The organism is uncultured Streptococcus sp., assembly GCF_963456385.1.
In the GTDB taxonomy this organism is placed as follows: Bacteria; Bacillota; Bacilli; order Lactobacillales; family Streptococcaceae; genus Streptococcus.
Window position 1 is genome coordinate 1 of sequence record NZ_CAUOLF010000019.1, and the last position, 48,075, is coordinate 48,075.

Genomic DNA, 48,075 nt, shown 5'->3' on the forward strand with positions numbered 1-48,075 from the left:
GATGCTTATGACCATGTGACAGACCGTGCCGGCCATGACCTCCGCTATGCCATTGATGCCAGCAAGCTCCGCGATGAGCTAGGATGGAAGCCAGAGTTCACCAACTTTGAAGCGGGTCTCAAAGAGACCATCAAGTGGTACAAGGACAACCAAGACTGGTGGAAATCTGAAAAAGAAGCAGTCGAGGCTAACTATGCTAAGACTCAAGAAGTGATTAAATAAGAATTGGCTATCTATTATGAGCCTTGTAAAACTAGCGTTATGTGATTGAGAGGCTGGGAGTATCTATCCCAGCCTTTTCTCACAGGATTGTTAGCTTTTTAATATGTTTGTTACAGAAAATTATGCAAAAATAGTGTAAAATAAGATAAATCCTTTCTGTGTTTTTAGCTAAAGGGATTTTCTCAAATTAAAGGAATACAAACATGAAAATGGTAAAAAGAGTAGTGGGAATTGCTTTGGTGCTGTTGCTTGCAGCGGTGCTATTTCTGGTTCCTGCATCTGTTAATCAAAGTGAACAATTAAAAAATGTTCAAGGTAGTGCTTCTTGGATGAGCATTATTGAGCCGGCTTTGAGCAATGCCAATGTAACGGCTCAGGGAGTCAGCACGGAGGTTTCTCTCAATAGCGTCCAGCTTAATCAGGTGCTCAAGTCTTCTTTGACTGACTCTGAGAATCAGGAGCTGCTGAATAGTGTTTACAGCATTGAAGGCAATAAACTGCGCATCCAGTATCCAGTCAAACTGCTCTTTATTGACAGTAAGCTGGACCTAGAGGTGGATGTGACGGTGAGAGATAATGTCTTGCACATCACAATCGATAGTGCCAAGCTGGGCTCTCTTCCTATCCCTAAATCTTGGGTGACAGGCATGCTGAAGCAACAAATGCAGGCCTCTAATTCATCTATCACGACGGAGGGAGATAGTTTTCTTCTAGCTCTGCCGCAGAGTCAATTCAGCATTAACAAGATCAGCTTCCAGAACGGAGCTGCTAAAATCCAGTTCAGCATGGGTTATGGAATCTAAAAAAGAAAACTTCATTTGAGGAGGAGTCCTTCCGAATCAAATGGAGTTTTTATACTATTAGTTGAGTAATAGCATTGTGAGGGAGAAAAGATGCCTATTCCTAATATCCAGCAAGAGGAGCTGATTGTTATTGATGACAATCTGCGTTTGCGGGCCTATGATGGCCAGTTTGAGTTAGCCTTAGATTGGTACCAAGATCCAGATATGATTTATATGATTGATGGCAGAAGAGCCCCCTGTCCGCCGGAGCGAGTTCAAAGGATGTATGAATATCTTTCTAGGCGGGGTGAAGTGTATTTTATTGAAGTATGGGAACAGGAGTGCTGGCTTGCCATTGGGGATGTGACCTTTTGGCAAGATGATTTGCCCATTGTCATTGGAAAAGCGGACTACCGCGGGAAAGGCATTGGCAAAAAAGTTCTTTCTGCTTTGATACAGCGCGCACGCAATCTAGGCTATCAAAAACTGGTAGTTCAAGAAATTTATGATTTCAATCAGCCCTCTCGCAGTTTGTTTGAGTCGCTTGGTTTCTATCCAACTCATGCTAGGGAGAAAGGCAGGTCCTATACACTTGATTTGACCTTGCCCATAGCGCAGATCCAGCCCAGTCAGTTCTACCTTTCACAGGAAAAGTTGGACAGGATTAGTATTGATTTTGACCAACAAGAACTTGAAGCTTTACCTGTCAAGCGCATGGATGGCAAAGTTTTCTTTACTGATGGACATAGCAGAGCCTTTAAGGCATATCAGGCTGGCCTCTCTCATATTCCCATCTATTATGATAGGGACGAGCTTAACTGGGACTTTTATCGATACTGTGTTCAGGCTTGTCAAGAAAGAGGTATCTTCTCGATAGCTGATTTACAGAACCGTATCTTGTCCAAGGAAGACTATCAGATCCATTGGCTTGATTGGTGTAAAAGAGAAGCTAGAAAATTTGATAAGAGCTGATATCGCGAAGCTCTTGTGTTATAATAGATAGAGGGGATCAATATATTAAATCAGAGGTGAGATGATGCTTTATGAATTTTGTGCGGAAAATGTAACCTTGTTAGAAAAGGCTATGAAGGCGGGAGCCCAGCGGATTGAGCTCTGTGATAATCTGGCTGTCGGTGGTACGACGCCCAGCTATGGCGTAATTCAAGCAGCTGTTGACTTAGCCAAGCTTTATGGTGCGACTGTGATGACCATGATTCGGCCTCGGGGCGGTGATTTTGTTTACTCGGATCTTGAAATTGAGATTATGCTGACTGATATCCAAAAAGCCAAGGAAGCCGGCAGTCAGGGAGTCGTTTTTGGTGTCTTGACGGAGAAGAATGAAATAGATGTTTCGAAGATGCAGCGGCTGCTGGAGGCTTGCAAGGGACTGGAAGTAGTCTTCCACATGGCTTTTGACTCAATCCCAGCTGAATACCAGTTTGGCGAAATGGACTGGCTGATTGAGAACGGTGTCCAGCGAATTTTGACCCACGGAGGACCTGCTAATGAGCCGATTGAGGAGCATTTTGCTTGGCTGGACGAATTAATCGAGCATGCTGCTGATCGGATTGATATCATGCCGGGCGGTGGCATTCATCTGGGCAATCGTCAGCAAATTATAGACAGTCTGGCAGTAGAACAGCTGCATGGAACTAAAATTGTATTTTAAGGAGGAGTAAGCTGCGCTAGCAGCGGCTAAGTAGATGTTGGAATTATTTGAAAAATACAAGGCTAATCCAGATAAGCTTCAGACTTATGGCTTTAAGGAGTCTGACGGAGCTTACCATTTCTCGCAGAAGATTATGAAGGGTGACTTTCGCTTGGAAGTGACTATCAGAGATGGGGAGCTGGACTATCAGGTCTTTGACTGTGATACTGAGGACGCCTATCTGCAGGTCAAGATGGAGCAGGTGACGGGGGAGTTTGTCGGCCAGGTTCGTGAAGCTTGTCAGGAAGTACTGCTGGCTATCCGTCAGTACTGTTTTGACGATGTTGGCTTTCTCTATGAGCAGAGTAAGCGACTGCGGGATCATGCGGCTGAGGTTTATCAGGGTCAGATAGAGTATCTCTGGGAGAAATCTTCCAGAAAGAGCTCGACTAAAGCAGGGGTTTTCCGCCACCAGGACAGTAAAAAATGGTACGGAGCCTTTCTGACCACAGACTGGTCTAAGTTTGAAGCAGAGCGAAGCGGCTCTATTGAGGTGCTGAATGTTAAGAATGACCATGTGGCAGATCTGATTCAGAAAAAGGGGATTTACCCAGCCTTTCACATGAATAAGAAATATTGGCTCAGTCTGCCCTTGGATGATAGCCTGAGCGATCAGGAAATCTTTGATTTACTTGCTGTTAGTTACCAGCTGACCAGTAAAAAATAGAATAGAAGCACAGCGCTCCAATCCGCTGTGTTTCATTTTTCCTCAAAAAACAGTATAATAAAAAGACTAGTAAGAATAGGAGAAATTATGAACCTCATTAGAAAATTAGCCTGGTTTTTTAAGTTGGAAAAGCGGCGCTATATCATCGGTATCCTGGCCTTGTCCTTGGTCAGTGTCTTCAATCTGATACCGCCCAGAGTCATCGGTCAGGTTATTGACCGAATTGCTAGCAAACATCTGACTTCTCAAGAGCTGCTCTTTAATTTGCTGTTGCTGATTGCTTCAGCTTTTATCATGTACGGCCTGCGCTATGTCTGGCGCCTTTATATCTTAGGGACGTCCAATAATCTGGGACGAATTCTGCGCTCTCGATTGTTCGAGCACTTTACTCACATGTCTCCCTCTTTTTATCAGAAATACCGAACAGGGGATTTGATGGCTCATGCAACAAACGATATCAATGCGGTTGTCAGTTTGGCTGGTGGCGGAGTGATGTCAGCTGTGGATGCTTCTATTACAGCCTTGGTGACCCTGCTGACTATGTTTTTCGTTTTGGACTGGCGGCTGACCTTGATTGCCATTGTGCCCATGCCCTTCTTGTCATGGGGCACGGGCTTGATTGGCCGAAAAAATCATGAAAGTTTTAAGGCTGCTCAAGAGGCATTTTCGGATTTGAATAATAAGGTTCAGGAGAGTGTTTCAGGGATTCGAGTGACCAAGTCCTTTGGCTATCAGGAAGCTGAGACTCAGTCTTTTGCTAAGACCAATCAGGAAGTCTACGAAAAGAATGTTTTGGCTGCCAAGTACGATTCTCTTTTTGACCCCTTGGTTTTGCTTTTTATCGGTCTTTCTTATGTTTTGACCTTGATTTTCGGTGGAATTTTTATCTCCCAAGGGCAGTTTACCATAGGAGAGTTGGTTACTTTTATCACTTATCTGGATATGCTGGTTTGGCCGTTACAGGCTACAGGCTATCTTTTTAACATCGGCCAGCGAGGGGCTGTTTCTTATGAGCGGATTGAGAAACTGCTGGCTCAGGAGTCAGATGTCAAGGAAGCTGAACACCCCCTCTCTCATGCGGAAAATGGTCGATTGGATTATGACATTCAGAAGTTTGCTTATGCAGAGGAGACTAGTTTATCGGATATCCATTTTTCCATTGAGCAGGGACAGACACTGGGAATTGTCGGTCAGACGGGCTCAGGGAAGACCACTCTTCTGCGCTTGCTGCTGCGGGAGCAAGATATTCAGGAGGGGGCTATCTATTTGAATGGACATGATATCCGAGAGTACCGCCTCAAAGACTTGCGCCGTCTTATCGGCTATGTACCACAGGAACAGATGCTTTTTGCTCTGTCCATTCGGGACAATATCCGTTTTGCGAATCCCCAGCTGACAGATAGCCAGGTTCTAGCTGCCGCTAAACTATGCGGTGTGTATGAGGATATTCAGGCTATGCCAGAGGGGCTGGATACAGTTGTCGGTGAGCGGGGCTTGTCCTTATCTGGCGGGCAGAAGCAGCGCTTAGCGATGAGTCGGGCAATTATCACCAATCCTGATATTCTGATTTTGGATGACTCCTTGTCGGCTGTCGATGCCAAGACGGAGCATCTGATTTTGGAAAATCTAAAGTCAGAGCGTGCTGGCAAGACAACCATCATCACAGCTCATCGGCTGTCGGCCTTGGTGCATGCAGACCTGATTTTAGTTATGGAAGAGGGGCGTATCAAGGAGCGGGGCACTCACCAAGAGCTGTTGGAGCAAGAGGGTTGGTATGCCCAGACTTATCACAATCAACAGCTGGCAGAAAGCTTGAAGGAGGAAGATTAATATGAAAAAGAAAGCAACTTTTCATCGCCTCCTAGGCTATATGTGGCGTTACAGGATAGTGAGCAGCATGGCTTTGACCTTCATCCTGCTGACGACTCTGGTCACAACGGCATTGCCGCTTCTGGCTCGCTATTTTATTGATCAGTTTATTGGCCGCAATCAAACCTGGGCTGGCCTGCCTTTGCTGGCTCTTTATTATGGTCTATTCCTCTTGCGGGTGCTTTTTACTTTCTTGGGAAAGTATTTCTTTGCGCGTGTGGCTCAAAGTGTGGTTCGGGACTTGCGACAGGAAAGCTTTGCCAATATCCAGCGTCTGGAAATGGCTTATTTTGACAGGACGCCAGCTGGTGCTATCGTTTCCCGTCTGACTAATGATACTCAGGCAGTCGCAGATATGTTCAGTGAGATTTTTTCTAATTTTTTGAGCTCCTTGCTGATTCTAGTTGTTACTTTGAGCGCTATGTTTGCCCTCAACTGGCAATTGACCCTAATAATCGCTCTCTTTTTGCCTCTGATGGCAGCCTCTATTTTGCTCTATCAGCATTTATCCAATCGTCAGCTCAAGCAGGTCCGGAATAAGCTCAGCGATTTGAATGTCAAGCTATCTGAGAGTATTGAAGGGATGCGGATTATTCAGGCATTTGGGCAAGAGAAGCGCTTGCTGCGGGAATTTGAAGAAATCAATGGTCAGCATTTAGGCTTTACCAATCGCTATCTCAATATCAATAGTCTCTTTCTGAGGCCGGCCATGTCCCTGTTGAAAATCTTGGCTTATGGAGTGATTCTGACTTACTTTGGCTTGACTTGGCAAGTGGCGGGGATTACGGCTGGTATTATGTATGCCTTTATCCAGTATGTCAATCAGCTTTTTAATCCTTTGATTGATGTTATGCAGAATTACTCTGTTCTACAGACATCTATGGTTGCTGCGGAGCGGGTTTTTGAAATTATAGACCGCACTGACTACGAGCCTGAGCAGGCTAACCAAGACTTGCAAATCCAAGATGGCAGCATCGAATTCAAGCATGTTTCCTTTTCTTATGATGGAAAGCGAGATGTTTTGCGGGATATCTCCTTTTCTGTCAAAAAAGGGCAGACGATTGCCTTTGTGGGCTCGACTGGCTCTGGCAAGTCCTCTATTATCAATCTTTTCCTGCGTTTTTATGAGTTTGAGCGGGGACAGATTTTGATTGATGGCAGTGATATTAAAGACTATAGTCAGGAGGAGCTGCGGCGAAAGATTGGCCTTGTTTTGCAGGATCCCTTCCTTTATCACGGTACCGTTGCTTCCAATATTCAGCTTTACCAAAAGCAGCTGACGCGAGAAGAAATTATAGAAGCGGCTAAGTTTGTAGATGCTCATGGCTTTATCAGTCAGCTACCTCAAGGCTATGACGCCCCCGTGACTGAGCGGGGAGCGACTTTTTCCAGCGGTCAGCGGCAGCTTCTAGCCTTTGCCAGAACCATCGCCACCAAGCCTAAAATCTTGATTTTGGATGAAGCGACGGCTAATATCGATTCGGAGACGGAAGAGCTGATTCAAACCTCACTGAGAAAGATGCGGCAGGGTCGGACAACCATTGCCATTGCCCACCGTCTCTCTACCATTCAGGATGCCGACTGCATCTATGTCTTGGATAAGGGCCGCATTATCGAATCCGGCAGCCACGAAGAATTGTTAGCCCAAGATGGAATCTATAAGAAAATGTATCAACTGCAGGCTGGGATGATGGGGTCTTGAAAAGCCTGATTTTAAATAAAAGGTGTAGAATTCATTTGGAATTCTACACCTATTTTAAATAGTCTTTTAATTTCTCTACATTTTCTTCTAAGTTATCGTAAGGCAGCTTGGCAAATTGATAAGGGCAGCTAGCAAGGTAGCTTTGTTCAAAGAAGTCAAGCGGCAGGCTGCTGTGTTTGAGAGCACTGACAGAAGAAAGTGACCTTAAGTCTAGTAGAATGCCGTCCTTGGTCAGATAGCTGGATAGTGGCAGCTGAGCTGCTTCTAGCAGTGTCTGCGCCTTTCTTGCTTCCTCTTCTTGAAGCTGCAGCAGCGCCAGTCTATTTTTTTCAAACATGAGACTGTCGATGTAGAGCGATAGGGCCTTCTGCATGATGAGGTTGCTGTCGTAGTCCACGGCGCTTTTGTAAGTGATGAAGGTTTTTCGAATCTGGGGCGGAAGGAGCAGGGCGGTAATCCTCAGGGCTGGGAAAAGGCTGGTTGAAAAGGATTTGATGTAGATGACGCGCTGGCTATTATCTAAATAGTGAAAGGTCAGCTCCCGCCTGCTATCAAAGTCTGATAGATAGTCATCTTCTACGATATAGACATCATAGAGCTGGGCGAGACGAAGGATTTCTTCCTTGTCCTGCCGACTGTAGGAGTGGCCCAAGGGATAGTGGAAACGTGGAATAGTGTAGAAAAACTTGATTTTTCCGCTTTGAAAAATCCTCTCAAGTTCTTGCAGATTAATCCTCTGCGGTGTCCTTTCAATGGTTTCATAAGGAAGTTTTTGCGCTAGCAGAAGATCATTAATCCGATGGTAGGTCGGCTGCTCCACCAGTATATGCTCTTTTTGATTGGGAAAGTCAATCTGTGAGAGGATATAGAGGGCCTGCTGGGTGCCGGAAGTCAGTACCAGCTGCTCCCTAGAAGCATAGACAGCAGAGTCCAGCATCAGTTTTTGCACAGAGTGGCGCAAATCCTCCAGTCCTTCCTGCTGAGGGTAGTAGTTGAAGAGATAATTTTCCCGGCCGATCAGCGTTTCATTCACACAGAGGCGGAAATCCTCATAGGCTTGGTGGCGGTCATCCCTCACAGGCAGCTCCAAATCCTGCTTTTCTTCCTGAGCATTTTCCAGCACATAGTAGCCGCTTTTGGGAACGGCATAGATGTACTTCTGATATTTGAGCTCAATCAGAGCCTTCTGCGCAGTATCTTTACTGCAGTGATAACGCTCTGCCAGCTTGCGCACAGAAGGGATTTTCTGACCAGTTGCCAGTTTTCCCTCTTTAATATCCTTGGTAATCTTATCAACGATGCGTTGGTATTTTGCCTTGGTCATAAAACTGTCCCCATACAGATTTGATTTTTTCATATTGTAACTCATTTTCAGATATTTTACAATAGAGAGCAAGTAGGAGGAGTCATGAAAACAAAAACAGTCATTCTGGCCACAGATATTTCTGGCTTAGGTAAGGTTGCCGCAACAGCTACCCTGCCACTCTTTGCAATTTGCCAGCTAGAGGTGGCCTTGTTGCCAACCATGATTTTGTCGTCTCATACAGGCGGTTTTTCAGACATCTATATAAATGATTACACGCATGGGATGCTTGCTTTTTTGAAACAATGGCAGAGCCTGGAATTCGACTTTTCAGCTCTGGTAACAGGATATTTGAAGTCTGATATTCAGGTGGAAAATTTGCTGCGCTTTAAGGAGGAAAAAAGCTTGCCCCTTATCGTGGATCCTATCATGGGGGACAAGGGAACTTTTTATCAGGGATTTTCAGAGGCCCATCTAGACCATATGCGTCGCCTCTGCCAACATGCCGATTTGGTTCTGCCCAATTTGACGGAAGCCTGTTTGTTGTTAGAAGAATCCTACGAAGAGAGTTTATCAGAAGATAGATGGGAGGACTACTGCAAGCGTTTGGCTGAGTTAGGACCGAGCAAGGTCTTGCTGACTGGCTTGCCCATGAAAGAGAACCAGATTGGTGTGGCCTATTTTGATGCGGCAACAGAGGAGTTTAACCTCTTTTCTAGTCCAGCTCTGCCCCAGCAATTTTTTGGAACGGGTGATATATTGACGACCCTTGTAGCTGCGGCTTTTGTTCAGGGGATTGACATCAAGCAAGCCCTGCCGGTGATTTTGAAGTTTATTGAAAAGAGCTTGGTACTTAGCTTTAAAGAGCAAATAGATCCAAAAAAGGGCGTTTTTTACCAGCCCTATCTAGGAGAGCTTTTTGCTGATTTTCAAACCTTAATGGAGGATAAAGATGAAGAAACAAACACTTGATTTACAAACCCTAACTATGATTAGTTTATTTGCTGCTTTGATTTTTTTGAGTATTCAGTTTTTTAAAATTCCTGTCGGAGCTCAGTTTATTCACTTTGGAAATGCACTAGTGGTAGTGGGCTGTCTGATTTTTGGCAGTAAACTAGGTTTTTTAGCAGCTGCTATAGGATTGGGAATATTTGACTTACTAAATGGTTATGCAGTGGAAATCCCAATTATCTTGCTAGAAGCACTTGCGGTGGCCGTGGTGATTCATTTTCTGTATGAAAGACTCTTTCAGAGAAAGGATCAACTAAGAAATATTCTTGTGACAGCAGTAGCTACTGCTTTGGTGAAAATTGTGCTCAATATTTTCAAGTACACTTTGACAGGAACACTGTTTGGTGGGAGTAGTTTACCAGCAGCCTTTTTACTGGCAGTAGCTGAGATTACTGGTACATTTGGCTCCAGTCTAGCCACAGTCATCGCTGTTCCAATCTTATATCCAATCTTTAAGCAAGTCAGAAAAGCGCACAAGCAAAGAAGTCCTCTAGAAAAGCAGGGATGAATCAATAACCAGCATAAACAAAGAAACCGTCTGAAAATCCTCAGACGGTTTTTGTGTTTTTCTCTTACATAAAATAAACGATAGCAAGGTATTGCAGGGCGGAAGCAGCTAGAATAAAAAGATGCCAAATCATGTGGAAGTAGGGCTTCTTTTGAGCATAGAAGCCAGCTCCTACAGTATAGCAGAGGCCACCAGCTAGCATGAGCCCCCAGAAGACAGGTCCGGTTTGACCGATAATCTGCGGAATGATAAAGACAACCAGCCAGCCCATAATCAGATAGAGAGCTAAGCTGAATTTTTCATTGACCTTCTTAGCGAAAATCTTATAGAGAATGCCAAAAATGGTCGTGCCCCACTGGATGGCAATGATGAGATAGCCAAACCAGTTATTCATCAGCGACAGCACGACTGGCGTGTAGCTGCCAGCGATAGCGATGTAAATCATGGAGTGGTCGATAATGCGCAAGATATACTTGTGGGTCGAGCCATAGGACATAGAATGGTAGACAGTTGAAGAGAGAAACATGAGAAAGAGGCTGATAACAAAGATAGAAGTTCCGACAGCAGCAACCAACCCGTGCCCTTCATAGCTATAAATGGCTGAGATAGGCAGCAGAATCAGCATCAGGACGGCCCCTACCGCATGGGTAACAGCGTTGGCAATTTCCTCTCCAAAGGATAGTTTTTTACTGAGTTTAAGCGCGTAGTTCAAGATTTTCTTCCTCCTCATTTGGTACTTGGATTAGGGATAAGGTTTTTTGATAGAGTTTGACCGTTTGGCAGGCTGTGGAAATGATGGGTGCCACCTCTAGCTTGCTGCCGTTCATATAGTCAACGAAGTCATCATAAAGTTCTCGCGAATCTGCTGATTTATGCAGCATATTTAAAGTAGCTGAAATTTCCTGGATAGAAAAGACCGTTTTTAAGGTTGTTATGGCAATCAAGCGTGCTACCTGACGACGTTGATATTTTTTCTTGACCGGCTTGGCAATATAGCCATGCTTGACGTAGTTGTTAATCATAGAAGCGGTCAGTCCCTTGTCAGCAGCTGAAATGGAAGAGCCACAGACATTGTTTACATAGAGCAGAACCTGGTCCAAATATAGGTCCAGTTCTGGTAATTCGTCCCACTTGGGAAAAACTTGTTGAGCATTCAAATCTTTATCACTTTCTTATCTAGTCTTTATAACTAGATGATAACATCTCTGTAAATCAAAGTCAAGCAAAAAATAGAATGTCCCATTGAAATTTGATATAATTTTAAAAAGAAGAAAGGGAGGTTTCAGATGAAAAAACAAACAATCTTTGATATGGTAGCCTTCCTAGGCAGTCTGATTTTTTGGTTTTGGCTCTATATGCGCTTTTTTTATGCCTACGTAGCCGTCGTCTTTTACAAGAATCAGCCAGAGTGGAACCTGCTGATACCAGCTTCTATCATCCTGACTTTGACAGCTATCAGCTCGCTTTTTATTCGCGGCCTCTATAGTCGGCACATTCCTCGTTGGCTGGTGCTAGCCAGTTACACCCTCTATTTTCTCATTCTATTCTATGCCCTCTTTTTGAAAAATATCGGCAGGCAGGGCTTTAGTCTGGACCTGCAGTCTTTTACCTATAATTGGATTTATGGAGATAAGCTGGTACCAACCATGAATATCATTATGTTCATTCCGCTGGGCTTTCTCTGCAAGCTGTCATGGAAACATGTGGCTTATTTTACCTTGGCTATCAGTCTGGTTGAGGGGAGCCAATATCTCTTTCACCTGGGTATTTTTGACTTGGGTGATATCTTGACTAACTTGCTAGGCTTCATCATTGGCAGCTATCTACTAGAGACAGCCTTGGGAAAATGGGTTGTCCGCCATATTCACTAAATGAAAGAAGGAAACTATGAAAATTCTTATCCCAACTGCTAAAGAGTTGAATCTGTCTGCGCCATCCGCAATCCCGAATCTACCTTCAGCACAAACCCAAACTGTGTTGGATGAGTTGGCAACCATGTCAGTAACTGACTTGGCATCATTTTATAAAATCTCCCCAGAAAGAGCGGAGGTAGAGTGGCAAGCCATTCAGGCTTTGCGAGAAGGAACTGCGCAGCATGCTCCAGCACTTTATCTATTTGATGGCCTTATGTACCGCCATATCAAGAGGCAGGGCTATACCAAGAAGGAAAGTCAGTATATCGAGAACCACCTTGCCATCACATCAGCGCTTTACGGTGTTATCCCAGCCCTGGAGCCCATAGCGCCTCATCGCTTGGACTTTATGATGCCACTCAAGTTAGATGGGAAGAGTCTCAAGGCATTTTGGAAAGAAGCTTATGACCAAGCTCTGGCAAAAGATGAGGTGATTTTCTCCCTCCTGTCCAGCGAGTTTGAAACGGTCTTTTCCAAGGAAATCCGCCAGCGCATGATAGGCTTCAAGTTTCTGGAAAACCGAGGCGGCAAGCTGAAAGTCCATTCGACCATTTCTAAAAAAGCGCGTGGCGAGTTTTTAACAGCTCTAATAACTAACCAAGTGACAGAAGTCGAACAAATGAAAAAATTAAACTTTGCAGGCTTCACCTACCGACCTGATCTATCTAGTGAACAAGAGTTGGTTTATGTCAAGGAAGTGTGAAAAAGGGAAATCAAGTCAAGTGCTATCTCTGCTCGGAACGCTATCAGTAAATTGGTTGGTGTAGATACAAGCAACAAGCAAAATCAGCAGGTAGAGTTCAGCTATACTACAGAGATTGCTGGGATGGAAGCAGGCCGTCAGGCATGCAATCAAAAAGTAAAATGTTAAAAAAATGAAAAACTATTTTAAAAACAAACCTACTCAAGCTTTCTTGATGCTTATTGTGCTTGTTTGGTCAGTATACGAGATTGGTGCGACCAGTCTGGCTAGCAATTCGGCCCTGACCAAGGAATTCATGCATAGTCGGTACGTTATGGTTTGGCCAATGGTAGATAGAAAGGCAAATCTATACCACTATGCGGAAGAATGGACTAGTGACGTATTAGATGGCATTATGCATCTGGACTATGAAAATATAAAAATAACTAGTTTTCCTAAAAAATGGGAGAGTGAAGCTGAAATATACTATACTTTTTCTGAAGATAAGTATGCTGATAGAGTATATTTTTTCTTAGACGAGCCAATTTCCAGAGCCTATATCACCAGTTTGGAGCAAAATTATTATTTGATTTCAAAGAATGCAGCTGTTATTAAAGAGGAAACAGGCAAAACGGTTGAACAGTTAGGCCAAGAAGTGGGACATGCAAGGGAGGAGTTTTTGTCTGCTCTTGGTAAGATGAGAATCCTTCGTTTGGTCTATTTGGTTCTTCGTATGATAGTGTTGTTGCTATGTATCAGGTGGTCGGGTCAGCGTAGAAAACGGAAAGAAGATGAAATCTTGCAGAATGGATAGAGTCTTGAAACGATATGGAATCTATAAGGAAAATAAAGAATGATAACTTCAGTAATTTTTATTGCCTCTCTATTATTCCTTTTGCGCCGCTTTAAAAGTCGGAGTTCAAGGATTATTATTGGCCTACTGTATAGCCTGTTTGTTGTCTGGTACGTTCAGGCAATTTTTAACTACGGCAAATATACTCTGCAATCAGGTCAAAGAGTTGAATTAAGAGTGTCTCCAAATACGGATCAGTTAGAGTATAGTTCAGAATTAATGTTAAAAAAATTAAATGATGCTAAAATAAAATTATCAGGTACAAATGTTTGGTCTGAAAAATTTGGGGATGTATTATTTGGGGTAAGTGAAAAGAAAATTATTAAGATAGGCAGTACCGAGGGAGACAAGAATGAGCTTCCTAATAATCAAAAAGATATACATTTAGTAGAAGATGGGATTGTTGTTAGTTATAAAGGAGAAAAAAATTTTGATGTCACGAATAACAAACCCTACACTATCACCATGACCAATGTAGACAATAAAACGGCTATATTTGAAGCTCAAGTTGTGGATAGGTAAAGTTTAGGAAGGATTTGATTTCTCTCAGTCCTAGTTTTTTATTAATATGATGGTATTGAAAAATGAAGAAAACGAAATCTATGGTTATCATAGGCGGCTTTCAAGGTCGAAACATCTTTTATGATGTGAAAAGAAAAAAAGTATATTCTAATAAAGTAAATGAGAGAGTTTTTCCTAATCTCAGATGGTTAGTAATCTCCTTTGGAATTCTAGGAAATACTTTTCTCATTCAAGTAAACAATATAAAATTTGAATCCCCTATTTTCAAAGTAATTGTTTTATGTACGACTCTTATTCTTATATCTTTGGTTTGTCACTTTGGATTTAAAGATGAGTATTTAGGGCAAAACGTTGAGATGTTTAATCCCAAATTATATGAACATGTTGGTTGGTTGAATTTTTTAGAAGAAGAGAGAAGCCGATTATACATTCTGCTTATTACATTTGCAGTGAGTTCTTTCTTAACTGTTTTTCAAATGAGAGAATATTTGAACGCTCCTACCATGACAAACTTAATAGAAGTTATTGCCTTTTATTTTATATTTTATATGGCAATAGCCAAAAGTAATTTTATGAAAAGAATGATAGCAATAAAGCAATTGATGAAAAATAAATAAAGAGCTTTAGCTTATAATCTATGGATCAAAGTAATGTATGAACAATTATTGAATGGAAGTGCTATGATTATGAACCGTCTCTACTTGGAGTAAATCAATGAATAAGAATGTATTTTGGTTGGGTAATTTCAGAGATAAAAATATTTTTTATGATAGAAAAACTGGGCAACTATACTCTATAGATAAGAAAGAAGAGAAAGCTCCTAATCTCACTTGGGCTATTCTGCCTGCTTCCTTTCTTTTACGAAATATTTATTCAGAAGCAACAGCACCTCAGGTTGCCAGTGTGCCTATCAGAATATTTATTTTGTGTTCGACTGTTCTCTGCGTTTTAGTTTTGATAATATTTGTTCTAAGAAATATTAGAAAAGGAACTATGAAAAATTTTAATCAGAAACTATATTTTGACTGGCCAAATTTTCTTTATAACCAACAAACACAATGTAAAGGAATATTGTTTTTTGGGACTATACTATTTTTTACGTCAATTAAATTTATAATTGATTATTATTTTTCAGGAAGCTTCCTTTCTTTTATGGGTATAATTGGTTTTCTCCCGGCATCTGGGCTCATGTTAATAGGAAATAGACCGTTAGAGAAATTGATTATACTTAAAAGGTTGGAAAAGCAATTGAAATGAAGAAAAAAGATTATTTAACCGAACTCTTAGCTTTTCAGGGTAGAAACTATTATTTTGACCCAAAAACTAATAAAATCTATGTCAATGTAGATAGACCAACATTCCATCTGGATCTCACGAATTATGTTCCTGCAGCTAGCATTCTGCTGCTACATGGATTTACATCTGTTTCGAATAGCCAGTTTTCCTTCTTGTGGAAGTTGATTTCTCTAGTATTGGGTTATATTATTCTTGGGTATTTAGTAGAATTACTCGTGAGAACAAAGAAGGAACTGTCATTTAAAGAGTTTCGCTTTGAAACGCTTCCCATTAAGGACGAATTTTTATATATTTTTAGTCGAAATGTATATGCGAAGCTTGTATTCGGTTTGTTTTTTACCTTTTTTGCAATTTATCATGCAACTGAGTATCTAAGCAGAGGTGTCTATGTCTCTTATTTGTTAAGTGATATTGGCTTCTTGATTGTTTATTTTTGTCTCATAAGATCCCATTTATTCAAACAGATAAAAGTTCTAAAAAGATTAAAAAAGAAGAATACTTAGAATTCGAGAAGATTTTTAAAGGAGGTTTCTAAATGACTGAGCTACTACCGATAGGGAGTGTTGTCCAACTTAAAAATGGACAAGTAAAAATTATGATTATTAACCGTTATCCTCTTTATGATAATAAGGGTGAAATTGGTTATTTAGACTATTCCGGTTGTGTATATCCTTTTGGTATGACGGATAATCAAGCTTGCTTTTTTAACCAAGAAGATATTGAAAAAATTTGGTTTGAGGGGTATATAGATGAATCAGAAGAGGAAATGCAAGTAACGATAGAAGATAAATTATCTCAAATTCCTTATCCTAAATATTCTTTAGCTGATTTATAATACCTGTTCCTGTCAGTAAAGTATTCTAAAACCCCTCGCAATTATTTGCGAGGGGTTAGTGTCTTATAAGTTTTCTTTTCTTTTTATAATCTTCTCTTTTTAGTTAAGGGCTGCTAAAAGAGCATCAGCCTGTGCTGAGAGTTCAGCAAGTTTGTCTTCTGCGACAGTCAGTTGACCAGTTCCCCATGCTTCTGGGTTGATACCAACACCTGTGAATGGTTCTACCACGTTCATACGGATGAATGGCAGCAGGCTGCGGTAGTGCTTGAATACTTCATCTGGTGATGTGCCGTTAGCTACAGATGAAACAGTAACAACCTTAGCATTCAGAGCAGATGGACCAGTTGGGTCTGACAGATCCAAAGCGCGTGAAGCCCAGTCCAAGAGGTTTTTCACTACTCCTGGAATAGCCCAGTTGTAGACAGGTGAGAAAATCCAGATGGCATCAGCGGCCAAGATTTCTTCACGAACCTTAGCAACAGCAGCTGGAGCAGGACTTTCGATGTCTTGGTTGAAGAATGGTACATCTTTGTAATCAAGATATGAAACTTCTGCCTTGCCAGCCAAAGCTTTTTCAGCTTGCTCAGCCAATTGGTGGTTGAAAGAACCTTGACGAAGCGAGCCGACGATGAATAATACTTTAGACATTGCATTGTCTCCTTTTTTATAAAATAAAGAGAAATTTCTCTTGTTACAATATATGTTACAACATTAATCACTAGTTAGCAATTATTTAGCTCAATTTTTTGAAATTTTTTAAAATGCGAATCAAATCTTGTTTATCGTCTTCTTCGAGAATGGAAAGAGCTTGCTGAATGTTTTTGATATGATCAGGCAGGGCGGCTTCAATTTTAGCTCTGCCTTGTTCCGTCAAGCCAATCAAAAAAGCCCGGCGGTCATTGGGGTCGCAGGTGCGGACAATCCAGCCGTCGCGTTCCATATTTTTGATGACAACAGTCATGTTGCCAGAAGTAGCCAATATGCGGTCAATCAGGTCCTGAATACGCAGTTCCCCTTTGCTGTATAGGGTTTCTAAGACGGAAAACTGAGTAGGAGTCAAATCATGCTTTTTAAAAATCTGGGCTTCAATGGCACGGATGGTTCTTGCTGCCTTGTGAAAGACAATCATGGTTTTCAAATCAAGCAGAGCTTCTTTGTTTAAATCGTCTGTAATCTTCATAACAATATTTTACCAATAAATAGTATCATATGCAAGGATATTGCTTTAGAATTTTGAGAATATTCTCATCAAAAAAAGATAGAAAAATAGGAGTATTTGTAGTATAATGACGGAGTGAAATATAAAAATAGAAATAAAGCCAGTTTTCCAATTTGGCAGTACCTTATCGGTATTTTTATCGTTCTCAGCGTTCTTGTCTTTTCATTTTTTGCAGTTTTGCAAGTATCTATGCAGCCGAGACAGTCGGCTAAGGAAGCAAGCAGACGCTTGGCCAAGGAATACGCAGATCTTGAAAAAGTTGATTCTTTTGCCATCTACAATGGGCAGGAATCTTACTACAGTCTGCTTGGTAAGACTAGTAAAGGTGTCGAAAAAGCTGTTTTGATTGCTAAAGATTCCAATGAGATTCGGGTCTATCGACTGGACGAAGGCGTCAGTCAGACAGAGGCGGAGAGCATTGCCAAGGAAAATGGAGCAGGAACTATTGATAAAGTGATCATGGGCTATTTTAAAGATCAGCCCATCTGGGAAGTCAAGTCGGGAGGCACCTACTACCTGATTGGTTTTGAAAGCGGACAGTTGGTCAGCAAGGAGGGACTATGAAATTATCAAATCGTGTCTTAAAGATGGAAGAAAGTGTGACTTTAGCAACAGCAGCGCGTGCTAAGGCTTTGAAAGCGCAGGGGAGGGATATTCTATCTCTGACTCTGGGAGAGCCGGATTTTCCGACGCCTAAGAACATCCGAGATGCGGCTGTGGCTGCCATTGAGGATGGGCGTGCTAGCTTTTATACGGTGACTAGCGGTCTGCCAGAGCTAAAAGAAGCAGTGGTGGAGTATTTTGCCAACTATTACGGCTACACAATCCAGCCTAATCAAGTGACGGTGGCAACCGGAGCTAAGTTTTCCCTCTACACTTTCTTTATGAGTGTGCTTGATCCAGGCGATGAAGCTATCATTCCGACGCCTTACTGGGTCAGCTACGGCGACCAGATTAAGATGGCCGAGGGGACTCCTGTTTTTGTTCAAGCCGCTGAGGAAAATAATTTCAAAGTGACGGTGGAACAGCTAGAAGCTGCTCGTACTGATAAGACCAAGGTCTTGGTTTTGAATTCTCCGTCTAACCCGACTGGTATGATTTATACAGCAGAGGAGCTACGGGCGATTGGAAACTGGGCTGTGGAGCATGATATTCTGATTTTGGCAGATGACATTTATGGACGTCTGGTTTATAACGGCAATAAATTTACGCCAATTTCCAGTCTATCTGAGGAGATTCGCAAGCAGACGGTGGTCATCAATGGTGTCTCTAAGAGCTACTCCATGACAGGCTGGCGGATTGGCTACGCAGTTGGTGAGCCAGAGATTATAGCTGCCATGAGTAAGATTGCAGGTCAGACGACTTCTAACCCGACAGCAGTGGCTCAATATGCAGCAATCGAGGCCTTGACTGGCAGTCAGGAAACGGTTGAAACCATGCGCCAGGCCTTTGAAGAACGTCTTAATACCATCTATCCACTCTTAGCTCAGGTGCCAGGATTTGAAGTGGTCAAGCCGCAAGGGGCCTTCTATCTCTTTCCAAATGTCAAGAAAGCCATGGAAATGAAAGGTTATACAGATGTGACCGAGTTTACGACAGCGATTTTAGAAGAAGTTGGCGTGGCTTTGGTGACGGGAGCAGGCTTCGGTGCGCCAGAAAATGTCCGTCTTAGCTATGCGACGGACTTGGACACGCTCAAAGAAGCCGTTCAGCGCCTGCAGCAATTTATGGAGAGTAAATAGATCTCTCAATCTTAGACTGCTTTCGAAGATTTATAAACAATAGATAAGGATGAACTCAGCATTCGTCCTTTTCAATTCCCTTCAACTGCATTGGCAAATAATTTGATAAAATGGTAAAATAATATAGAATGTCATAAGATTGCTTTCATATTTTCTGGTTGAATTGAGAAGATTTTGTTCAGAAAATAAAAGCTGGGAGCAGTTAAAATATAGCAGCTGGTGGAACTTGCAAACAGGAGTAAAGGAGAAGGATATGAAACGACAATTAATTTTCCTATTTATGGTAGTTAGTTTGGTTTTATTGGCAGCTTGTTCTGTTGTTGATTCAGAGCAGGGGTGGACCACTATTTCCGAATCCAATGGCTATAGTCTGCAAGCCAAAGGTCATCGCTACCGTATCCAATATTATGAGAATGACTCTGCCCGAATAGACTGGTATTTGAACGATTATCAGCCAGAAATGAATTTAAATATGAGAATCTTAGAACGCCCAAATGCTACTGGTTCTTACACTAAAGAAGAGATATCCGGACAGGGCTCTGCAAGTTTTTTGATGGTTTGTAGAACTTGGGGTTCTGCAGAGAACAGTCAAAAGTTTTTAATTAAACGCGCCTATTATAAAGTCGATATTAGACTTAATAAAAAGATGGAGGTAGATACTGAGAAGAGCAGTATGACCTACTGGAAGACAGAAGAAGAGGTAAAGAATGATCCGCCTATTGATTAAATAGCAGCTATAAATGCTAGATTAACTATGTATAAGTCACTTCCTGATAGAAATCACCTGACGACTTAAAAATTTGAGGAGTATTTAGTTGAAGACGACGGAGTTTCGGTGTATAATAAAAGAAGTCCATTTGGTCTAGCCCTGCATTCTATCGACTTGCAGTGTGTTCCTCATGGTCTTTTTACTTAAGTAATAATAGGGATGAAGATTATTTTGTACAAAAGGAGATAAAATGGGTTTTATCAGAAAGGAAATAGGGGAAAGAGAGAAGAAGCTTCTCGAGGATTTTTCTATTGAAGAAAAAGAACTGGCTCTGCCATTTTTACTAGAGGATGAGAAGAGAGGAATTTTTCTCTGCGTCAAGCAATTTCGTATCGGGGAAGGAAAATATCAGGTTTTAGCCATGATGCTCGGAGGGCACTTGCTTGAATTTCGCCTAGAAGAAGAGCGGGCTGATAGATATCCAGTTTGCAATGAGGAAAATCAAAGTGTAAAAGGTCTATCAACAGAAACAATCTCCCAGCTTGTGATTCCCAAGGTTTTAAAAGGACGAGAGGACAAGATTGTAACAGTGATTCAACATGCCCTGTCGCAGATTAACCCTTATTATGATACAAAGATAAGGGAAGTAAACCACGTGGAGTACAGATAAAGAGGAGATAGGATATGGGATTATTAGAAAAGTGTCTGGATTTTTTACCGACTAGGCGGTCTGTAAGTGACATTGAAGAGGATTTGAGTTGGGAGGAAGAATTTACCCCTAAAAGAGTTCACCACAAAGAAGTCAGTAGTAGCCCTCAGAAGGAGACTGAGGGAACAGCGACTCTTCCCCAAGAAGGAAGTTGGAAGTTTGTACATGAGATGATTTCTGAAGAAGGAATTGAGCTTTTAAAGAAAGCTGGCATTGATGACGAGCTAGTCTTTGAGACGGGCGACTGGGTTGCAGATCATGATTTGGGGATTTATCTGGTTCTTTATCGCTTTGGTGGCAGAACCAACTGGAAGAAGACTTATAAGCTAATCTTGCAAGGACAGGTGATTGAATTTAAGACCAAGACAATCTTTCATCAGCAGGATTTTTCTTATGAAGATGGGGAATTCACTAAGGGAGTGATTGTTAAAAACGTCTCCGATATGCTTCTGCCTTTGGCTTTTGAAGGTCAACAGCAGCGCGTGCTCCATATCATTCAAGCAGCTCTGTCAGAAGCTAGCCCAAGCTATGATACGGTCATTTACAGGGCGAACTTTGATTTGGTTTAGGAGGGGAAAATGATATATATTACAAAAGAAGATGTTTTGACTTGGTTAGACAAACATGAGCCAGTGGCCAATCGTCAGAAGGACATTGCGGCTTTTCATAAAGAACTGTCGTTTCGTCTTCAAAGAATGGACTTTCGACCGTCTACCAGTTCAAAAGATCCTCGGAGAGATGTTTGTGAAGACCCTGACCAAGAGCTCACTGTAGCTTTTACTCAGGATGGGGAGGGGAATTATGCGACGATTGATCAGAGTCCAGGAGGTCAGATTCTCAGCGATCAGCGTTTTAAGATAGCTCTGAAAAAAGTCTTGAACTATGATGATGACATGGTTGATCGACTGCTATATGGAACAAAAAATTAGTCCTCTTATTCAGAGAGAGTTATCCGCCAGCCTTTATGAGGCTGGTTTTTTAATTTTTCTGAGATTTAGACTCTTCAAGGATAGCTATTGCAATCGCTTTATGGTAAAATATAGAACAGATGTCCAAAAGATTTGTCTTGAAATAAAGTGACATTTAGCAACCAATCTAGGAGGCAGATATGATTGATCATTTTGAGATAAAGGTCAGGAATCTACAAATTTCAAAAGACTTTTATACAAGTTTTCTTTCTCCTCTAGGCTACAAATTGGCTTTTAGAAGTAGTTCTCTACTCAGTTTTGTTGCTCCCAACAGCCCACATCCTGGTGGAGATTTTTGGTTGGGGGAGGGAGAGCAGTCTCCGATTCACTTTGCTTTTTTGGCAGAAAACCATGAGCAGGTTCAAGCTTGTTATGAGGCTGGTTTAAAGGCAGGGGGAAAAGACAACGGTGCGCCAAATTATCGGGGGAACCTTTCATCATATTATGCAGCCTTTGTCTTGGATCCAGATGGTAATAATGTCGAGGCAGTCTGTCATAAAGAATAAAAAATAGAAAAGAGAAAAAACGTGTCAAAGAAAATAGTAACAATTATTGATGTGAAAAATTATGTTGGTCAAGAAGTGACCATTGGTGCTTGGGTAGCCAATAAGTCAGGTAAGGGTAAGATTGCTTTCTTGCAGTTGCGCGATGGCTCTGCCTTTTTCCAAGGGGTGGCCTTCAAGCCTAACTTCATCGAGAAATTTGGCGAAGAAGAAGGATTGGCGAAGTTTGATACGATTAAAAAGCTTAGCCAAGAAACTTCTGTCTATGTGACAGGGATTGTCAAGGAAGACGAGCGTTCAAAATTTGGTTATGAGCTGGACATCACAGACATCGAAATCATCGGTGAGTCAAATGACTATCCAATTACGCCGAAAGAACATGGAACGGACTTTCTCATGGACAACCGTCATTTGTGGCTTCGTTCTCGCAAGCAAGTGGCTATGATGCAAATCCGCAATGCCATCATCTACGCTACTTATGAATTCTTTGACAAGAATGGCTTTATGAAGTTTGACAGCCCAATCTTGTCAGGAAATGCAGCAGAAGACTCAACTGAGCTCTTTGAAACAGATTACTTCGGAACTCCAGCATACTTGAGTCAGTCAGGTCAGCTTTATCTGGAAGCAGGTGCCATGGCTCTTGGTCGTGTCTTTGACTTCGGTCCTGTATTCCGTGCCGAAAAATCAAAAACTCGTCGTCATTTGACGGAGTTCTGGATGATGGATGCAGAGTATTCATACTTGACGCATGATGAGTCACTTGACTTGCAAGAAGCTTATGTTAAAGCCTTGATCCAAGGTGTGCTTGACCGTGCTCCTCAAGCTTTGGAAACCTTGGAACGCGATGTAGAACTTTTGAAACGCTATATTGCGGAGCCTTTCAAGCGTTTTAGCTATGATGAAGCGATTGATCTTTTGCAAGCCCATGAGAATGATGAAGATGCTGACTATGAGCATCTGGAGCATGGGGATGACTTCGGTTCACCGCATGAAACATGGATTTCAAACCATTTTGGTGTACCAACCTTTGTCGTGAACTACCCAGCAGCTATCAAGGCTTTCTACATGAAGCCTGTTCCTGGAAATCCAGACCGCGTCCTCTGTGCAGATTTGCTTGCTCCAGAAGGCTACGGCGAAATCATCGGTGGTTCTATGCGTGAGGAAGACTACGATGCCCTCGTTGCTAAGATGAATGATCTTGGTATGGATACGACAGAATATGAATTCTACCTTGATCTTCGTAAGTATGGAACAGTTCCACATGGTGGCTTCGGTATCGGTATCGAGCGTATGGTAACCTTTGTAGCAGGTACTAAGCATATCCGTGAAGCCATTCCATTCCCACGTATGCTGCACCGTATTAAACCATAAAATGATTCAAACGCCCATGTGGCGTTTTTTCAACAATGAACTATGAAATAATCCAAATATAGAATTTTAGAGAAAGAAGAGGTAGGAGTCATGTAAACAGCAGATTAACAAGTGATAAAGGATAGAAATTAAAAAACACTTGTTAAAGGAGAAAAGATGTTTAAAAGAAGTTATCGGAAAAATATCGGTCTTATGACCGGAGTAGAATTTTTTGCCTTTCTAGGCATTACTAGTTTTTGGATTTTATTTCTCAGTCAAAACGGCATGTCACTTTGGCAGATTGGGCTTTTGGAAAGTATCTTTCATGCCACTAGTGTCATCTGTGAAATTCCTTCTGGGATGTTGGCGGATCGCTTTTCCTACAAGACCAATCTTTATCTGAGCCGGATAGCTGGGATTGTGTCTTCTGTTCTCATGTTGGCCGGGCAGGGGAACTTTTGGGTTTATGCACTGGCTATGGTGATTAGCGCTTGGTCCTATAATTTTGATTCGGGGACAAGTGCGGCCATGGTTTATGATTCTTCTCTAGAGGCTGGACTTAAGGAACGTTACTTATCCATCTCCAGTTTTATGTCGGGGGTGGCTGAAGCGACCCGGTCTTTGGGAACGGTCTGGGCTGGATTTTTTGTCCATGGACAATTGCATCTGACCTACTATATCATGATTGGCACCTCTATCATCGTTCTTTTCTTGACCTGGATGTTGAAGGAGCCAAGTGTCAAAGCAGAGAAAGCAGAACGCCTGACTATGAAAAAGATTATCTGGGCTGTCAAAGAGGAGTTGCAGAGAAATCCCAGCCTTTTTATCTGGATGATTCTGTCCCAAATCATCGGAACGCTGATGTGTATGTTTTATTTTTACTATCAAAATCAATTGCCTGACTTAAAAGATTGGCAGATTTCGGTAGTCATGCTAATTGGCAGTGCTTTGAATATCTTGGCGGTCTATCTGGCGAGTATGATTGGAAAGAAATATTCTGCCTTAAAACTCTTTCCTTCAGTGGTTCTTCTAACTGGAGCAAGCTACCTGCTGTCCTATTTTGGAACACCAGTCATCTATATTTTGATTTATCTAATCAGCAACGCCTTGTATGCTCTTTTCCAGCCAATTTTTGACAATGATTTGCAAAAGCAGCTGCCAAGTGAAGTACGGGCGACCATGCTCAGTGTTTATTCTATGATGTTCAGCTTGAGCATGATTGTCATTTTCCCTGTGACAGGCTGGTTGATTGATTACTTTGGCTTTGACTGGACTTTTATAGCTTTAGGCGGCTTCTTATTTGCTGTAACGCCATTTTTGTATATGAGTCTAAAGAAAATAAGCCAGAACTTACAAGAAGTCTAAGTTTAATGTTCTCTTTCTGCTGGTCAGAAGGAGAATATTTTTTACCCTTTGAAAATTATGGTAAAATAAATACAGTTTAATGGAGAAGTAGGCAGTATGAAAGATTTATTGAAATATTTCAAGGGATATATCAGGGAGTCTTTGCTAGGGCCCTTGTTCAAGCTCTTGGAGGCCAGTTTTGAACTCTTGGTTCCGATTTTGATTGCGGGAATTGTGGATGAGACTATTCCTAGACACGACAGCTCCCATCTCTACTGGATGGTTTTTCTTTTGATGGGCTTGGCTGCTCTGGGCGTGGTGGTAGCAGTGGTGGCCCAGTATTATTCGTCAAAGGCGGCAGTGGGCTTTACTCGTCAGATGACAAGCGACCTCTATCAAAAGATTCTGCGTTTGCCCAAGGCTAGTCGGGATGAGCTGACGACCTCTAGCTTGGTGACTCGGCTGACGAGCGACACCTATCAGATCCAGACGGGCATCAATCAATTTCTTCGTCTCTTTCTGCGGGCGCCTATCATCGTTTTTGGCTCTATCATCATGGCCTTTACTATCAGTCCGGTCATTACCTTGTGGTTCTTGCTCATGGTGGCGATTTTAACGGCTATTATCGTTTTCATGTCTCGTCTGATGAATCCTCTCTATGCCAAAATTCGCCAGCTGACAGACCAACTGGTCAATCTGACTCGTGAGCAGCTGCAGGGCATTCGGGTTATACGAGCTTTCGGTCAGACCCAGCGCGAGGTTCAGACCTTTCGCAATCGCAACGAGCTCTATAAAACCTGGCAAATCAGGACGGGAGCTCTGGCTAGTCTGATTAGCCCTCTGACCTTTCTCACGGTCAATGGTACCCTAATTGCTGTGATTTGGCAGGGGAATACCTTTATCGGCAAGGGCTTACTGACCCAGGGGATGCTAGTGGCCTTGGTTAATTATTTATTGCAAATTTTGGTGGAATTGCTCAAGCTGGCTATGCTGGTCAACTCGCTCAATCAAAGCTACATCAGCGCAGGCCGCATCAATCAAGTCTTCGAGCAAGCAGAAGAAGATGTCCTGCAGGAATTAGTGCAGGAAACAGCTCTGCCGGATCAAGCCATTAAAGTCCAGCAGGTCAGCTTTTCCTATCCAAATGCAGCTAGTCCAGCCTTGACTGGTCTGACTTTTGATTTGAAAAGAGGTCAGACTTTGGGAGTTATTGGCGGGACAGGTTCAGGTAAGTCTACTCTAGTCCAGCTACTAGCTCACCTCTATCCTGTGGCTGCTGGTCAGTTGACCATCTTTTCCCAAGGACGCAGTCCTAAAAATCTCAGAGAATGGCGGTCTTGGATTAGTCTGGTGCCTCAGAAGGCAGAGCTTTTCCAAGGAACCGTTCGCTCCAATCTGACTTTAGGATTGTCAACTAAGCCAACAGACGCAGACTTGTGGCAGGCTTTAGAGATTGCTCAGGCGGCAGACTTTGTCTCTCAGAAGGAAGGTGGCTTGGATGCGACTGTAGAGTCCTTTGGCCGGAATTTTTCTGGCGGTCAGCGTCAGCGTTTAACCATTGCCAGAGCTGTCTTGCGGAGGGCACTTTTCTTGGTTTTAGATGATGCGACCTCAGCTCTGGACTATCTGACAGAGGCAAGACTCCTGCAGGCTATTAAGAATGAATTGACTGAGACCAGTCTGGTCTTGATCTCTCAGCGGACCAATGGCTTGCGCTCAGCGGATCAAATCTTAGTGCTGGATAAGGGAGAGCAGGTGGCCCTTGGTCGCCATGAGGAACTCTTAGTCAGCTCTGCCATTTACCGAGAAATCCATCACTCACAGCATAGTTAAAGAGAGGAGGGCAAGCATGAAGCATAAGACATCACCTAGCAGCTTGAAGCGCTTGACTCGCGATTTGTTGCAGGCGCGCTGGCTTTTTCTCCTAGCTAGTCTGGGAACGGTGGCTCAAGTGGCTCTGACTGTTCTTCTCCCAGTTTTAATCGGGAATGCGGTCGATAGCGTTCTTCTGCCTCAAGCGGACCAGCATTTGTTGCCGATTTTGGGTCAGATGCTGTTGGTCATCTTAGCCAATACGCTGATTCAGTGGCTCAATCCCTTGCTCTATAATCAGCTGGTCTATCGCTATAGCCAGCAGCTCCGACAAGGTGTTATCAAGAAAGTTCATTATCTGCCTTTGGCTTATCTGGATCGACAGGGAACCGGAGACTTGGTTAGTCGGGTGACGACTGACTTGGAGCAGCTTAGCAATGGCTTGCTTATGGTTTTTAATCAGTTTTTTGTGGGTTTGTTGACCATCTTAGTGACCATCATTAGCATGGCCAGATTGGACTTTTTCCTCTTGCTTTTGGTTCTGCTTTTGACGCCCCTTTCTCTTTTTTTAGCTCGCTTTATAGCCAAAAAGAGTTTTAGCTTTTTCCAACGGCAGACGCAGGCGAGGGGAGCGCAGACCCAGCTGATTGAGGAAAGTTTGACTCAAGAAAGTCTGATCCAGGCTTTTAATGCTCAGGAGCAGTTTGATTTAGCTTTTACTCGCAGTAATCAAACCTATGCAGACTATTCTCAGGCGGCTATTTTCTATTCTTCGACGGTTAATCCTTCGACTCGTTTTATCAATGCCCTGATCTATGCTTTGATTGTGGGCTTTGGGGCTGTACGAATCATTCAGGGAACAGGCTTTACGGTTGGGCAGCTGGTGACCTTCCTCAACTACGTCAACCAGTACACCAAGCCTTTCAATGATATTTCGTCAGTCATGTCAGAATTGCAGAGCGCTTTAGCTTGTGCGGAGAGGATTTACAGCGTTTTGGATCAAGAAGAAATAGCGGAGTCTGGTCAGGAAATCCTCCAGTCTGAAGATGTCAAAGGACAGATTAGCTTTGAGCATGTGGCTTTTGGCTATGATTCCGGCAAAGAGCTGATTCAGGATTTGAATATAAGGATTCCGGCAGCTAGCAAGGTCGCCATTGTCGGGCCAACTGGTGCTGGTAAGTCAACCCTGATCAATCTCCTCATGCGCTTTTACAATGTAGACAGTGGTCTTATTTCGCTAGACGATGTTCCCATCAGTCATTACACCAGAGCCTCTTATCGTCAGCAGTTTGGTATGGTACTGCAAGAGACTTGGCTCAAGACGGCGACCATTCACGACAACATAGCTTTTGGCCGGCCAGACGCCAGCCGAGAAGAGGTTATTGCAGCTGCCAAGGCGGCCAATGCTCATTTCTTTATCCAGCAGCTGCCTCAGGGGTACGACACCTACCTAGCGGATGCTGGGGACTCCCTTTCTCAAGGTCAGCGGCAGCTCTTGACCATTGCCCGTGTCTTCCTTTCCGTTCCTAAAATCCTAATCTTGGACGAGGCGACTTCCTCCATTGATACTCGGACAGAAGTCTTGATTCAGGAGGCTTTCAGCAAGCTCATGGTGGGTCGTACTAGCTTCATCATTGCCCATCGCCTGTCTACTATTCAAAATGCTGACATCATCCTCGTCATGGTAGACGGTGATATCGTCGAACATGGGAATCATCAGGAGCTCATGGCAGCCAGAGGTGTTTATTACCAAATGCAGACGGCGCAGGAGTAGAAGGGGAGCTTTATTAAAGTTCAAAGATTGATGCTAAATGAAACTAAAAGAGTTGGATTTTCCAACTCTTTTTGCTTATAGTTCAACTTCTTCCACCCCTGTCTCCGTAAGTCGATAAATCTTCTGGCAGACTTTTTTGAGAAAGATACGGTCGTGGGAGACAGCGATGATGGCGCCAGGATAGGTCGCCAAAAGCTGGCGAACCTGAGGCTGAGAGGTGGGAGAGAAGTTGCGGGTTGGCTCGTCCAGAAGGAGGACATTGGGGCGGTCTAAGACTAGTTTGAGCAGGAGGAGCTTGGCTTTTTGGCCACCGGAAAGCTGTCCAATCGGGTGCCTGGCCTCGTCGCGCGTGAACTGGAGACTGGCTAGATGAGTCAGGATTTTCTCCTCCTGGGACTTGTCGCCAGAGGGAGCCAGAAAGTCCAAGGGACTGCTCTCATCAGCCAGCAAGTCACCATAATGCTGGGGCATGTAGCCTACTCGCATGTCTGTCCGCTCACGCAGGATCTTCCATATTTCCTTCAGCAGAGTAGACTTGCCTGCGCCATTAGCACCAATCAGCCCGATTTTTTCCTGGCCACAGACCTCCAGAGTCAGGTTCTCCGCCAGTTGTTGTTCGTCAGTTTCCAGTTTCATTCCTTCTAATTTCAGGATTCTTTTGGTCAATGGCAGAGCTTCTATGTCTGAGAAGTGAAGGCTGATGGCATCTTCCTGTGTCGGAATTTCTGTCATTTCAGCACCTGCCTTTTCAAATCGTTTGCCCTGCGAGAGGACGTTTTTCATTTTCTTAGCCACCAGTCGACCTGCAGTAGCATCATGGGTGTTTCGTAAAGTATGCTCCACACTCTGCTTAACCTGTCGGTGTTTTTCCATGGTCTTGGCGTGTTCTTCTCGCTCTTTCCGTGCTAGTTGTCCCTGTTTTTCAAAGGCCTCCTGACGCTGATGGCGGTAATTTTCATAGTCCAGACTCTTGGCGCTGGTTCTGGCCTCCTGCTTCTTTTTGATTCGCTCCAGATGAACAATCTTGGTCGCAGCTTGAGCGAGAAAGTGCTCGTCGTGAGAGACGAAAAGGACCGTTCTCTGGCTGTGGCTGATAAAGTTTTCCAGCCAAGTCAGAGTCTCAAGGTCAAGGTCATTAGAGGGCTCGTCAAGAAAGAGAATATCCCAATCACTGGCTAGTTTCTTGATGAGCTGGACCTTGAGCTTTTCTCCTCCAGATAGGCTAGAGAGCTGCTGCTGACTGGCAAAACGCTGGCTGTCAAAGTTGAGCTCTCCAGCATAGCGGTAGAGCTTGGCATAGTCCAGTTCGGTCTCAAAATCAGCAAAGAAATAATCATTGAGCGTCAGTTGGGCATCTTCTGAAGACAACTGCTGGGGCAGGTAGACAGCAGCAGTATAGGACTTATCAATCTGTCCGCTGTAGCTGACATAGGGACTGACCAGTCGCTCGTCTAGTAGGAGCTTGAGCAGGGTGGACTTGCCATTGCCCTCCTCACCGATAATAGCGACCTTGTCTCCTTGATTGACAGTCAGTGACAAATCTTTGACTAACTCTTTCAGGTCTTTTAGATGGGTAATGGTTAGATTTCTTATTTGAAGCATAGATGTCTCCTTCGTTTTATAACACAAAATACAGCCCTGCTTTATTTAGCAGAGCTGTTTTTAGTTGCACAAAGCAGACACAGGAGTGTCTAAGTAGGATTATTCGTTCATAGGCTTCCAGCTTACACTGTCATAGGAGTGACAGGATTGACCTAAAGATAAGCAAAAAGAAGCTAGAAAGCACAAAAAACGAACATCCCGCGGATATGCAGAAACATGACAAAATCTACTAAATAAAGTTTCCTTTAAAAAATAGACTTAATTTTTCATGTCTCCGTGTACCTCCGAAATAGTTCTGCTTTAAGTCTAACAGAAGAAAGTAAATTCGTCAAGCGCTTTCAAAAAAATAAAAATTTTTAAAAGATTTTTGGAGCAAATTTTTATAAACCCTCTAAGGATATTGATTTCAAGGCTTTTAAGCTGATTTTGATATATAATTTTTTAATTATATAAAAATTTGACATATACCAGAAAATTATATATAATCGTCTTGTATATAAAAATTATATATATAAAATGATTATACAAATAGGCCTAAAATTTGTAAAGGATAAGAAGAGCTGGAATGGGATAGATTCCAGTCGTCATTTTAAATTGTATCTAAGGAGTAAGAAACCGTGCCAAAAACGTTATTTCTCTGGCTTTTGACAGTCCTAAGCTTAGGGCTAGTAAAAACGCCTCAAGCTAAGACGATGGAGCAATCCTTGAAGTCTAATACGGCGGTCATTCAGATTAGCCAAAAAATTCAGGACCATGTCAAGAAAGATGATGCGACAAGAGTGGCTGTAGAAGCAGTGACTTTTGATTAGATGATGCAAATCATTGCTTAAGAAAGGAGAAAGATATGCTAAGAATTTTTATCCGAATGGTATACAGAAGTATCGCCTATGCGATTGTTGAAGCTAAATAGAAAGGAAATATCATGAAAAAATCATTTATTCTAACACTTTTAACGATTATAACTCTAGGACTCTTCCGACCAATTACAGCCTTGGCTGAGGAGCAGAAGTTACCGTCTGGCACGGAGCGCAGCCAAATTGGTCAGAAAATCCAAGACTTTGTCAAGGAACATGAAAAGACAACAGCCGGTATGGCAACAACCATTTTTGACAAGGACGGGACTATTTACCAAGGCAGTTTTGGATATATGAACAAGGAAAAAGGCATTAAAGCCGACGACAACAGCGTCTTTGAATGGGGCTCAGTCGGAAAACTAGCTATCTGGGTCTCTGTCATGCAGCTCTGGGAAGAGGGTAAGATTGACCTTGACGAAGACATTCGCACCTATCTGCCAGAGGGATTTATGAAGACTTTGCGCTACGACAAGCCCGTTACTATGACAGACCTCATGAACCATCAGGCCGGCTTTGGCGAGTCTACCCATGCCTACAAGGAAGATAAGGGCTTGTCTATTGAGGAGATTCTGGCAGTTAATCAGCCAGAACAGTCCTACGAGCCCGGCACCATGACAGCCTATTCAAACTTTTCTGCTAGTCTGGCAGCCTACATCGTCGAGCGAATATCTGGTCAGGACTTCTCAGCCTATGTCCATGAACATATCTTCCAACCACTAGGAATGAAAGACACTGCTCTATCAGCCGACTTTAAAGAAAATCCAAAGATTTACCAGAAGCGGATGGAGCAAATCTCTTATCGGGCGGACGGGACATCTATGGGAACTAGCTATTTTCATTTAGGACTTTACCCGGCAGGGAATGCCGTCTCTACTCTGGCTGACTTCCAGAAGTTTGCCCAAGCGCTTTTGAAGAAAGAAAAGCTTTTCAAGCACGCTGAGACTTGGACAACCCTTTACACGGCAACCTCGAATTATCCAGGAACGGATATGCCGCTCAATATGCACGGATTTTGGACACGGGAGTACGGCACGACGCTTGTTGGCCATGGAGGAAACTCAACTGGCTACTCATCTTATATTCTGCTGGACTTGAAAAATGGTATAGGTATGACTATTATGACGAATCAAGATCATGAGTTGGTTTATAACTATGAAATGCCAGCCTTGGTTTTTGGACCTAAGAAAAAGACAGACTCAGCCACCTTTGACAAATTCCAGTCTGGAAATTACCGATCTGCTCGCTACTTTGCCAGTGGTCCTATGTCTATCTCCAGAACCTTGCTTTACACTCAGTTTGTTGAGAAATCCAAGGACAATCCGCTTTTGAGTCAGAATTTTTCAGTAGTCAGCGGTAGTGGAGACGAGACTAAGGTAACAGCTTCCTATGGCGATAACTTCAGAGTCAAGGATAGCGAGATTCTGAAAGACTGGTCCTTGCTTATTTCAGCGGCAGTCGGAATTGTTTTCAGTATCATTCTCTTTTTGGCACGGGGCGGACTGGATCTCTTCCGCTTGGTCTTCAAAAAAGGTCAATCTAAAACACCAAAACCTCTTCGTATCTGGACTTACCTAACTTCTTTAGCTGGAGTAGGTGTGGCTATAAACTTCCTCCTCCTCTTTAACACATTTGCTACCAGTGATCTGACCTTTTTAGCTAGCTGGCGCTACATTGTTTTTGCCGGTCTGGGATTGATTCTGGCTGGCTGTGCAGTCTTCCCACTTCTGACCAAGGCAAGAAAAGGGCTGAGTAAGAGCCGACTCTACCTGACTGTCTTGACTAGTCTGTCAGCTCTAGCTATTGTTGTCAATATTCTCTACTGGTCACTTTATCAGTGGTGGGCATTGTGATTATTTTCTTGTCTTTTCTGGGGGAATGGACAATCTTGTGAAGGAATATCTCATGAGGTAAATCGTTTGATTAATTCTTTTTACAATCTTAAGGTTAGTGATTTTTCAACAGGAGCTGAAGTACGATATCTGTCTTTTATACAGAGCGCGGCTAAACGAAGTAAAAAATCAAGGATCTTATCAGACTACAAAAAGCAAGCAGATAAAATCAAACCATTTAAAGGAGAAAATCAGATGACCAATGAAACAAGAAGCAAACCACAACCAAAACTAGTCTGGCCGTTCCTAGCCTGGAACTTCGGCTGGACTTGGGGATTTATGTTGCTAGCGATCATTCTCAAAAATCTCTGGCCGGAAAATCCACCTATACTCTATCTGACTCTGGAAGGCCTCCTAACGAGTCTCAGTATGTTCGGACCGGTGATAGCAAGCCTAATAGTGCTGAAAATAAAAGGCTTCAAAGCCATTTGTTCCTTTATCTTCTCAAGCAAGAAAGGGACTTGGCTCTATCTCCTACTCTTCAGTGGAAGTCTGGCAGTGACTTTTGCATTAGCTTCCGGAGGCAAGCTAGTAGACGGAGCTCTGCTTTCATTTATTGGATCCTTTATCTACCTTATGACCTTGGCTGGTGGCATGGAAGAGCCTGGCTGGCGAGGCTTTCTGCAGCCGGCTTTGGAAAAGAAGTTCTCTATGTTTATCGCCTCCTCGATAACCGGACTAGCTTGGGCTTGCTGGCATATTCCTCTCTGGTTTTATAACCGCTTTTATGATCGAAGTCAGGATCCCTTTCTAGTCTATATCATTGTAACTATAGTCCAGTCCATCTGGTTTGCTGCGCTGCATAAGAAGACGAAATCCGTCCTTGCCTGTATGATTTTCCATGCCCTACTAGATATTCTGATAGAAACCTTTGTCGGCATCAACCTAGCTGATAAGTTTGATTTCTCTCAGGTTAACTCCCTAATTTACCTTGGCGGCTTGGGCATTCTGACCCTTTACAGTATTTATCTCTGGTGTCGGGCGGATAAAGAAGAGAAAAACGCATGATTAAAAAATAAGAATAAGCTGATTCTAAAATTGAAAGGAGACTGCACAAATTATCTGAACTTAGCTTCTGTGAATATTTGAGTTGAACAGAAAGGAAATGCTATGAAAAAATCTATTCTAATCATTCTTTTAACCATTTTGACGCTAGGAATTTTCCGACCGACCGCTGTTTTAGCTGACTCGCAGAAGCTGCCGTCTGGCACGGACCGCAGCCAAATCGGTCAGAAAATCCAAGACTTTGTCAAAGAGCACGAAAAGACAACAGCCGGTATGGCAACAGCAGTCTTTGATAAAAACGGAACCATCTACAAGGGAAACTTTGGATATGTGGATAAGGAAAACAAAGTCAAAGTTGACGATGACAGTGTTTTTGAATGGGCTTCAATCACTAAACTGACGGTCTGGGTATCGGTCATGCAGCTCTGGGAAGAGGGCAAAATCGACCTGGAAGCAGACATCAAAACTTATCTGCCAGAAGGCTTTCTCCGCAATCTTCGCTACGATAAGCCTATCACCATGCTGGATCTGATGAATCATCAGGCTGGCTTTGATGAAATGCCACTCTATAAAAAGGGTGACAAGAGCGACTTGGAAGAGCAGTTCCGTGATTACCAGCCTATTCAGTCCTTTGAGCCGGGTACGACGACATCATACTCTAACTTCAGCACGGCTTTGGCCTCTTATATCGTGGAGCGGATATCTGGGCAGAAGTATGCGGACTATGTCCATGAGCATGTTTTTGAGCCGCTGGACATGGATCGGACTGCTATCTTGCCTGACTTATCGGACAACGCTTATGTACAGGAAAAGCGCAAGGAGGATAAGGGCTATGATGACCAAGGTAAGCTCTTGGGAGATACACCATTTAAGCTTTGGATGTACCCAGTCGGTGGGGCTGTGGGGACTCTAGGAGACCTGCAGACATTCGCCCAGGCCTTGCTGGAACGTAAGACGCTCTTTCATCGTCCAGAAACTTGGACCGAGCTTTACTCAACAACCTCTACCCACCCTGGTACGGATATTGTTCGTAATGCTCATGGCTTTTGGGCCAGTCACTACGGTGTTACCTTGCTGGGACACAGTGGTAATGCTGATGGCTTTTCTAGCTATCTTTACTTGGATCTGAAAAATGGCATCGGCCAAGTCATCTTAACCAATCAACTGTATGAACAAGTTTACAATGTTCAAATGCCGGAGCTGATATTTGGCAAGATGCAGACTGTCAGCGAAGCTACTAAAAAGCAATTCAAGCCTGGCTCTTACCACTATCTGAGAAGCTATAATAGGGGACCACTGTCCTTCATGCTCATGATTCCCGGGGCCATCCAAAAGATCAACAAAGTCTCAGATCAGCCGGATCTGCTGAGCACTTTCTGGACTATTGACAAGAGCCAAGGTGCTGACCGCCTCGAATTTGGTGTCCTTAATGCAGAAAGGATTTCCGATTCAGTTCTCTTTAGACATTATCTAGTCGTGTTTCTCGGAGGTTTGGCACTCGTGTTTGCTCTGGGAAATGTCTTGATTAGTTTTCTGATTGGCGGTTTCCGTCTCATCCTGCGTAAAGCAAAAAGTTCGGGACCTCGCTCTTGGAAGGTCTGGAATTACCTGACTTCTCTAGGAATGCTCCTTTTTGCAGGCAATCTTATTCTGCTTTTACTGGCTGCCATGAATCAGGATTACTCAATTGTTCAATCTTGGCGCTATATGGTCTTTGCAGGACTAGGCCTACTTTTAGCAGGATGTGCGGTTTATCCGCTCTTTAGCAAGGCTCGCAATGGCCTCGGAAAAGGCCGCATCTTCCTGACAGTTCTGACTAGTCTATCCGCCCTGGCTATTGTTGCTAATATTCTCTATTGGTCTCTTTACCAGTGGTGGGTGATGTGACAAGTTGCCTGCCTTCCTTTGGGAAGGTGGGCTTTGCCTGCATAATTCTGCAAAGGAGTATCTCATGAAAAAAACATTTATTTTCACACTTCTAACTATTTTAACATTGGGTCTTTTTCGTCCAGCCACTGCGCTAGCTGAAGAGCGGAAGTTGCCGTCTGGTACGGATCGAGACAAAATTGGTCAAAAAATCCAAGACTATGTCAAAGAGCACGAAAAGACAACAGCTGGTATGGCAACGGCTGTCTTTGACAAGGATGGTACCATTTATCAAGGAAATTTTGGCTATATGAACAAAGAAAAGGGAATCAAAGCCGATGATGACAGCGTCTTTGAATGGGGATCCGTGACTAAGCTGACCGTCTGGGTCTCTGTTATGCAGCTCTGGGAGCAAGGTAAGATTGACTTAGAAGAAGATATTCGCGCCTATCTGCCAAAGGGCTTTCTTAGAAATCTCCGCTATGACAAGCCTATTACTATGCTGGATTTGATGAACCATCAGTCTGGATTTGACGAAGCCCCTCTCTATATGCAAGGGGGCAAGAGTTTAGAGGATTTGCTGCTCCAATATCAGCCGGATCAGTCCTTTGAGCCGGGAACAACGACAGCTTATTCCAACTACAGTACTGGATTGGCGGCCTACATTGTGGAACGAATTTCTGGGCAATCCTTTGTTGATTATGTTCATGAACATATCTTCCAGCCTCTGGGCATGGAGAGAACGGCCATAGCGCAAGACTTGTCTGACAATGCTTATGTCCAAGCCAAGCGCAAGGAAGTAAAAGGATATGCGACAGATGGCAGCCTCTTAGGCGATGCTCTTTATGAAGTTGGCTTGTATCCAGTCGGTCGCGCAACAGGAACATTGAGTGATTTTCAAAAATTTGCTCAGGCCCTGCTGAGTCGTAAAACTCTCTTTACTCGGTCGGAGACTTGGGACAAACTTTACACCGGCACTTCCTATTATCCTGATACAGACATCGTTCGTAATGCTCATGGCTTCTGGGCCAGTAAATTTGGCGTTACAGTGCTAGGGCACGGAGGGAATACAAATGGTTTTTCCAGCTATCTCCTGCTGGATCTGAAGGATGGTATCGGCCAAGTGATCATGACCAATCAAGGTGTGGAAGAAATTTATAATGATGGCATGCCAGAATTGATTTTCGGAAAACGTCCGACAGCCAGTGCAGAGACTCAGAAAAAGTTCGAACCAGGCTATTATCAAATTCTTCGGAATTTCAACCAAGGTCCGCTTTCTTTGTATCAGCTCTTTCCAGGTAATTTGCTTCATATGAAGAAGCCGTCTTCGGAGCGAATGGATCGTTCGTTTTGGACTATTTATAAAAGTGGAAATGGCAAAACGCGAATCGCTACTATGGTCAGTGATTTTGAGAAAGTCCCTGACTGGGAAATCTGGACTAAGTTTGGGTTGAACGCTCTGGCTTGTCTTAGTGTCGTTTATGCTTTGGGTAATCTACTTGTTCGGCTTGTGCTAGTCCTTTATCGACTGGTCTTTGGCAAAGAAAAAAGCAAGCAAAATCTAGCTTGGAAATGGTGGCACATCTTGACAGCTGCAGGAGTAGTGGCCTCAGCTGGCAATTTACTCTTGCTCCTGCTTAGCTCAAGTGCTACGGATCTCAGTATCATTGCTCAGTGGCGTTACGTAGTCTTTGCTGGTCTGGGATTGTTCTTAGCAGGCTGTGCAGTTTTTCCGCTCTTTAGCAAAGCGAAAAAGGGATTTGGAAAAGGCCGCCTCTTCTTGACAGTTCTGACTAGTCTATCTGCACTCGCTATCGTAGCCAATATTCTCTACTGGTCGCTTTACCAGTGGTGGATGATGTAGTTTAAAAATTTTTGAAACAAGAAAAGAGCCGGCATATAAGCTGGCTCTTCGTTTGGTTTTATACATTCAGCACCTTGTCCAAGAAGTCTTTAAGACGTGGATGCTGTGGATTGTCAAAGATTTGGTCAGGCTTGCCGTCTTCTAGGAATTCACCATCAGCAGTAAAGATAACGCGGTTGGCTACTTGACGGGCAAAGCCCATCTCATGGGTCACAATCAGCATGGTCATACCTTGCTGGGCCAGATCCTTCATAACGTTGAGAACGTCGCCGACCATTTCAGGGTCAAGAGCAGAAGTAGGCTCATCAAAGAGCATGATGTCTGGATTCATAGCCAGACCGCGAGCGATAGCTACCCGTTGCTTTTGACCGCCGGATAGACTATCAGGACTGGCATCAGCCTTATCAGCCAAGCCGACCTTTTCTAAGAGTTCCATCCCTATCTTTTCTGCTTCGGCTTGGGTCAAGCGCTTGTGCTCAACAGGAGCAAAGGTGATATTTTCCAGAACGGTCATGTGCGGGAAGAGGTTGAAGTGCTGGAAGACCATACCGATATTTTCACGGACCAGATCCACATCAGTCTTTTTGTCGGTCAGATCAAAGCCATCAACCGTGATGGTTCCGCTGGTCACTTCCTCTAGCAGGTTGAGACTGCGCAGGAAGGTTGACTTACCAGATCCAGAAGGGCCGATGATACAGACCACATCTCCCTCGTAGAATTTAGCAGTAATCCCTTTTAGGACTTCGTTTTCCCCGTAATATTTATGAAGATCGTTCACATCGATTTTTAATTTTGCCATTACTTAATCCTCTTTTCTAAGCGTTTTGCCAAGCGGGTCAAGAGCGTGATAATGATGAGATAGAGCACAGCTAGGATAGCATACATCCGGAAACTCTGATAGTTGCGGGCGATGATGTCCTTACCCGTTTTGAAGAGCTCGGCCAGTCCAATAGCTGAGACAATCGTTGTATCCTTGAGTGCGATGACAAACTGATTGACAAAGTTTGGCAGCATAATCTTGGTTGCCTGTGGCAGGATAATCTTCCGCATGGTCTTGGAGTAGGAAATCCCCAAGCTGCGGCTGGCTTCCATCTGTCCAACGGGAACGGCCTGGATACCCCCGCGGACAATTTCAGCGATATAGGCGCCGGCATTGAGAGAGAGGGCGATGGTGCCTGCAACGAAAGCGTTGATTGGGCTTTGTTGACCAGTCATGGATTCGATTAGGTTAGGAATACCCCAGAAGATAAAGGCTGCCACAATCATCAGTGGAATACCACGAATGACATCGACAAAGATTTCTGCAATCCAGCGCAGCGGTTTATAAGGGCTGACGCTGAACATACCAAAGATAATCCCGATGACCATAGCAATCGCAAATGAAATCAGAGCCAAGGCAATCGTCACTCCCAGACCTTTAAGAAGTTCTTGGTAATTATTTTGCAGCAAGCCCCAAATAGTGGACTCATCTACAGTTGATTCCTTTTCCTCACTAGCCAGATACTTGTCTAAAATCTCTTGGTATTTGCCACTTTCTTTGAGGTTGGCCAGCCCATTGTTAAACATCTCAATCAGCTCGGGATTGCTGCCTTTTTTGACTGCGAAAGCGACTTTACCGCTTGGTGTACCTTCAATAGGTGTTTTAAGCTTCTTGCCTTGTTTGATAGCATATTTGACAACGGGCTCATCATCCATCACAGCTGCGACGGAGCCAGTATTAAGGCTGTCATACATGGAAGCTGCATCCGAGAAAGTTTTGATAGAGTAGCCATACTTGCTCTTGTTTTCTTCAAGGAAAGTCTGAGAAGCGGTACCAGTTTTGACACCGACGGTTTTGCCCTTGAGTTCCTCGTAGGACTTGATATTGCTGCTGTCCTTGACTGCCAAGATAGAGTTGGCAGTATAGTAAGGATCGGAATAGTCAAAAGTTTTCTTGCGGGCATCGGTGACAGACATGCCGGCGATAATTCCATCAGCCTGACCGGTCTGAACGCTATTGATAGCTGCATCAAAGCCAGGGTTGGTTACTTCCACAGTAAAGCCTTGGTCTTTGGCAATAGCCTTAATCAGCTCCATGTCAATACCAGTATATTGGTTGCTGTCATCTTGGAAGACAAAAGGAGCAAAAGATGAGTCGCTGGCAATGATGTATTTGTCTTTTGTCGGAGTAGCTTTTTGACCGGCAGGAGTAGAAGTCTCTGGAACGGCCGAGTCAGAGCTGCCTTTAGAAGCAGTCCATTTATTTATGATTTCTTCTAGGCTGCCATCTTCCTTCATCTGGGCCAAAGCTTCGTTAAACTCAGTAACTAGGTGCTCGTGCTTGCTGCCTTTTTTGACACCGAAAGCAAAGCTTCCGACAGCCTCACCCTTCATAGAAATTTTCAGGTTTTGGCCTTGATTGATGGCGTACTCAATGACAGGCTGATCATCCATCACTGCATCGACATCACCAGCAGAAAGGCTATTATACATCAAGTCACCTGTGTCAAAGGTTTTGAGAGTGAAGCCGTACTTATCCTTGTTCTTATCAAGGAAACGTTGGGCAGCTGTACCGGTTTTGACACCGACTTTCTTCCCTTTCAGCTGTTCATATTTGCTGATGGTGTTTGCCTTGGTCGTCGCGATAACGACCTTGGTGTCGTAGTAGGTATCAGACATGGTAAAGACTTTTTCACGCTCGCTTGTCTTGGTCATACCAGCCATGATAGCGTCCGCTTGGCCAGCTTGGACGGCATTGACAGCTGCATCGAAGCCCGGGAAGCTCATGTCGATGTCCCAGCCTTTGATTTCTGCGACCTTGTTGATGATATCAACGTCAATCCCCTTGTAAGTCTGATCAGAATCTTTAAATTCAAATGGTGCGTAAGCAGTATCGGATACTATTTTGATCGTATCTGCCTGGGCTGTCGTCCCTAACGCAAAAAATGGAAATAATGTTAGCAAGACTGCTAAGAATTTTTTCTTCATTTTCTTCCTCCTTTTTAGCATTCTAGCATTATAGCAGAAAATCACTGATTAGGCAAATTTCTCCTGTTTATATGTTAGGTTTTCTAACATATAAACATCTCTGTTTTTGTAAGTTGAGCCGCAACTTTTCTTTGTTCTTAAAGCAAAGTCTGCTATACTGGAAATGAATGAAAGCAAGGATAGAATGAGGTTCTTATGAAAACATCACGCATCTTGGACGGGGTCAATCAAGCTCGCTTTGTCCCTCCTTATATTTTGTCTCTTTTGCTGGCAGTTGTTTTCGTGCAAGGAGGAGAGCAGTTGGCCTATCTGGCTTTGGAGCCGATTTCGGCTGTACTTAGTCTTATGCTAGGTTTCTTAGGTCAAGGCGGATTCTTTGAAATTTTCTTCAATTTTGCCCTGCCTTTTCTCTTGTTCGGCTTTGTATTTATGATACTGGCTCTCTTTCTTTGGGTGCGCTGGGCTGAAGGACGACCGCTCGCGACTCTGGGTTTTGTTAAAAAAGGAAGCTTGGTGGAGCTAGTCAAAGGATTGGCGGTAGGTTTTCTCCTCTTTAGTCTAGTCGCTCTGCTTGTGCTGTTGATCGGAGCTGGCTCTTTCGAATGGGGACAGCTGACGATGGGGCCTTTCCTCTATATCTTGATTTTGCTTCCGCTTTGGATGATTCAGGGCGGGGCAGAAGAGCTAGTGACACGTGCTTGGCTGCTGCCAGTTGCTGTCAAACAGACCAATCTCCCCATCGGTTTACTGACTTCGAGCCTGCTCTTTGCACTCTTGCACCTAGGCAATCCAGATATTGGCGTTCTTCCCATTCTTAACATTGCCTTATTTGGCCTCTTTGCAAGTCTCTATCTGCTTCGGACGGACAATGTCTGGGGGATTATAGGACTTCATGCCGCTTGGAACTTTACTCAAGGAAATATCTATGGTTTCAGCGTTAGTGGTACTGGTGTTGATGCAGCAGTATTGAACTTTATTCCTAAGATGGATTCGAGCTGGCTGACTGGTGGAGCTTTCGGCGCTGAAGCTTCTGTTTTCAGCTCGCTCATTCTCTTGATGGCTGTCCTCTATTTGCTTCTAAAGATGACAAAAGACGGTAGTTTGACAGGGTTAGTGGGGAAGGTGTAGAAACAGTGTTAAAATAAAGAGCAGTTTTATTTTGCCTAATAATATGCTAGAATTGGGTTATAAAAGTAAATTTGAGGGAAGAGTCAATGAAAGAAATTAAAAGCGATATTTTGATCGTTCAACAATTAGCGTCAGCTATGAAGAATGGAGGAGATGCCCTAGCTAGTGTTTCAAATGCTTCTAAGGATGAAAAGACTAAACTTTTGGGAAATGATTCTGCGCATCATGCAATAGATCTTTCTCAAAGTAAAGCCAAGGATATTTCGTTGGCCATTCAATCAGCTTGCACTAATATTAAAAGTGTGGCTGAGCAATTTCAAGCAGTTGATGAGGATAGTGTTGGAAGGTTTCGTTTAATTGAAGGACAGAATCGTGAATAAAGAGAAGAGACTTGATGAACTGAGAGAAAAGGAAGCGGGCTTGTTTTTGCAGGAGGAAAGACTGCTGCGGGAAAAAAGATTGTTGGAGAACCAAAAAGAAAATTTCGATTGGTATCGTTCAGAAGCGCAAACTCAACTTTGGGATTCATTCGAGTCTTATCCCTCTTCCAGAATTTTTTTGAACAGTTATATTCAGAAGCGTTTCATGAATCGAATATTGTTTCTGAGAGTTTTTTAGATGATTTGGATGAGATTAACCTTCAAAAGCGTAAGCTAGAAGATGATTTGAATGACATTTATCATGAACGTATCAGAATCAATCAAACGGAGGATAAAGTAGATGGGAATTGAAGTTTATTGCGGAAGTTTAGATTCGCAAGTTGAGAGTACTACAGCTATGACTAAAAGCCAGTTGGATAGCTATAAAGAATTAGGAAATTCTCTCGAACAAGTGGAAAATTCGGTCTCGGACTTATCTGGTAAAGCTTATGATTCCTTTAGAGCTTTTATTACCAGTGTCATTATTCCATTAAAAGAAACAGGAGTAGCATTGGCTGAAGCAACTCAGGCAGATGTTAAATCTCTTCCAAAGGAGTATCGTGCACAAGTTGCAGATGAGGATTTACAAGAGGATAAGCTAATAGAGGATATTCAGCATTATGACCAGCTTATTGCAGCCAATCAAGCTTCAATAGATACCATTGCAGCGAGCAAGTCAACTAGTTCGGGAAGTTTTCAGCGTTTACAGGGACTGCAGAAACTTGGAGATACCTATTCTGCAGCTCGAGATAAACTTCAAGAAAAATTAGATAAACTCAGAGCTTTTAATGCTAGTTCTCCTGAAATATTTGGAGATATTGACGCTTTGGCGCAAGCAATTGATACTGGTGTGGGGCAGCTAGCCAGCTCTTGGGATGCTAATACAGGGACCTATAGTATTCCTGCAGATTTATCGTGGACGACCGTAGCGGGAGAACTAAAAGCAAATCGTGATTTTGCTAAGAAATATCAGATTGAGCGACCACAAAATCTTTCATGGAAGGAATACAATTCTTATATCACGGGACTGCGCCAACAGGCTGAAGAGTTGAAGAAAGTTGATGGCTGGGATGATGCGGCTGTAAAGAATTATATCAATCAGGTTAAATCAAGCACAGCAAAACTTCAGACAGGCCAAGAGTTCTACAATAAACGTGACGAACTATATGCTCAAACAAAGGAAGTAGGATCTGACGTCTACACAGGCATGTATGCAGCAAGTAAGATGAGTTCCAGAGAAAAATTAGAATTAGTTCTCAAACATTTAGGAGCTGAAGTAGATGAACATAATTTCATGCATTTAACCAGTGCTACTCATAAATTTTCTGATAAAATGTCACCTCATGGAGACTTTTTGATGTATTTTAGAAAAGATGTAATTTTGACTTTTAAGGATAAATCGCTTAAGGAAGATAAATCTGGCTTAGGTCAACAAATTCACCTGTTCCGCTATTATCTTGATCGTCAAGCAATTTATTATATTCGAAATAACTATGAGGGTGCTAGTGATTATGAAAAGCTTTTGGCGTACGGTGAAGAGCAAGGGCTTACTTTTGATTATACTACGGGAGCTAACTATCATAATCGTTATGATAAAGATACAGATGTTTTCAGACGTCCTTACAATATGAAAGTTCAAGTTCCTCAAGAAAGCACTGTTAATCCAAAAAAAGGTTTCAATAATGCTCGAATGGTTGAATTTATTGTGAATCTCGAAACAGGAGAATTTGAGACACAGTGGGATGCCTATGATCAGCATAAGCTACCTAATGGTAGATATGATTCCAATCCAGAACATTATACTCATGATGAATTGCATGAAATTGCTAATACAGAGTCCTTTAACTACGGTCCGTCAAAAGGGAATAATGACGCAGTCACTGGAATTTATGCTGACCAACATAATAGATTGGATGTTACACAGCCAGCAGACTCTGAACTCAGGCAAAAAGCTAAGAGTATCTTCAAATCTGAAGAAGATTTGGACAAAAAGGGCGGTCAGTATGCAGATATTGTAAAAGGAGGAGGACATAAAGATTATGAAGCTTGGCAAGAAAGAACAAAGGGTATGTCCGAAAAAGAGAAAGTGGCAGAGTATAATAAATATAAAGAGTATGCTAGTGGTATCAAGCCTAGTAATCGTGGTTATTATGGTTACAGTCGTAGCAAACAATATCAAAAAGACCACAAGTGATGTATATTCAATCTTAATGAATAAAAGATTTGTTTTTGTTAAAAGCATGTCAGATATTGAGGCAAACAATGATTTTGGAACAGGATTTGATTTAAAAAATAAAGAGTTTTACTATTCTCATGGAGCTGCGATTAAAGACAATAAACTGTTTGGGGGGAGTAGTAAATATGAAGCTAAGGAATATTATGAAAGAGCGTTAAATAATGAAATATCCTCAATTCTTCTTAATTTAAATGTTAGACCTGATGAAATAAAAAAATCAAACTATCAAATTACCCGCTCACCTGAATCACTAGTGAATAAATCTTTATTAAAAGAAAAACATCCACCCGAATTTGAGTTACAATATATCTACAGGGAAGAAGATCAGTTTTCAAAGGTGCGTATCACATACAACAAAGATTTTCTGCCAACCAAGATAGAATGGTATTACAAAGGTGCGGATGGGCTTAAATGGTATACTTGGCGGACTTATTCTTATCCCTTCAAGAATAAGGCGGAATTTGATAAACGGTTAGACGAAGAAATAGTAAACATTGAAGAGATTAGTAGAGAAAACGAAGGGGACTGATAGATTTTTCTAATTTATTATTTAGTAATATAGCGTCAATAGGTGAGGAAGTGAGAAGGTCTAGAGTATTGAAGTTGATAAGACAACTAAAATAGTTCAGACATCCTCTTTTGCTCATCCTCAAATAATATGCTATAATAAATTAAAATGAGGAAAGGAATAATTATATGTTTAAATCTCGTATGTTGGATGCTATCAAGCAATCGCGTTATATTCCGCCGATTTGGTTGGCTATCTTGATTGCTATTGGTTTTGTTTATGTAGGTCGTTTTGCTGGAATGTTCGGAATGTTTCCGATTGGGCTTGTTATTGGTATTTTGTTCCGTGCGACAAACCCCGCTGGAGGCCAAGCAGCACTTATGGAATTTCTCCGTCACTATAGTCTATTTTTTGAACTATTTACTTTCTTTTTTATCGCTCTTACTGTCTTTCTCTGGGTTCGATATCGTGAGAAGCGTACTTTTTCTAGTCTAGGACTCTATAAACAAGACTGGTTCAAAAATCTCCTCAAAGGCTTCCTTATCGGAGCGGTTCAGTTTTCACTGGTTGTTGTCTTGCTCTTGGTAACGGGGACAGGCAGTCTGAAATTAGGTCAGGTGAACTTGCAAGATTTTATTTTCGTCCTAGCTATCATTCCTTTCTGGATTCTCCAAGGTGGGACAGAAGAGTTAGTGACGCGTGGTTGGCTCTTTCCAGCAGTTAGCGCTAAGTCAAATATCTTCATTGGTATCTTGATTTCCAGTGCTCTATTTGGGGCTCTGCACCTCTTTAACCCTGGTGTGACCGTTCTTTCTATTGTCAATATCATACTTGACGGTATCTTTGCTTGTTTCCTTATGCTCAAGTATGACAATATGTGGGTACTGGCTGGTATGCATGGCGCTTGGAATTTTGTGCAAGGAAATATCTATGGTATTCAGGTCAGTGGTCAAGGAGCATCTACCTCAATTTTGAACTATAGCTCACAATCTTCTGTGGATTTGCTATCCGGTGGGGCTTTTGGTGCTGAAGGATCTATTTTTGCCAGTATCGTCCTGATTGGCTGCATTGCCTATCTTTACTGGTCACTAAAGAAAGAAAATCGCCTGCCTCAGGCGCTGATCTTTAAGAAATAAGCATTTCGCCCAGTTGAGCTGGGCCTTTTTTATGTCTTTTAACGAGAGGTGTGACAAGGGATATAAGATGGTAGAAGTATGAGCTTCTTAGTTATACCCGAATTCAGAGAAAATAGGGCAAATATGGTAAAATAATAGAAGCACAATTTAAGGAATAAAAGATGATTAACAGAATAACAGATAATAAATTTGAATTGGTTTCCAAGTATGAGCCTTCGGGTGATCAACCTCAGGCTATCGAGCAATTAGTGGATAATATTGAGGGAGGCGAGAAGGCCCAGATTCTCATGGGGGCGACTGGTACTGGTAAGACCTATACCATGAGTCAGGTTATCGCTCAGGTCAACAAGCCGACTCTGGTTATCGCCCATAATAAAACGCTGGCCGGCCAGCTTTATGGTGAGTTCAAGGAGTTTTTCCCCAATAACGCGGTGGAATACTTCGTTTCCTACTATGATTACTACCAGCCTGAGGCCTATGTGCCTTCCAGCGATACATATATTGAAAAGGATAGCTCGGTCAATGACGAGATTGACAAGCTCCGTCACTCAGCGACATCTGCTCTCTTGGAGCGCAATGACGTGATTGTCGTGGCTTCGGTCTCGTGTATCTATGGTCTAGGTTCGCCTAAGGAATACTCCGATAGTGTGGTTAGCCTACGTCCTGGACTAGAGATTTCTCGTGACAAGCTGCTTAATGATTTGGTAGATATCCAGTTTGAGCGCAATGACATTGACTTTCAGCGGGGGAAATTCCGCGTTCGAGGCGATGTGGTAGAGATTTTTCCAGCTTCTCGTGATGAACATGCCTTTCGGGTAGAGTTTTTCGGAGATGAGATTGACCGAATTCGTGAGGTTGAAGCCTTGACAGGCCGAGTTTTGGGTGAGGTGGATCATTTGGCTATCTTCCCAGCCACTCACTTCGTAACCAATGAAGACCACATGGAAGTAGCTATCGCCAAGATTCAGGCGGAGCTGGAGGAGCAGCTGGCTATCTTTGAGAAGGAAGGCAAACTTCTGGAAGCTCAGCGCTTGAAGCAACGCACGGAGTACGATATCGAAATGCTGCGTGAAATGGGTTATACGAATGGCGTTGAGAACTATTCTCGCCATATGGATGGTCGGAGCGAAGGAGAACCGCCTTATACCCTTCTTGACTTTTTCCCTGATGATTTCTTGATTATGATTGATGAGAGTCACATGACCATGGGACAGATTCGGGGGATGTACAATGGTGACCGCTCTCGTAAGGAGATGCTGGTTAATTATGGTTTCCGCCTGCCGTCTGCCTTGGACAACCGTCCGCTGCGCCGGGAGGAGTTTGAGAGCCATGTTCACCAGATTGTCTATGTATCGGCTACGCCGGGTGACTATGAAAATGAACAGACGGATACGGTTATTGAGCAGATTATCCGGCCGACAGGGCTTCTGGATCCTGAAGTGGAAGTCCGTCCAACCATGGGACAAATTGATGACCTCTTGGGTGAAATCAATGCCCGTGTTGAAAAGAACGAACGTACCTTTATCACAACCCTGACCAAGAAGATGGCGGAAGATTTGACGGACTACTTCAAGGAAATGGGTGTCAAGGTCAAGTACATGCACTCAGACATCAAGACCTTGGAGCGAACCGAGATTATCCGTGATTTGCGCTTGGGTGTCTTTGACGTTCTGGTTGGGATTAACCTGCTGCGCGAGGGAATCGATGTTCCCGAGGTTAGTCTGGTGGCAATTCTTGATGCAGACAAGGAAGGTTTTCTCCGTAACGAGCGTGGCCTAATCCAAACCATTGGCCGGGCAGCCCGCAACAGCGAGGGGCATGTGATTATGTATGCGGACACTATGACCCAGTCCATGCAGCGCGCTATTGATGAAACTGCCCGCCGTCGGGCAATCCAGATGGCATATAATGAAGATCATGGTATTGTACCGCAGACCATCAAGAAAGAAATCCGCGACCTGATCAGTGTAACCAAGGCTGCCCTGCCAGACAAGGAAGAAACTGTCGAAATTGAAAGCCTCAATAAGCAAGAGCGCAAGGACATGATCAAGAAACTGGAAGGACAGATGCAAGAAGCTGCCGGACTTCTCGACTTCGAGCTGGCCGCGCAGATTCGCGATATGATTCTGGAAATAAAAGCGATGGATTGAGGGATAAATATGATCTGTTTAAGAAAACTAGCGGAAGAAGATTTAATGCCTTTGTGGGAGATCGCTTATTCGCATCCCAACCCAATTTGGAAACAGTACGACGCTCCTTACTTTGATGATTATCAGTTTTTTCCAAATTTTGAAGAGTTTAAACTACAAAAATCAGAATATTTTCTAAATGACTCGAATCGTTTAGGAATTTTTGTAGATTGCAAATTAGTTGGAACTGTTTCACGTTATTGGGAATGCCAGCAAACAAGATGGATGGAATTGGGAATTAGTATCTATGAGAGTGAATACTGGAATGCTGGCATAGGAAGAAATGCTATGTTGCAGTGGATAGATAGGACCTTCCAGGATTATTTAGAACTAGAGCATTTGGGTTTGACGACATGGTCAGGAAATTTTGGTATGATGAAATTGGCTGAAAAATTAAGAATGAAAAAAG

48 protein-coding genes and 2 pseudogenes are annotated in these 48,075 nt (G+C 43.0%); 42 read left to right on the forward strand and 8 right to left on the reverse strand.

The features are described from left to right. The 7 genes and pseudogenes from RP262_RS08345 to RP262_RS08375 all read left to right on the forward strand — a co-directional run. Positions 1–222, forward strand: a pseudogene (locus RP262_RS08345) (GDP-mannose 4,6-dehydratase); the annotation flags it as partial. A 203-nt stretch (positions 223–425) separates the two neighbouring features. Then, entirely contained in the window at positions 426–1,025 is a 600-nt protein-coding gene (locus RP262_RS08350; RefSeq protein ID WP_002920904.1) for a hypothetical protein, read from the forward strand. A 90-nt stretch (positions 1,026–1,115) separates the two neighbouring features. Next, positions 1,116–1,976: a GNAT family N-acetyltransferase gene (locus RP262_RS08355; RefSeq protein ID WP_124765537.1), complete on the forward strand. Its 861-nt coding sequence runs from the start codon at positions 1,116–1,118 to the stop codon at positions 1,974–1,976. Between the two features lie 64 nt (positions 1,977–2,040). Next, positions 2,041–2,673: a copper homeostasis protein CutC gene (locus tag RP262_RS08360; RefSeq protein WP_311154840.1), complete on the forward strand. Its 633-nt coding sequence runs from the start codon at positions 2,041–2,043 to the stop codon at positions 2,671–2,673. Positions 2,674–2,707: 34 nt separating this feature from the next. After that, on the forward strand, positions 2,708–3,379 hold the full coding sequence (locus RP262_RS08365; RefSeq protein WP_311154841.1) for an MmcQ/YjbR family DNA-binding protein: 672 nt from the start codon (positions 2,708–2,710) through the stop codon (positions 3,377–3,379). A gap of 87 nt (positions 3,380–3,466) precedes the next feature. Next, entirely contained in the window at positions 3,467–5,209 is a 1,743-nt protein-coding gene (locus RP262_RS08370; protein ID WP_311154842.1) for an ABC transporter transmembrane domain-containing protein, read from the forward strand. A 1-nt stretch (position 5,210) separates the two neighbouring features. Continuing rightward, on the forward strand, positions 5,211–6,950 hold the full coding sequence (locus RP262_RS08375) for an ABC transporter ATP-binding protein (RefSeq protein ID WP_311154843.1): 1,740 nt from the start codon (positions 5,211–5,213) through the stop codon (positions 6,948–6,950). 49 nt (positions 6,951–6,999) lie between these two features. Here the strand turns inward: RP262_RS08375 and RP262_RS08380 are convergent, their stop codons facing one another. Then, a complete protein-coding gene (locus RP262_RS08380; protein WP_311154844.1) occupies positions 7,000–8,319 on the reverse strand; it encodes a PLP-dependent aminotransferase family protein in 1,320 nt (439 codons plus the stop codon). 39 nt (positions 8,320–8,358) lie between these two features. On the opposite strand from RP262_RS08380, the gene RP262_RS08385 reads away from it, so the two are divergent. After that, complete coding sequence (locus tag RP262_RS08385) at positions 8,359–9,225, forward strand: pyridoxamine kinase (RefSeq protein ID WP_311154845.1); 867 nt, start codon at positions 8,359–8,361, stop codon at positions 9,223–9,225. After that, complete coding sequence (locus RP262_RS08390) at positions 9,206–9,772, forward strand: ECF transporter S component (RefSeq protein WP_311154846.1); 567 nt, start codon at positions 9,206–9,208, stop codon at positions 9,770–9,772. The genes RP262_RS08385 and RP262_RS08390 overlap by 20 nt, the downstream gene beginning before the upstream one ends. A 64-nt stretch (positions 9,773–9,836) precedes the next feature. Here RP262_RS08390 and RP262_RS08395 read toward each other — a convergent pair whose 3' ends face one another. Both RP262_RS08395 and RP262_RS08400 read right to left on the reverse strand, forming a co-directional pair. Next, the gene (locus RP262_RS08395) at positions 9,837–10,484 is read right to left on the reverse strand and encodes a hemolysin III family protein (protein WP_002900134.1); all 648 of its coding nucleotides are present in this window, start codon (positions 10,482–10,484) and stop codon (positions 9,837–9,839) included. Next, positions 10,468–10,929, reverse strand: a complete 462-nt coding sequence (locus tag RP262_RS08400) for a DUF1836 domain-containing protein (RefSeq protein WP_227969529.1) — start codon at positions 10,927–10,929, stop codon at positions 10,468–10,470. Before RP262_RS08400 ends, RP262_RS08395 begins: the two co-directional genes overlap by 17 nt. A gap of 129 nt (positions 10,930–11,058) precedes the next feature. Between RP262_RS08400 and RP262_RS08405 the strand changes: the two genes are divergently transcribed. From RP262_RS08405 to RP262_RS08445, 9 genes and pseudogenes are all read left to right on the forward strand, one after another. Further along, a complete protein-coding gene (locus tag RP262_RS08405) occupies positions 11,059–11,643 on the forward strand; it encodes a VanZ family protein (protein ID WP_301412421.1) in 585 nt (194 codons plus the stop codon). 16 nt (positions 11,644–11,659) lie between these two features. Next, complete coding sequence (gene yaaA, locus RP262_RS08410) at positions 11,660–12,388, forward strand: peroxide stress protein YaaA (protein WP_311154847.1); 729 nt, start codon at positions 11,660–11,662, stop codon at positions 12,386–12,388. Positions 12,389–12,397: 9 nt separating this feature from the next. After that, positions 12,398–12,550 (forward strand): annotated as a pseudogene (locus RP262_RS08415) (TIGR04197 family type VII secretion effector); the annotation flags it as partial. A 10-nt stretch (positions 12,551–12,560) separates the two neighbouring features. After that, positions 12,561–13,181 (forward strand): hypothetical protein, encoded by a 621-nt coding sequence (locus tag RP262_RS08420; protein WP_311154848.1) that lies wholly within the window; start codon positions 12,561–12,563, stop codon positions 13,179–13,181. 39 nt (positions 13,182–13,220) lie between these two features. Next, positions 13,221–13,742 (forward strand): hypothetical protein, encoded by a 522-nt coding sequence (locus RP262_RS08425; protein ID WP_311154849.1) that lies wholly within the window; start codon positions 13,221–13,223, stop codon positions 13,740–13,742. A gap of 62 nt (positions 13,743–13,804) precedes the next feature. Continuing rightward, positions 13,805–14,359, forward strand: coding sequence for an ABC transporter permease (locus RP262_RS08430; protein ID WP_311154850.1), 555 nt, complete (start codon positions 13,805–13,807; stop codon positions 14,357–14,359). 97 nt (positions 14,360–14,456) lie between these two features. Further along, positions 14,457–14,999 (forward strand): hypothetical protein, encoded by a 543-nt coding sequence (locus tag RP262_RS08435; protein WP_311154851.1) that lies wholly within the window; start codon positions 14,457–14,459, stop codon positions 14,997–14,999. Next, positions 14,996–15,541 (forward strand): hypothetical protein, encoded by a 546-nt coding sequence (locus RP262_RS08440; RefSeq protein ID WP_125337133.1) that lies wholly within the window; start codon positions 14,996–14,998, stop codon positions 15,539–15,541. The genes RP262_RS08435 and RP262_RS08440 overlap by 4 nt, the downstream gene beginning before the upstream one ends. A gap of 32 nt (positions 15,542–15,573) precedes the next feature. Continuing rightward, the gene (locus RP262_RS08445) at positions 15,574–15,873 is read left to right on the forward strand and encodes a DUF4176 domain-containing protein (protein ID WP_125337135.1); all 300 of its coding nucleotides are present in this window, start codon (positions 15,574–15,576) and stop codon (positions 15,871–15,873) included. Positions 15,874–15,972: 99 nt separating this feature from the next. On the opposite strand, the gene RP262_RS08450 is transcribed toward RP262_RS08445, so the two are convergent. Continuing rightward, the gene (locus tag RP262_RS08450) at positions 15,973–16,521 is read right to left on the reverse strand and encodes an NADPH-dependent FMN reductase (protein WP_002895223.1); all 549 of its coding nucleotides are present in this window, start codon (positions 16,519–16,521) and stop codon (positions 15,973–15,975) included. Positions 16,522–16,606: 85 nt separating this feature from the next. Next, complete coding sequence (locus RP262_RS08455; protein ID WP_227963576.1) at positions 16,607–17,053, reverse strand: MarR family winged helix-turn-helix transcriptional regulator; 447 nt, start codon at positions 17,051–17,053, stop codon at positions 16,607–16,609. Positions 17,054–17,167: 114 nt separating this feature from the next. On the opposite strand from RP262_RS08455, the gene RP262_RS08460 reads away from it, so the two are divergent. The 11 genes from RP262_RS08460 (at position 17,168) to RP262_RS08510 (ending at position 28,003) form a co-directional block, all read left to right on the forward strand. Beyond that, positions 17,168–17,656 (forward strand): DUF5590 domain-containing protein, encoded by a 489-nt coding sequence (locus tag RP262_RS08460; protein WP_002918847.1) that lies wholly within the window; start codon positions 17,168–17,170, stop codon positions 17,654–17,656. Beyond that, on the forward strand, positions 17,653–18,834 hold the full coding sequence (locus RP262_RS08465; RefSeq protein ID WP_311154852.1) for a pyridoxal phosphate-dependent aminotransferase: 1,182 nt from the start codon (positions 17,653–17,655) through the stop codon (positions 18,832–18,834). The genes RP262_RS08460 and RP262_RS08465 overlap by 4 nt, the downstream gene beginning before the upstream one ends. A 253-nt stretch (positions 18,835–19,087) precedes the next feature. Further along, positions 19,088–19,561, forward strand: coding sequence for a hypothetical protein (locus RP262_RS08470; RefSeq protein WP_311154853.1), 474 nt, complete (start codon positions 19,088–19,090; stop codon positions 19,559–19,561). A gap of 232 nt (positions 19,562–19,793) precedes the next feature. Further along, positions 19,794–20,213, forward strand: coding sequence for a hypothetical protein (locus RP262_RS08475; protein WP_125356254.1), 420 nt, complete (start codon positions 19,794–19,796; stop codon positions 20,211–20,213). Positions 20,214–20,227: 14 nt separating this feature from the next. Continuing rightward, the gene (locus RP262_RS08480; RefSeq protein WP_125356255.1) at positions 20,228–20,821 is read left to right on the forward strand and encodes a hypothetical protein; all 594 of its coding nucleotides are present in this window, start codon (positions 20,228–20,230) and stop codon (positions 20,819–20,821) included. Between the two features lie 9 nt (positions 20,822–20,830). After that, positions 20,831–21,181 (forward strand): hypothetical protein, encoded by a 351-nt coding sequence (locus RP262_RS08485; protein ID WP_125356256.1) that lies wholly within the window; start codon positions 20,831–20,833, stop codon positions 21,179–21,181. A 179-nt stretch (positions 21,182–21,360) separates the two neighbouring features. Then, positions 21,361–21,726: a VOC family protein gene (locus RP262_RS08490; RefSeq protein WP_002906354.1), complete on the forward strand. Its 366-nt coding sequence runs from the start codon at positions 21,361–21,363 to the stop codon at positions 21,724–21,726. A gap of 21 nt (positions 21,727–21,747) precedes the next feature. Beyond that, complete coding sequence (gene asnS / locus RP262_RS08495) at positions 21,748–23,094, forward strand: asparagine--tRNA ligase (RefSeq protein WP_125356257.1); 1,347 nt, start codon at positions 21,748–21,750, stop codon at positions 23,092–23,094. A gap of 156 nt (positions 23,095–23,250) precedes the next feature. Further along, positions 23,251–24,438 carry an MFS transporter gene (locus RP262_RS08500; RefSeq protein ID WP_311154854.1) on the forward strand — a complete coding sequence of 396 codons (1,188 nt, stop codon included), beginning with the start codon at positions 23,251–23,253 and terminating at the stop codon, positions 24,436–24,438. 96 nt (positions 24,439–24,534) lie between these two features. Then, complete coding sequence (locus tag RP262_RS08505; protein ID WP_311154855.1) at positions 24,535–26,250, forward strand: ABC transporter ATP-binding protein; 1,716 nt, start codon at positions 24,535–24,537, stop codon at positions 26,248–26,250. 16 nt (positions 26,251–26,266) lie between these two features. After that, positions 26,267–28,003 carry an ABC transporter ATP-binding protein gene (locus RP262_RS08510; protein WP_311154856.1) on the forward strand — a complete coding sequence of 579 codons (1,737 nt, stop codon included), beginning with the start codon at positions 26,267–26,269 and terminating at the stop codon, positions 28,001–28,003. A gap of 75 nt (positions 28,004–28,078) precedes the next feature. On the opposite strand, the gene RP262_RS08515 is transcribed toward RP262_RS08510, so the two are convergent. Then, positions 28,079–29,605: an ATP-binding cassette domain-containing protein gene (locus RP262_RS08515; RefSeq protein ID WP_311154857.1), complete on the reverse strand. Its 1,527-nt coding sequence runs from the start codon at positions 29,603–29,605 to the stop codon at positions 28,079–28,081. Between the two features lie 617 nt (positions 29,606–30,222). On the opposite strand from RP262_RS08515, the gene RP262_RS08520 reads away from it, so the two are divergent. The 5 genes from RP262_RS08520 to RP262_RS08540 all read left to right on the forward strand — a co-directional run bounded on the left by RP262_RS08520 (position 30,223) and on the right by RP262_RS08540 (position 37,083). Then, entirely contained in the window at positions 30,223–30,414 is a 192-nt protein-coding gene (locus RP262_RS08520; protein ID WP_124766133.1) for a hypothetical protein, read from the forward strand. A gap of 113 nt (positions 30,415–30,527) precedes the next feature. Continuing rightward, positions 30,528–32,309 carry a serine hydrolase gene (locus RP262_RS08525; RefSeq protein WP_002895244.1) on the forward strand — a complete coding sequence of 594 codons (1,782 nt, stop codon included), beginning with the start codon at positions 30,528–30,530 and terminating at the stop codon, positions 32,307–32,309. 234 nt (positions 32,310–32,543) lie between these two features. Then, the gene (locus RP262_RS08530) at positions 32,544–33,356 is read left to right on the forward strand and encodes a CPBP family intramembrane glutamic endopeptidase (RefSeq protein WP_311154858.1); all 813 of its coding nucleotides are present in this window, start codon (positions 32,544–32,546) and stop codon (positions 33,354–33,356) included. A gap of 102 nt (positions 33,357–33,458) precedes the next feature. Beyond that, positions 33,459–35,240 (forward strand): serine hydrolase domain-containing protein, encoded by a 1,782-nt coding sequence (locus RP262_RS08535; protein WP_311154859.1) that lies wholly within the window; start codon positions 33,459–33,461, stop codon positions 35,238–35,240. A 64-nt stretch (positions 35,241–35,304) separates the two neighbouring features. Next, positions 35,305–37,083, forward strand: a complete 1,779-nt coding sequence (locus RP262_RS08540) for a serine hydrolase domain-containing protein (protein ID WP_311154860.1) — start codon at positions 35,305–35,307, stop codon at positions 37,081–37,083. A 58-nt stretch (positions 37,084–37,141) separates the two neighbouring features. Here the strand turns inward: RP262_RS08540 and RP262_RS08545 are convergent, their stop codons facing one another. Continuing rightward, positions 37,142–37,882, reverse strand: coding sequence for an amino acid ABC transporter ATP-binding protein (locus RP262_RS08545; protein WP_223311559.1), 741 nt, complete (start codon positions 37,880–37,882; stop codon positions 37,142–37,144). Next, positions 37,882–40,050 (reverse strand): ABC transporter substrate-binding protein/permease, encoded by a 2,169-nt coding sequence (locus tag RP262_RS08550; protein WP_311154861.1) that lies wholly within the window; start codon positions 40,048–40,050, stop codon positions 37,882–37,884. Before RP262_RS08550 ends, RP262_RS08545 begins: the two co-directional genes overlap by 1 nt. A gap of 195 nt (positions 40,051–40,245) precedes the next feature. Between RP262_RS08550 and RP262_RS08555 the strand changes: the two genes are divergently transcribed. The 8 genes from RP262_RS08555 to RP262_RS08590 form a co-directional block, all read left to right on the forward strand. Further along, positions 40,246–41,178 (forward strand): type II CAAX endopeptidase family protein, encoded by a 933-nt coding sequence (locus RP262_RS08555; RefSeq protein WP_311154862.1) that lies wholly within the window; start codon positions 40,246–40,248, stop codon positions 41,176–41,178. A gap of 86 nt (positions 41,179–41,264) precedes the next feature. Further along, a complete protein-coding gene (locus tag RP262_RS08560; RefSeq protein WP_223311556.1) occupies positions 41,265–41,558 on the forward strand; it encodes a TIGR04197 family type VII secretion effector in 294 nt (97 codons plus the stop codon). Further along, positions 41,551–41,796 (forward strand): hypothetical protein, encoded by a 246-nt coding sequence (locus tag RP262_RS08565; RefSeq protein WP_311154863.1) that lies wholly within the window; start codon positions 41,551–41,553, stop codon positions 41,794–41,796. Before RP262_RS08560 ends, RP262_RS08565 begins: the two co-directional genes overlap by 8 nt. A 102-nt stretch (positions 41,797–41,898) precedes the next feature. Beyond that, positions 41,899–43,791: a DUF3114 domain-containing protein gene (locus RP262_RS08570; RefSeq protein WP_311154864.1), complete on the forward strand. Its 1,893-nt coding sequence runs from the start codon at positions 41,899–41,901 to the stop codon at positions 43,789–43,791. Continuing rightward, the gene (locus RP262_RS08575; protein WP_311154865.1) at positions 43,748–44,362 is read left to right on the forward strand and encodes a hypothetical protein; all 615 of its coding nucleotides are present in this window, start codon (positions 43,748–43,750) and stop codon (positions 44,360–44,362) included. The genes RP262_RS08570 and RP262_RS08575 overlap by 44 nt, the downstream gene beginning before the upstream one ends. A gap of 167 nt (positions 44,363–44,529) precedes the next feature. Then, on the forward strand, positions 44,530–45,477 hold the full coding sequence (locus RP262_RS08580; RefSeq protein WP_311154866.1) for a type II CAAX endopeptidase family protein: 948 nt from the start codon (positions 44,530–44,532) through the stop codon (positions 45,475–45,477). Positions 45,478–45,638: 161 nt separating this feature from the next. Beyond that, entirely contained in the window at positions 45,639–47,627 is a 1,989-nt protein-coding gene (gene uvrB, locus RP262_RS08585) for an excinuclease ABC subunit UvrB (RefSeq protein WP_311154867.1), read from the forward strand. Between the two features lie 9 nt (positions 47,628–47,636). Continuing rightward, the coding region (locus tag RP262_RS08590) for a GNAT family N-acetyltransferase (protein ID WP_311154868.1) at positions 47,637–48,075 on the forward strand (439 nt) is incomplete at its 3' end.

Coding starts and splice junctions, on each gene's coding strand:
- RP262_RS08505 (WP_311154855.1), top strand. CDS start 24,535: ATGAAAGATTTATTGAAATATTTCAAGGGATATATCAGGGAGTCTTTG.
- RP262_RS08465 (WP_311154852.1), top strand. CDS start 17,653: ATGAAATTATCAAATCGTGTCTTAAAGATGGAAGAAAGTGTGACTTTA.
- RP262_RS08445 (WP_125337135.1), top strand. CDS start 15,574: ATGACTGAGCTACTACCGATAGGGAGTGTTGTCCAACTTAAAAATGGA.
- RP262_RS08435 (WP_311154851.1), top strand. CDS start 14,457: ATGAATAAGAATGTATTTTGGTTGGGTAATTTCAGAGATAAAAATATT.
- RP262_RS08555 (WP_311154862.1), top strand. CDS start 40,246: ATGAAAACATCACGCATCTTGGACGGGGTCAATCAAGCTCGCTTTGTC.
- RP262_RS08370 (WP_311154842.1), top strand. CDS start 3,467: ATGAACCTCATTAGAAAATTAGCCTGGTTTTTTAAGTTGGAAAAGCGG.
- RP262_RS08375 (WP_311154843.1), top strand. CDS start 5,211: ATGAAAAAGAAAGCAACTTTTCATCGCCTCCTAGGCTATATGTGGCGT.
- RP262_RS08530 (WP_311154858.1), top strand. CDS start 32,544: ATGACCAATGAAACAAGAAGCAAACCACAACCAAAACTAGTCTGGCCG.
- RP262_RS08560 (WP_223311556.1), top strand. CDS start 41,265: ATGAAAGAAATTAAAAGCGATATTTTGATCGTTCAACAATTAGCGTCA.
- yaaA (WP_311154847.1), top strand. CDS start 11,660: ATGAAAATTCTTATCCCAACTGCTAAAGAGTTGAATCTGTCTGCGCCA.
- RP262_RS08450 (WP_002895223.1), bottom strand. CDS start 16,521: ATGTCTAAAGTATTATTCATCGTCGGCTCGCTTCGTCAAGGTTCTTTC.
- RP262_RS08535 (WP_311154859.1), top strand. CDS start 33,459: ATGAAAAAATCTATTCTAATCATTCTTTTAACCATTTTGACGCTAGGA.
- RP262_RS08575 (WP_311154865.1), top strand. CDS start 43,748: ATGGTTACAGTCGTAGCAAACAATATCAAAAAGACCACAAGTGATGTA.
- RP262_RS08525 (WP_002895244.1), top strand. CDS start 30,528: ATGAAAAAATCATTTATTCTAACACTTTTAACGATTATAACTCTAGGA.
- RP262_RS08490 (WP_002906354.1), top strand. CDS start 21,361: ATGATTGATCATTTTGAGATAAAGGTCAGGAATCTACAAATTTCAAAA.
- RP262_RS08385 (WP_311154845.1), top strand. CDS start 8,359: ATGAAAACAAAAACAGTCATTCTGGCCACAGATATTTCTGGCTTAGGT.
- RP262_RS08500 (WP_311154854.1), top strand. CDS start 23,251: ATGTTTAAAAGAAGTTATCGGAAAAATATCGGTCTTATGACCGGAGTA.
- RP262_RS08475 (WP_125356254.1), top strand. CDS start 19,794: ATGGGTTTTATCAGAAAGGAAATAGGGGAAAGAGAGAAGAAGCTTCTC.
- RP262_RS08420 (WP_311154848.1), top strand. CDS start 12,561: ATGAAAAACTATTTTAAAAACAAACCTACTCAAGCTTTCTTGATGCTT.
- RP262_RS08430 (WP_311154850.1), top strand. CDS start 13,805: ATGAAGAAAACGAAATCTATGGTTATCATAGGCGGCTTTCAAGGTCGA.
- RP262_RS08550 (WP_311154861.1), bottom strand. CDS start 40,050: ATGAAGAAAAAATTCTTAGCAGTCTTGCTAACATTATTTCCATTTTTT.
- RP262_RS08485 (WP_125356256.1), top strand. CDS start 20,831: ATGATATATATTACAAAAGAAGATGTTTTGACTTGGTTAGACAAACAT.
- uvrB (WP_311154867.1), top strand. CDS start 45,639: ATGATTAACAGAATAACAGATAATAAATTTGAATTGGTTTCCAAGTAT.
- RP262_RS08570 (WP_311154864.1), top strand. CDS start 41,899: ATGGGAATTGAAGTTTATTGCGGAAGTTTAGATTCGCAAGTTGAGAGT.
- RP262_RS08440 (WP_125337133.1), top strand. CDS start 14,996: ATGAAGAAAAAAGATTATTTAACCGAACTCTTAGCTTTTCAGGGTAGA.
- RP262_RS08515 (WP_311154857.1), bottom strand. CDS start 29,605: ATGCTTCAAATAAGAAATCTAACCATTACCCATCTAAAAGACCTGAAA.
- RP262_RS08480 (WP_125356255.1), top strand. CDS start 20,228: ATGGGATTATTAGAAAAGTGTCTGGATTTTTTACCGACTAGGCGGTCT.
- RP262_RS08380 (WP_311154844.1), bottom strand. CDS start 8,319: ATGAGTTACAATATGAAAAAATCAAATCTGTATGGGGACAGTTTTATG.
- RP262_RS08470 (WP_311154853.1), top strand. CDS start 19,088: ATGAAACGACAATTAATTTTCCTATTTATGGTAGTTAGTTTGGTTTTA.
- RP262_RS08405 (WP_301412421.1), top strand. CDS start 11,059: ATGAAAAAACAAACAATCTTTGATATGGTAGCCTTCCTAGGCAGTCTG.
- RP262_RS08355 (WP_124765537.1), top strand. CDS start 1,116: ATGCCTATTCCTAATATCCAGCAAGAGGAGCTGATTGTTATTGATGAC.
- RP262_RS08510 (WP_311154856.1), top strand. CDS start 26,267: ATGAAGCATAAGACATCACCTAGCAGCTTGAAGCGCTTGACTCGCGAT.
- RP262_RS08540 (WP_311154860.1), top strand. CDS start 35,305: ATGAAAAAAACATTTATTTTCACACTTCTAACTATTTTAACATTGGGT.
- RP262_RS08425 (WP_311154849.1), top strand. CDS start 13,221: ATGATAACTTCAGTAATTTTTATTGCCTCTCTATTATTCCTTTTGCGC.
- RP262_RS08365 (WP_311154841.1), top strand. CDS start 2,708: ATGTTGGAATTATTTGAAAAATACAAGGCTAATCCAGATAAGCTTCAG.
- RP262_RS08350 (WP_002920904.1), top strand. CDS start 426: ATGAAAATGGTAAAAAGAGTAGTGGGAATTGCTTTGGTGCTGTTGCTT.
- RP262_RS08390 (WP_311154846.1), top strand. CDS start 9,206: ATGAAGAAACAAACACTTGATTTACAAACCCTAACTATGATTAGTTTA.
- RP262_RS08580 (WP_311154866.1), top strand. CDS start 44,530: ATGTTTAAATCTCGTATGTTGGATGCTATCAAGCAATCGCGTTATATT.
- RP262_RS08545 (WP_223311559.1), bottom strand. CDS start 37,882: ATGGCAAAATTAAAAATCGATGTGAACGATCTTCATAAATATTACGGG.
- RP262_RS08360 (WP_311154840.1), top strand. CDS start 2,041: ATGCTTTATGAATTTTGTGCGGAAAATGTAACCTTGTTAGAAAAGGCT.
- RP262_RS08455 (WP_227963576.1), bottom strand. CDS start 17,053: ATGAAGATTACAGACGATTTAAACAAAGAAGCTCTGCTTGATTTGAAA.